The sequence below is a fragment of the Escherichia sp. AM3 genome (genome assembly GCF_032029835.1).
Lineage (GTDB): Bacteria > Pseudomonadota > Gammaproteobacteria > Enterobacterales > Enterobacteriaceae > Escherichia > Escherichia coli.
In genome coordinates this window covers 113,179-169,440 of record NZ_JAVUPQ010000001.1, presented here as the reverse complement: position 1 = coordinate 169,440, position 56,262 = coordinate 113,179, and the positions used below count along the sequence as shown (strand labels likewise).

The window sequence follows — 56,262 nt, the reverse complement described above, 5'->3', positions numbered from 1 at the left end:
GCCAGTGCGTGTATTGCAGTACGCACTACCTTGTGGCTAGGTTCGCCTTCTATGTGGGCGATCAGGCCGAAACCACAGTTATCCCTCTCAAGGGATTTATCGTACAACATATCGTGAACCTCCCCCAGGCTCTGCGGGAACCCCACTTCCGAACCGCTGCGCACGGGCACAGAAAGAGCGTGGCGACGGGGTTTGCGTGTCATACGCGCGCCTCGCATTCGCCCCCTTGTTGTCCTTTTCGCATCGGTTAATACGGTGAAGAGGGGATCTCAATTACTGCATAAATATGATGAGCAGGCTGCTCATCCAGAAAGCTTCCAGCGGATTTCCAACTTATCGGGAAAGCTGATACAGGTCAAATGGCAAGCTTATTGGTACAGAAATGTGCTTTAGCGCAAAATTCTTTATTAAATGACTGAAATTAAAATGGATTTTATCTTTAAGGCTAAAAGGGAAGTCGTTAGAGAAACAGTCAATTCCTGACTGTCATAAAGGTGTGTTAACCCTTATCCTGCCTTGAACTGACGACAAAACCAGCATTTTATACTGCCTTAATTGGTAATGACGTTTCATGCTACTGTTTTTGCCTAAAATCCATCAGGAGATAAAAAAATCTGACACAAGATAAGCAAAAGTGATTTATGTGATTATGCATGAAATTTCGGTAATTTTGATTGATTATGCAGTTGATAAAAGCAGGCCGGGACGATTGATCCAGGTCATCGCCGAATTGAGCTAAAAATGGCAGGCTTTGGCCTCTTTTCAAGGCGCGGTCTATCAGATTATGCAGTTACAGAAATTAGTCAATATGTTTGGTGGTGATCTCACCCGTCGTTATGGGCAAAAGGTGCATAAGCTGACGCTGCACGGCGGTTTTAGCTGCCCTAACCGTGACGGCACCATCGGGCGTGGTGGCTGCACATTCTGTAATGTTGCCTCGTTTGCCGATGAAGCGCAGCAGCATCGTTCCATTGCCGAGCAACTGGCGCACCAGGCGAATTTAGTTAACCGCGCTAAACGCTATCTGGCCTACTTTCAGGCGTATACCAGCACCTTTGCGGAAGTTCAGGTGCTGCGTTCTATGTATCAGCAGGCGGTGAGCCAGGCCAATATTGTCGGTTTGTGTGTGGGTACCCGCCCGGACTGCGTGCCGGATGCGGTGCTGGATCTGCTTTGCGAATATAAGGACCAGGGTTACGAAGTGTGGCTGGAGCTGGGGCTACAAACCGCCCACGACAAAACACTGCATCGCATCAACCGCGGCCATGATTTTGCCTGTTATCAGCGTACAACCCAGCTGGCACGTCAGCGCGGGCTGAAGGTGTGTTCCCACTTAATTGTCGGCCTGCCTGGCGAAGGGCAGGCTGAATGTTTGCAAACGCTGGAGCGAGTGGTTGAAACCGGCGTGGACGGCATAAAGCTGCATCCGCTGCATATTGTGAAAGGCAGCATTATGGCGAAAGCCTGGGAAGCGGGGCGTTTGAACGGTATTGAACTGGAGGATTACACGCTCACTGCCGGAGAAATGATTCGCCATACGCCACCGGAAGTGATCTACCACCGCATTTCCGCCAGCGCCCGTCGCCCGACGCTGCTTGCTCCGCTGTGGTGCGAAAATCGATGGACGGGAATGGTCGAGCTGGATCGCTATCTGAATGAACATGGCGTACAGGGATCGGCGCTGGGACGTCCGTGGCTACCTCCAACGGAGTAGGTCGTTGAGGGGAATTCCGCATTTCTCACACAATTTATAACGTAACTGTCAGAATTGGGTATTATTGGGGCAGGTTGTCGTGAAGGAATTCCCTAATGAAGCAAATTCGTCTGCTGGCGCAGTATTATGTTGACCTGATGATGAAGTTAGGTCTGGTGCGCTTCTCAATGTTGCTGGCGCTGGCCCTCGTCGTTCTTGCCATTGTGGTACAAATGGCGGTAACCATGGTGCTGCATGGTCAGGTCGAAAGCATTGATGTTATTCGTTCTATCTTCTTTGGTTTGCTGATTACGCCGTGGGCGGTCTACTTTCTATCGGTGGTCGTCGAGCAACTGGAGGAGTCACGACAACGTCTGTCACGGCTGGTGCAAAAACTGGAGGAGATGCGCGAGCGCGATTTGAGCCTCAACGTTCAGTTAAAAGATAATATTGCCCAGCTAAATCAGGAAATTGCCGTTCGTGAAAAAGCGGAAGCAGAACTGCAGGAAACCTTCGGCCAACTGAAAATTGAAATCAAAGAGCGCGAAGAGACACAAATTCAGCTCGAGCAGCAATCCTCATTCTTACGTTCCTTCCTTGATGCTTCACCCGACCTGGTTTTTTATCGTAACGAAGATAAAGAGTTTTCCGGCTGTAACCGCGCGATGGAGCTGCTGACCGGAAAAAGCGAAAAACAACTGGTTCACCTGAAACCTGCTGATGTTTACTCACCGGAAGCCGCCGCAAAAGTCATTGAAACCGATGAAAAAGTGTTCCGTCATAATGTGTCACTGACCTATGAACAGTGGCTGGATTACCCGGACGGGCGCAAAGCCTGCTTTGAAATCCGTAAAGTGCCGTACTACGACCGCGTGGGTAAACGTCACGGTTTGATGGGCTTTGGTCGCGACATTACCGAGCGTAAGCGGTATCAGGATGCGCTTGAACGGGCCAGCCGCGACAAAACGACGTTTATCTCCACCATCAGTCACGAATTGCGTACACCGCTGAACGGTATCGTCGGTCTGAGCCGCATTCTGCTGGATACCGAACTCACCGCCGAGCAGGAAAAATATCTCAAGACCATCCATGTTTCGGCCGTCACGCTGGGGAATATCTTTAACGATATTATCGACATGGATAAGATGGAACGGCGCAAGGTCCAGCTTGATAATCAACCGGTTGATTTCACCAGCTTCCTTGCCGATCTGGAAAATCTCTCCGCATTGCAGGCGCAACAAAAAGGATTGCGCTTTAACCTGGAGCCGACGCTGCCATTACCGCATCAGGTCATTACCGACGGGACGCGTTTACGGCAGATCCTGTGGAACCTCATCAGTAACGCCGTCAAATTCACCCAGCAAGGCCAGGTTACCGTGCGCGTGCGCTACGATGAAGGCGATATGCTGCATTTTGAAGTGGAAGACTCTGGTATCGGCATTCCGCAGGATGAGCTGGATAAAATTTTCGCCATGTATTACCAGGTGAAAGACAGTCATGGCGGTAAACCTGCCACCGGCACCGGTATTGGTCTGGCCGTTTCTCGTCGTCTGGCGAAAAATATGGGCGGCGATATTACGGTTACCAGCGAACAGGGCAAAGGTTCAACCTTTACGTTGACGATCCACGCACCGTCGGTAGCAGAAGAGGTCGATGATGCGTTTGATGAAGACGATATGCCTTTACCGGCGCTGAATGTGCTGCTGGTGGAAGACATTGAACTGAACGTGATTGTTGCGCGTTCTGTGCTGGAAAAATTAGGTAACAGCGTTGATGTCGCCATGACCGGCAAGGCGGCGCTGGAGATGTTTAAACCGGGCGAATACGACCTGGTGTTGCTGGATATTCAGTTGCCAGATATGACCGGGCTGGATATCTCTCGTGAACTGACGAAACGTTATCCGCGCGAGGATTTACCGCCGCTGGTGGCCTTAACCGCTAACGTGCTGAAAGACAAACAAGAGTACCTCAATGCTGGAATGGATGATGTGCTGAGTAAGCCGCTTTCTGTTCCGGCGCTAACCGCGATGATCAAGAAATTCTGGGATACCCAGGATGATGAGGAGAGTACGGTGACGACAGAAGAGAACAGTAAATCAGAAGCATTGCTCGATATTCCCATGCTGGAACAGTATCTCGAACTTGTAGGACCGAAGCTGATCACCGACGGGTTAGCGGTGTTTGAGAAGATGATGCCGGGCTATGTCAGCGTGCTGGAGTCGAATCTGACGGCGCAGGATAAAAAAGGCATTGTTGAGGAAGGACATAAAATTAAAGGTGCGGCGGGGTCAGTGGGGTTACGCCATCTGCAACAGCTGGGTCAGCAAATTCAGTCTCCTGACCTTCCGGCCTGGGAAGATAACGTCGGTGAATGGATTGAAGAGATGAAAGAAGAGTGGCGTCACGACGTAGAAGTGCTGAAAGCGTGGGTGGCAAAAGCCACTAAAAAATGACCCCGGCTAGACCGGGGTGCGCGAATACTGCGCCAACACCAGGGAAATCTTGGCTGCGCCGTAAATTATTATGATGAGTTACAAGGGCACAGCACTGTTTTTCAGGCCGCACGCAGTTAAGATAGCAAAACTTAAATGATTTGTTACATGAATCAGTTAAATGTGTGATGCGTACCATTTTTATTAAAAAAATTAATGTGTTTCAGTCAATTGCGAAAGGATGATCACAATGAAGAAAATTGGCGTAATTCTGAGCGGATGCGGCGTCTATGACGGTTCTGAAATTCATGAAGCGGTGTTGACGTTGTTAGCTATTTCACGCAGCGGTGCGCAGGCGGTCTGCTTTGCACCGGATAAGCAGCAGGTTGATGTTATCAACCATTTAACTGGCGAAGCGATGACGGAAACGCGCAATGTGCTGATTGAAGCGGCACGAATAACGCGCGGTGAAATCCGTCCTCTGGCCCAGGCCGATGCCGCTGAACTGGATGCGTTGATTGTGCCGGGGGGGTTTGGCGCGGCGAAGAATTTAAGCAATTTTGCCAGTCTTGGTAGCGAATGCACCGTTGACCGTGAATTAAAGGCGCTGGCACAAGCGATGCATCAGGCCGGAAAACCGCTTGGTTTTATGTGTATTGCCCCGGCGATGCTGCCGAAAATTTTCGATTTCCCGCTGCGTTTGACCATCGGTACTGATATCGATACCGCAGAAGTGCTGGAAGAGATGGGCGCGGAGCATGTGCCGTGTCCTGTCGATGATATCGTGGTTGATGAAGACAATAAGATTGTCACCACCCCAGCATATATGCTGGCGCAGAATATTGCAGAAGCGGCGAGCGGCATTGATAAGCTGGTTTCCCGCGTGCTGGTTCTGGCTGAATGAGTAAAAGCCGCTTAACGGTGTTGAGTTTCGTTCGCCGTTTTCTTTTGCGGTTAATGGTTGTCCTCGCCGTTTTCTGGGGCGGGGGCATCGCGTTGTTTAGCGTTGCGCCTGTTCCCTTCTCAGCGGTAATGGTCGAGCGACAGGTCAGCGCCTGGCTGCATGGCAATTTTCGTTACGTGGCACATTCTGACTGGGTCAGTATGGATCAAATCTCGCCGTGGATGGGACTGGCGGTGATTGCCGCAGAAGATCAGAAATTTCCTGAGCACTGGGGCTTTGATGTCGCTTCCATTGAGAAAGCCCTGGCGCACAACGAGCGCAATGAAAACCGTATTCGCGGTGCTTCAACGATTTCTCAACAGACAGCCAAAAATCTCTTTTTATGGGATGGGCGTAGCTGGGTTCGAAAAGGGCTGGAAGCCGGATTAACGCTGGGGATAGAAACGGTCTGGAGCAAAAAGCGTATCCTGACGGTTTACCTGAATATCGCCGAATTTGGCGACGGTGTGTTTGGCGTCGAAGCTGCGGCACAACGTTATTTCCACAAACCCGCGAGCAAACTTACCCGGTCGGAAGCTGCATTACTGGCAGCTGTATTACCTAATCCACTTCGTTTCAAAGTCTCCTCGCCATCGGGCTACGTGCGTAGCCGTCAGGCGTGGATTTTACGGCAGATGTATCAGTTAGGCGGTGAGCCGTTTATGCAACAACACCAGCTGGATTAAGCTTCGCGCGAAGTGAGGGCCAGCGTTTTGCTCTCACGAGGTTGCAGATCTTTCTGCAGGGCAATAGCCAGCGCCGGTTGGGCGATAAATCGTTTCCATAACCGCTCTTGCTTACGCAGACAACACCACTTCGACCAGGTCGCCAGTGGAATCAATGTGCTTTCACCAATGTTGTCGCAGACGACCGGGATAACCTCTGACTCACTGATGCGGTGACAGAGGATATTCTGCGGCTTCAGCGACATCGTCACGATACGGTTATCCTGCAAATAACGCTTCAGCTGTTTCAGTAGCTGGCGCAGTTGTGCAATGTCTTCTTCGTAACGGCATTGTTCAGCAAATTCGGTCAGCGTAATGGAAGGCTTGCCGTCAAAATCTGCAATCACATCGTAGACATAACCGGTTCCGCAATCCGTCTCAACGGTACCGTGATAGCGCGGTATTCCACTCCAGTCTTTTAACCGGCGACCAAGATGCGCGTAGTACTTTAACTCACGGCGGATCTCTTTATCGCCACCATCGCCACGATGGTAGACAATCTTGATACAGCGTTGGGCATCTTCCGGATGCGCATAACATTTCCGATGTCTTCCGGTGCCCAGGGGACTTTGTTCAGATAAGCGAATCATGCCATCTCCTGGAAATATTTTCTGACGATCTCCAGTATGGTCGATTAACTTAAACAAAACCTAAACAATGCCTCTTAAGGTTTTCTTAAGGTTCTTCTGAAAGTGAAAAGCGCACAAAATGTACAAATGACGTTGATTGAGAACGATTTCAGTACGTGATTTTCTTATTGTCGGGGGGAGTTTGAAGGGAGTTGTATGTCAAAGTGATGAAGATTAATCTTCATCAAAACCAGAATTAAAGAGGGCGATAACGGCGGCCAGTGCTTCCTCTTCCTGTGGACCGGTCGCTTCAACTTCAATCTGCCGTCCTTTGGCAGAATCCAACATCAGCAGCGCAATAACGCTGTTGGCTTCAGCCTCGGTGCCTTCGTCATTACGTAAGAGCACTTCAGCGTCAAAACCCTGCATTAATTCAAACAGCTTCATTGCAGGCCGGGCATGCATGCCCAGCTTGTTTGTGATTTCAACAGTTTGCTTGACGGTCATGGTTTACGTTTTTCCAGCGTACGATGGCGTGACTGGACGTTTTTACCGCGCGAGCGGAAGTAGTCTGCCAGTTGCTCTGCAATATACACCGAACGGTGCTTCCCGCCGGTACAACCAATGGCGACCGTCAGGTAGCTACGGTTGTTGGTTTCCAGCATAGGTAACCATAGCTCAAGATAGCTTCGCGTCTGGTAGATAAAATTGTGTACTTCTGTGTGGCGGTCGAGGAACGCGGCGACAGGCTTATCAAGACCTGTCATTGGACGCAGTTTCGGATCCCAGTGCGGGTTCGGCAAGAAGCGCACGTCAAAGACGTAATCTGCATCGATAGGGATACCGTGTTTGAAGCCGAAAGACTCAAAGACCATGGTCAGTTCGCGTTCACGTTTACCCAGCAGACGGGTACGCAGCATTTCAGCCAGCTCGTGAACGGACATTTCTGAGGTATCGACAATCAGATCCGCTCGCGAACGCAGAGGCTCCAGCAAATCGCTTTCTTTGTCGATAGCACTTTCCAGCGACAGGTTTTTGCTGGAAAGCGGATGCAGTCGGCGCGTGTCACTGTAACGACGAATTAAGGTATTACGGTCGGCATCCAGGAACAGTAGTTGCGGTGAGAAAGCGTCAGGCAGGTTACTCATCGCCTGTTCGAATATTTCTGGTGACTCCGGCATATTACGAACATCAATGCTGACGGCGGCAGAAATCTCGCGATCGGCCAGGGTTCGAGCCAGATCGGGTAACAACACTACGGGAAGGTTATCCACGCAGTAAAAACCCATATCTTCCAGCGCACGCAGGGCGACAGATTTACCTGAACCTGAACGTCCGCTGACGATCATCAGTACCATGTACTGTTTCTCCTCACAACGTCTAAAAGAGACATTACCGAATAACTACGCTTCATCCGGAGTACCTTCGGTATCCGTAATGATTTGATACAGCTCTTCATCGCTCTGGGCTGCGCGTAAACGGCGGCAGATGGTTTTGTCCGCCAGACGTTTCGCCACCAGCGACAGAGTATGCAGGTGCGTTTTAGTTTGGTCTGCCGGCACCAGCAGGGCAAAAAGTAAGTCCACCGGTTGGTTGTCGATGGCATCGAAAGCTATAGGCGTTTCGAGCTGAACGAAAACGCCAACGGCACGCAGAGTATCTTCTTCCAGTTTGCCATGCGGAATTGCAATACCATTGCCGATACCGGTACTGCCCATTTTTTCCCGCGTCAGGATAGCTTCAAAAACCACCTGAGGCGGCAGGCTAAGTTGTTTCGCCGCCAGCTCGCTGATGATTTCCAGGGCGCGTTTTTTGCTCTGACAGTGGACGCGGCTTCGCGTACATTCCCTGTTAAGAACACTGCTAAGCTGTAGAGTTGTATCATTATTTGTCATAATTTCACCTAAGAACCTGCCCACTCAAACAGTGGAACAGGCTCGGAGCATTAACCGTACAAATGGCCCGTTGTGCCGCACAACAGGCCGCCATGCACATGCTAATTGCCCGGACAATTAGTGTTGTTTCAGTTTATCTTTATGTTTGGTCAACTGGCGTGCCAGCTTATCAATTAAGCCATCAATGGCAGCGTACATGTCCTGACCTTCCGCGCTGGCATGAATTTCACCACCGTTTACATGCAGTGTTGCATCTGAGGTGTGGGTGACTTTCTCCACTTTCAGAACAACATAGACCTGGTTGATTCGGTCAAAATATTGCTCAAGTTTGGCAAATTTGGCTGTAACAAATTCGCGCAGTGCCTCGGTGATCTCGACGTTATTTCCGGTAATGTTGAGCTGCATAGTGTCTTCCTTATCGGTTGGGTCAAACGAGTTGTTTACGCTGGTTTGACGGCGGAATGGATAAAGACTCTCGGTACTTCGCAACAGTGCGGCGTGCCACCATGATACCTTGTTCCGACAGCAAAGAGGTTAACTTGCTGTCGCTCAACGGTTTCGCTGGGTTTTCCGCCGCGATTAATTTCTTCACCAGCGCACGAATCGCCGTGGAGGAAGCTTCGCCGCCGCCCTCGGTATTGACGTGACTGGAAAAGAAATACTTCAGTTCAAAAATGCCTCGTGGACTATGCAGGTATTTTTGCGTGGTCACGCGAGATATCGTCGATTCATGCATTTCGACAGCCTGGGCGATATCGGCCAGTACCATCGGTTTCATATATTCTTCGCCTTGCTCAAAGAAGGCTTGCTGCTGTTCAACGATACAGCGACTCACGCGCAGTAGCGTATCGTTACGGCTTTCCAGACTCTTGATCAACCATTTGGCATCCTGCAGATTGCTGCGGATAAACTGGCTGTCACCATCATTGCGAGCGTTATTGCACATCGAGGCGTAGTGCTGGTTGATTTGCAGACGCGGAATGCTGTCACTGTTGAGTTCTACTGTCCAGTGACCGTTATGCTTACGCACCAGCACATCTGGAATGACATACTCAGGTTCGCCAGTCTGGATCGACTGCCCGGGGCGCGGATCGAGCGACTGGATCAGATTGACGGCTTCTTTCAGCACATCTTCTTTCAGACGCGTGACGCGCATTAAAGTGCGGAAGTCGTGATTGGCTAACAGATCGAGATGATCGCTAATGATCAATCTGGCCTCTTCCAGCCACGGCGTGGTTTTATCGAATTGGGAGAGTTGGATTAGCAGGCAGTCACGCAGATCTTTTGCCGCTACACCGACCGGATCAAACCGTTGGATCCGCTTAAGGACGGCTTCAACCTCGTCGATGTCGATCTCTTCATCGCCCATACTTTCGAGAATATCTTCCAGCGGGACAGTCAGATAACCGGTGTCATCAACGGCATCGACGATAGAGGTAGCAATAGCGCGGTCAGTGTCGGAAAACGGTGTCAGCTCGACCTGCCACATCAGGTAATCCTGCAAGGTCTGCGTCGTTTCGCCCTGATAGACCGGCAGCTCATCGTCAATGTAGTCACCGCTGGTGCCGGATGGTGTACCAGCGGTGTAAATGGTGTCCCAACTGGCATCGAGCGGCAGCTCTTCCGGCATCTCTTTTTGTTCGAGCGCGTCGGCGGTGTCCAGCGTTTCACTGTCTTGCGTTTCGCGGGTGTCGATTTCTTCATGAGTGTCGATTTGCTCAAGCAGCGGATTACTCTCCAGCGCCTGCTGTAGCTCCTGCTGAAGTTCCAGCGTCGACAACTGCAACAGACGAATTGCCTGTTGGAGCTGTGGCGTCATCGCCAGTTGTTGGCTAAGCCTGAGTTGCAAACCTTGCTTCATGTTCAGAATCGTACTCTCCTGCTAAAACGTCGCAAACTTCTACCCTATCAGAGTCTGAAGTCTTCCCCAAGGTATACACGCTTAACGTGTTCGTCTTGTAAGATTTCTGTAGGCGTGCCGTGGGCGATCAAATGCCCCTGACTGACGATATAAGCGCGTTCACAAACCGCCAGTGTTTCACGCACGTTGTGGTCAGTGATCAGCACGCCCAGGCCGCTGTCGCGCAGGTGCTCAATGATGCGTTTAATGTCGATAACCGAGATCGGGTCAACCCCGGCAAACGGTTCGTCGAGCAGAATAAATTTCGGATTCGCAGCCAGTGCGCGGGCAATTTCTACACGGCGACGTTCACCCCCGGAGAGTGACTGCCCCATGCTGTCACGCAGGTGCTCAATGTGAAACTCTTCCATCAGCTCGTTCGCGCGGTCTTCACGTTGTTCAGCAGACAAGTCGTCACGAATTTGCAGTACCGCCATCAGGTTATCGTAAACGCTGAGGCGACGGAAAATGGAGGCTTCCTGTGGCAGATAGCCGATACCGCGGCGCGCGCGTGCATGCAGTGGCAGCAGACTGATATCGTCATCATCAATAATGATGTTGCCCGCATCGCGCGGCACAATGCCTACAACCATGTAGAAAGTGGTGGTCTTACCGGCACCGTTTGGCCCTAGCAGACCGACGATTTCCCCGGAGTTGACGGTCAGGCTGACGTCTTCTACCACGCGACGGCCTTTATAGGCTTTTGCAAGGTTCTTTGCAGTTAATGTTGCCATAACGAATTAATTACCCTTCTTCTGTGCCGGGGTCTGGCCTTTGTTGTTTTTATCCTGCAGCTGCGACGGCACCAGAACGGTGGTTACGCGCTTGCCTTTGTCGCTGAAAGCCTGCATTTTCTGCTCTTTCACCAGGTAAGTGATCTTATCGCCCTTAATGTTGCTATCGACCTGCTGCAGATAAGCATTACCCGTCAGAACGACAAAATCTTTTGCCAGTTCGTAGTGCATCTGGGAAGCGTGACCTTCAACGGGTTTACCGTTGTCCTGCATCTGGTAGAACGTTGCCGGTTTACCGTAGCCGTCAATCACTTCTTTACCTTGTTCGCCGCCCGGACGGGTAACGACCACTTTGTCGGCATTAATTTTGATGGTGCCCTGGGTGACGATGACATTACCGGTAAAGGTAACCACGTTGCCTTGCATATCAAGAGATTGCTGGTCCGATTCAATGTGGATCGGCTGATCAGTGTCTCCGGTTACGGCAAATGCCGGAATGCTGGCGGCCAGAAGTGAGCTGGCAAGCACAAGATTAAGGCTGAGTTTGTTTGTTTTGAATTTCATAGGATGTTCTAACCTTTTCAATCAGCTCGGCGTTCTTGCTGCGTAAGTTGCCGCGCATTTTCAGACCGCTGGAGTTAAATGTTGTTCCGTATAACGTGACGAGGTCTTCAGAGGTAACATCCTGCGTCACCAGATTGATCTGCGCGTTATCCGTCGTGATTCTGCGAAGTTGAGAGTCCGGCACAAGTGCGTTGACTTCAACGTGTCCATATAAATAGAGCATCCGGTCATTGGTCAGCTTGGCTTTATCTGCTTTTACGGACCATGTCGGGATTTTATCCTTATCAAACGTGGTAAGTACCGGCTGCGTAAACCACGAAACGGCCTGATCGGAATAATATTCAACGTGTTGAGCAATCAATCGATAGCTTAGTGCCCCTTCTGGGTTATAGACGAGCGTGTCCGTATGCTCGCTTTTATAGGTGGGATCATTGTTGTTGACGACCACCTGGGCGGTATCGTCTTTTTCGGCCATATTAATGCCGATCATCACCAGAACCGCCAGTGATAGCACAATGATAACCCAACGTCTGGCTTTACTCATATCGATTGCCCTTTGGCTTCATCCAGTTTGCCCTGCGCCAGGAGTAATAAGTCGCAAACTTCGCGCACTGCGCCACGACCGCCAGCAATGCGCGTCACGTAATCGGCGCGCGGGATCAACAGTGGATGCGCATCGGCCACGGCGACGCTTAAACCCACTTTTTCCATTACCGGCCAGTCGATGAGATCATCGCCGACATAAGCCACATTTTCCGGGGCAATCGCCAGTTTTTCCAGCAGATCGCTAAAGGCGATCAGTTTGTTTGACTGCCCCTGATACAAGTGAGTGATCCCCAATGTGGCACAACGATCTTCTACCAGTTTAGCCTTTCGCCCGGTAATGATAGCGACTTCAATATCAGAGGTGAGCGCACAACGAATGCCATAACCGTCACGAACATTGAACGCTTTCAGCTCTTCGCCGTTATTGCCCATATAAATCAGGCCATCTGACAGTACGCCATCAACGTCGAGGATCAGCAGACGAATGTTCTCTGCTTTTGCCATAACGTCGGCGCTGACAGGGCCGTAACAGGTCGCAAGCGACGCACCTGCTTTGCTCATTGTTGTTTATCCTTGAATCTTTACACTACGCCTGCACGCAGTAAATCATGCATATGTAACACACCGAGTAAATGGTCGCCATCGGCAACCATCACGGAGGTGATATGGCGGGACTGCATTAAGTTCAGTGCCTCAACGGCCAGAATGCCAGGGCGCACACGTATTCCCCCCGGCGTCATCACATCGGCAATACTTAACTGACGAACATCCACGCCCATATCGAAGACACGGCGTAAATCACCGTCGGTAAAGATGCCTTCAATCATCATATTGTCATCGCAAATGACAGTCATACCAAGATTTTTACGGGTAACTTCCAGCAATGCGTCACGCAGACTGGCCGTTTTCTTAACATGCGGGATCTCATCGCCCGTATGCATAATATCGTTTACGCGCAGCAGAAGTTTACGACCCAGTGCGCCGCCTGGGTGTGAGAGCGCAAAATCTTCAGCAGTAAAGCCGCGTGCTTTTAACAGCGCGACAGCGAGGGCATCGCCCATAACCAGCGTGGCGGTGGTGCTGCTGGTCGGTGCCAGCCCTAACGGACAGGCTTCTTTCGCTACTTTAACACACAGATGCACATCTGCGGCGCGCGCCATGCTGCTCTCCGGGCGACCGGTGATGCAGATTAACGGTACGTGAAGACGCTTAAGCACTGGAATTAAGGCCGTGATTTCGCTGGATTCACCAGAGTTAGAGATAGCAATCACCACATCCTGTGGGGTAACCATGCCTAAATCACCATGCGCGGCTTCACCAGGATGGACGAAAAATGAAGGTGTACCGGTGCTGGCAAACGTTGCCGCCATTTTTCGCCCAATATGCCCCGATTTTCCCATCCCCATGACGACAACTTTCCCTTTACACCAGAACATCTTTTCACAGGCAAGCGTGAAATTCTGATTGATGTATTGATCAAGCTCCGCCAGGCATTCACGTTCAATCGCCAGGACTTCTTTACCTGCTTGCTGAAAGTCAAAACCCGGTTGTAACTCTACGTGCGACATAATGCGTTTCCAGTTATTCAACGAGTATTGGCGATAACCAGTACAACATCGCCAGCCATACGATAAATCCGCCAGTTAATAATACCCCTACACCACGGCCCGGTTGCGGGGAGCGCCGCCAGCACAGCAACGCAAAAATAATGCTCACCAGCAACATCACGCTGTAGTCACGACTGTACGCCAGTGGATCAATCTCTCCTGGCGTTATCAGCGCGGGTAAACCCAACACGATGACAATATTAAAAATGTTTGCGCCAATGATATTTCCGACAGCAATGTCGTTTTCACCTTTGCGAACCCCCGCTATTGCGGTTGCCAGTTCCGGCAGGCTGGTTCCGATAGCAATTGCCGTCAGACCCATCGTCAACTCGCTGATGGCAAAGTAATTCGCCAGCACCGTGGCGTTATCAACCACCATCCGCGTGGCCACTGGCATGATGATAAGCGCAATGCCGAGCCATAAAAACGCGACGGGCAATCCGCCGTCACGCGGCAGCTCTGCAAGCTGCTCTCTGGTCAGGCTGTCAGTCCCCTGACGTTCAGCCTGACGTGCAAGTTTAACAATGAACAGCAGCCATAGCACAGCCAGAAAGAGGAGAAAGATACCATCGCTGCGACTAAGTTGTCCGTCATAGAGTACGGAACCGGCCACCACGCTGACCAACAACATTAAGGGTAATTCACGGCGTAGAACATCAGAATGGACGGTAAAAGGACGAACCAGCGCAGCCAGACCGAGGATCAGCAATATATTGATAATGTTTGAGCCGAGGGCTGTACCAACGGCTAAATCGCGTTGTTCGTGCAGAGACGCGGCAAGCGAGACGATGACTTCTGGTAACGATGTACCAATACTGACCACCGTCATGCCGATGATCAGCGGCGGGATGCCAAAGGTTCGGCAAAGAATAGACGCGGCAAAAACCAGGCGGTCGGCACTGTAAACGACCAAAAGTAAACCAACAATTAACAGTGCCGTAGCTAAAAGCATCTAACGTCCTTTCTTCAGGTATACTCGCCGGTCCGCTGAAGATTTTCAGAAAGCCGTAACGGATTCTTAATTTTGACTTTATGCGGCTAAAAAGTAAAACAAATGCCAGCTTTCGCTAACCACGGCGGGTAATATTCTGTAAATATGTTGGGTTCAAGGTTAAATTGAGCGCCATGCTTAGAAAATCAACGCAAGACGAAGGGTGAATTATGGAGCAGTCTGTGGCGAATTTAGTCGATATGCGCGATGTCAGTTTTACGCGTGGCAATCGCTGCATCTTCGATAATATTTCCCTGACCGTGCCGCGAGGGAAGATCACGGCGATCATGGGGCCATCGGGCATCGGTAAAACGACGCTACTCCGTCTGATTGGCGGGCAAATCGCACCAGATCATGGTGAGATCCTTTTCGATGGTGAGAATATTCCGGCGATGTCTCGTTCGCGCCTGTATACAGTGCGCAAACGGATGAGCATGTTATTTCAGTCCGGGGCGTTGTTCACTGATATGAACGTATTTGACAACGTCGCCTATCCACTGCGCGAACATACCCAACTTCCCGCGCCATTGTTGCATAGTACGGTGATGATGAAGCTGGAGGCCGTGGGGCTGCGTGGAGCGGCTAAACTAATGCCTTCTGAACTTTCCGGTGGGATGGCGCGGCGTGCAGCGCTGGCGCGTGCGATTGCGCTGGAGCCGGATCTCATCATGTTTGATGAACCTTTTGTTGGGCAAGATCCCATCACCATGGGCGTACTGGTGAAGCTGATTTCTGAGCTGAACAGCGCGCTGGGCGTGACTTGTGTGGTGGTTTCTCACGATGTGCCGGAAGTGTTAAGTATTGCGGATCACGCCTGGATCCTGGCGGACAAAAAAATTGTCGCTCATGGCAGTGCCCAGGCGTTGCAGGCGAATCCTGATCCGCGCGTACGTCAGTTTCTGGACGGGATAGCTGACGGGCCTGTTCCGTTCCGCTATCCTGCCGGCGATTATCACGCTGATCTTTTACCAGGGAGTTAAGCCACTCATGCTGTTAAATGCGCTGGCGTCGCTCGGACATAAAGGGATTAAAACCCTGAGAACGTTCGGGCGGGCCGGGTTAATGTTATTCAATGCGCTGGTCGGCAAACCGGAATTTCGCAAACATGCGCCGCTGCTGGTGCGCCAGCTCTATAATGTCGGCGTCCTGTCGATGCTGATTATTGTGGTTTCTGGCGTGTTCATCGGAATGGTGTTGGGGCTGCAAGGTTATCTGGTTCTGACCACTTATAGTGCGGAAACCAGTCTGGGTATGCTGGTGGCGTTATCGCTACTGCGTGAACTGGGGCCGGTGGTTGCCGCGTTGTTGTTTGCCGGGCGTGCTGGTTCGGCGCTAACCGCAGAAATCGGCCTGATGCGCGCTACAGAGCAACTCTCCAGTATGGAGATGATGGCGGTGGATCCGCTGCGTCGGGTTATTTCTCCCCGTTTCTGGGCTGGGGTTATTTCATTACCACTGTTGACGGTTATTTTCGTCGCCGTGGGGATCTGGGGCGGATCTCTGGTCGGCGTCAGTTGGAAAGGCATTGATAGCGGGTTCTTCTGGTCGGCAATGCAAAATGCCGTCGACTGGCGTATGGATCTGGTCAACTGTCTGATTAAGAGCGTGGTGTTCGCCATCACGGTGACGTGGATTTCGTTGTTTAACGGCTACGACGCCATCCCGACGTCTGCCGGGATTAGCCGGGCAACCACTCGCACCGTTGTCCACTCGTCTCTGGCTGTTCTGGGGCTGGATTTTGTGCTGACCGCATTGATGTTTGGGAATTGAGTTCATGCAAACGAAAAAAAATGAAATTTGGGTGGGTATCTTTTTATTAGCAGCACTGCTGGCGGCGCTGTTTGTTTGCCTGAAGGCGGCGAACGTGACGTCCATACGTACTGAACCGACCTACACGCTTTATGCGACGTTCGATAACATTGGCGGCCTGAAAGCGCGCTCTCCGGTCAGTATTGGTGGCGTTGTTGTGGGTCGGGTGGCGGATATTACGCTGGACCCGAAAACCTATCTGCCGCGCGTAACGCTGGAAATTGAACAACGTTATAACCACATTCCAGATACCAGTTCGCTGAGCATTCGTACTTCCGGCCTGCTGGGGGAACAATATCTGGCATTAAACGTCGGTTTTGAAGACCCGGAACTGGGGACTGCTATCCTGAAGGATGGCGATACAATTCAGGACACTAAGTCTGCGATGGTGCTGGAAGATCTCATTGGTCAGTTCCTTTACGGTAGTAAAGGCGATGACAATAAGAATAGTGGCGATGCGCCAGCTGCTGCGCCAGGTAATAATGAAACCACTGAACCTGTGGGTACAACGAAATAATTTCAGGAGAACCGACGCATGTTTAAACGTTTAATGATGGTCGCTTTGCTGGTGATTGCACCTCTGAGTGCGGCAACCGCGGCAGACCAGACCAATCCGTATAAGCTGATGGACGAGGCGGCGCAGAAAACGTTCGATCGCCTGAAGAATGAGCAACCGCAAATTCGGGCCAACCCGGATTATCTGCGTACCATTGTTGATCAGGAACTGCTGCCATACGTACAGGTGAAATACGCCGGTGCGCTGGTGCTGGGCCAGTATTACAAGAGTGCGACCCCTGCTCAACGTGAAGCCTACTTTGCCGCTTTCCGTGAGTACCTGAAGCAGGCTTACGGTCAGGCGCTGGCGATGTATCACGGTCAAACCTATCAGATTGCGCCAGAACAGCCGCTGGGCGATAAAACCATTGTGCCTATTCGCGTTACCATTATTGACCCGAATGGCCGTCCGCCGGTGCGTCTGGACTTCCAGTGGCGTAAAAACTCCCAGACGGGCAATTGGCAGGCTTACGACATGATTGCTGAAGGCGTCAGTATGATCACCACCAAACAAAACGAGTGGGGAACGCTGCTGCGTACCAAAGGTATCGACGGCCTGACTGCGCAACTGAAATCGATTTCTCAACAGAAAATCACTCTGGAAGAGAAAAAATAATGAGCGAGTCACTGAGCTGGATGCAGACGGGTGACACGCTGGCGTTATCCGGAGAGCTGGATCAGGACGTTTTGCTACCGCTTTGGGAAATGCGTGAGGAAGCGGTGAAGGGGATTACCTGCATCGATCTTAGCCGTGTCTCCCGCGTGGATACGGGGGGACTGGCACTGCTGCTCCATCTTATCGATCTGGCGAAAAAGCAGGGCAACAATGTGACGCTTCAGGGGGTAAACGACAAAGTGTATACCCTGGCGAAATTGTATAATTTGCCTGCTGATGTTCTGCCTCGTTAAATTTTTTCAGGCCGGATATGGCGTTAACCGCCTGTCCGGCAAACCTGCCTGCAAGTCGAGCCTTGTCTGATTTATCAGCGAGGCTTTTTGCTTATTTATGCCAGCGCAACTTTGCTCTAAGATGTTTCGCTGGTTTATTAACTGATGATTGAAGATCCCATGGAAAATAATGAAATTCAGAGCGTGTTGATGAACGCTCTCTCCCTCCAGGAAGTCCACGTTTCCGGCGATGGCAGCCACTTTCAGGTTATTGCCGTGGGTGAGTTGTTTGACGGCATGAGTCGGGTTAAAAAACAGCAGACGGTCTATGGTCCGCTGATGGAATATATTGCGGATAACCGCATTCATGCTGTGTCGATCAAAGCGTATACCCCTGCGGAGTGGGCGCGCGATCGCAAACTGAACGGCTTTTGAGCTATGGGCGATTCGCCGGTAGCGGATATGAATTGTTAACTGAGAACAAACTAAATGGATAAATTTCGTGTTCAGGGGCCAACGAAGCTCCAGGGCGAAGTCACAATTTCCGGCGCTAAAAATGCTGCTCTGCCTATCCTTTTTGCCGCTCTACTGGCGGAAGAACCGGTAGAGATCCAGAACGTCCCGAAACTGAAAGACGTCGATACATCAATGAAGCTGCTAAGCCAGCTGGGTGCGAAAGTAGAACGTAATGGTTCTGTGCATATTGATGCCCGCGACGTTAATGTATTCTGCGCACCTTACGATCTGGTTAAAACCATGCGTGCTTCTATCTGGGCACTGGGGCCGCTGGTAGCGCGCTTTGGTCAGGGGCAAGTTTCACTACCTGGCGGTTGTACGATCGGTGCGCGTCCGGTTGATCTACACATTTCTGGCCTCGAACAATTAGGCGCGACCATCAAACTGGAAGAAGGTTACGTTAAAGCTTCCGTCGATGGTCGTCTGAAAGGCGCACATATCGTGATGGATAAAGTCAGCGTTGGCGCAACGGTGACCATCATGTGTGCTGCAACCCTGGCGGAAGGCACCACGATTATTGAAAACGCAGCGCGTGAACCGGAAATCGTCGATACCGCGAACTTCCTGATTACGCTGGGTGCGAAAATTAGCGGTCAGGGCACCGATCGTATCGTCATCGAAGGTGTGGAACGTTTAGGCGGCGGTGTCTATCGCGTGCTGCCGGATCGTATCGAAACCGGTACATTCCTGGTGGCGGCGGCGATTTCTCGCGGCAAAATTATCTGCCGTAACGCGCAGCCAGATACTCTCGACGCCGTGCTGGCGAAACTGCGTGACGCTGGAGCGGACATCGAAGTCGGCGAAGACTGGATTAGCCTGGATATGCATGGCAAACGTCCGAAGGCTGTTAACGTACGTACCGCGCCGCATCCGGCATTCCCGACCGATATGCAGGCCCAGTTCACGCTGTTGAACCTGGTGGCAGAAGGGACTGGATTCATCACCGAAACGGTCTTTGAAAACCGCTTTATGCATGTGCCAGAGCTGAGCCGTATGGGCGCGCACGCCGAAATCGAAAGCAATACCGTTATTTGTCACGGTGTTGAAAAACTTTCTGGCGCACAGGTTATGGCAACCGATCTGCGTGCATCAGCAAGCCTGGTGCTGGCTGGCTGTATTGCGGAAGGGACGACGGTGGTTGATCGTATTTATCACATCGATCGTGGCTACGAACGCATTGAAGACAAACTGCGCGCTTTAGGTGCAAATATTGAGCGTGTGAAAGGCGAGTAATCGTCTGAAAGCTGGCAGCCCCGTACGCGGGGCTACCGCCAGACCACTCATTTTTTCGGTTTAGTGTAGCTACGCATCAACTGCGTTCTGTCGATAAACTCATGGGTCTGCGGATCATGGTAGCGTGATGGCCAGATAACCCAGGGGTCAGTTCCCAGGGCCTTCGCAATAATCATCTCTCCTTTCGGCCATGGGCGCGATAATGCATTCGCCAGCGTTGAGGAACTCAAACCATTTCTGCGAGATTCCGCCGCCATTGACGTTCCCTTCTTGCGCAAACCCGCAATGATGTCAGCGGGATGCCAGTCAATGAAATTACTTTCCATCTTTCCTCACTCCTTAAGTTAGTCGCTTTCATTCAGAACACTTCTTCTGTCGAGCATCACTATACTCCTGATGGCCGATTGCTCTAAAAAGTTCCTGTAAAGAGTGTGAATATTCAGAATATATAAAGATGTATACACTGGTTTTTCAGTGCATTATTACGCTGAATAAGTATTCTTATGGAGTTTACTGGAATCATCCCGCGCACTGCGCGGGATGAGGGGAGGGGATTAACGATCGCGTTGAACAGCGATGTGCGCGAGGCCGATGAGTGCTTCTCGCCAAGGGGTGTCCGGGAGCACCTGTAACGCTGCGATGGCTTTGTCTGCTTCTTCCTCGGCGCGCTGACGCGTCCATTCAAGAGATCCACAAGCGTTCATTGCTTCCAGAACCGGTTCCAGAAGATGGCGACCGTTACCCTGTTCGATGGCGGTACGGATCATCTGTGCCTGTTCTGGTGTGCCATGATGCATCGCATGCAGCAGCGGCAGCGTCGGTTTACCTTCGTTCAGATCGTCGCCGACGTTTTTACCTAACTGTTCGCCATCGGCATTGTAATCGAGTAAATCGTCGATCAACTGGAAAGCAGTGCCGAGATAGCGCCCATAATCCTGCAGGCCTTTCTCCTCCTCCGGCGTACAGCCAGCCAGAATTCCGGAACACTGCGCGGCAGCCTCAAACAGACGCGCGGTTTTGCTATAGATAACGCGCATGTAGTTTTCTTCAGTGATGTCCGGATCGTTAACATTCATCAGTTGCAGAACTTCACCTTCTGCGATGACGTTTACGGCTTCTGACATGACTTCCAGCACTTTGAGTGAACCGAGGCTGGTCATCATCTGGAAAGCGCGGGTATAAATAAAATCGCCTACCAGCACGCTGGCGGCATTGCCAAATGCGGCGTTGGCGGTAGCTTTACCCCTGCGCATATCTGATTCATCCACAACGTCGTCGTGTAGCAGAGTCGCCGTGTGGATAAACTCGATCAAGGCAGCAATGGTGACATGCGCATTTCCCTCATAGCCAACAGCTCGTGCAGCCAGTACAGCAATCATCGGACGAATACGTTTACCGCCGCCGCTGACGATGTAATAGCCTAACTGATTGATCAGTTGGACGTCGGAATTAAGCTGCTCAAGGATTGCCGCATTAACACCCGCCATATCTTGCGCGGTTAACTCATTGATTTTTTCTAAATTCATCGCAAAAGCCGGGCTTTTCGCCCCGATTACCTTACTGTGAACAAAGGCAACTTAGGGTTTATGGTTAGGAATATAGGGTGATTGTACTGAAAAAATGGCACAGATAAACGTTACCGTACAAGTTGTGTTTTTTTTCTTCGTGTATTGACTGTAGCACTTGTCAAAGGCGTGCGTTTTGCGTAATATTCGCGCCCTATTGTGAATATTTATAGCGCACTCTGAATCATTGAAAAGGTGTGCGCGGAAGCGGAGTTTTATATGTACGCGGTTTTCCAAAGTGGTGGTAAACAACACCGAGTAAGCGAAGGTCAGACCGTTCGCCTGGAAAAGCTGGACATCGCAACTGGCGAAACTGTTGAGTTCGCTGAAGTGCTGATGATCGCAAACGGTGAAGAAGTCAAAATCGGCGTTCCTTTCGTTGATGGCGGCGTAATCAAAGCTGAAGTTGTTGCTCACGGTCGTGGCGAGAAAGTTAAAATCGTTAAGTTTCGTCGTCGTAAACACTATCGTAAGCAGCAGGGCCATCGTCAGTGGTTCACTGATGTGAAAATTACTGGCATCAGCGCCTAAGACCTGAGGAGAGATTTCAAATGGCACATAAAAAGGCTGGCGGCTCCACACGTAACGGTCGCGATTCAGAAGCTAAACGCCTGGGCGTTAAGCGTTTCGGTGGCGAATCCGTTCTGGCGGGTAGCATCATCGTTCGTCAACGTGGTACCAAATTCCACGCTGGCGCTAACGTAGGTTGCGGTCGTGACCACACTCTGTTTGCTAAAGCAGACGGTAAAGTGAAATTCGAAGTTAAAGGCCCGAAAAACCGTAAATTTATCAGCATCGAAGCTGAATAAGTTTTTCGCGTCCCGGTAACGGATGAAAGCCCCGCAACACGTTGCGGGGCTTTTTACATTCGATAACCGGTAAAAATGAGCATAGTGCGACGTTAATCCGCAAATGCGCTTTGCAGGGAATACGGTATGAAGCAGCAGGCAGGCATTGGCATTCTTTTGGCGCTCACCACAGCAATTTGCTGGGGGGCGTTGCCAATCGCAATGAAGCAGGTGCTGGAGGTGATGGAACCTCCGACAATCGTGTTTTACCGTTTCTTGATGGCGAGTATTGGCCTAGGTGCCATTCTTGCGGTGAAGAAGAGGTTGCCGCCATTACGCGTGTTTCGTAAGCCACGCTGGTTGATTTTGTTGGCAGTGGCGACCGCCGGGCTGTTTGGGAACTTCATCCTGTTCAGCTCATCCTTGCAATACCTGAGTCCGACCGCTTCGCAGGTGATTGGGCAACTCTCGCCAGTTGGCATGATGGTTGCCAGCGTATTTATCCTGAAAGAGAAAATGCGCAGCACTCAGGTTGTAGGGGCATTGATGCTCCTGAGCGGCCTGGTGATGTTTTTTAACACCAGTCTGGTCGAGATATTTACAAAGCTCACTGATTACACCTGGGGAGTCATCTTTGGGGTCGGTGCGGCGACGGTTTGGGTGAGTTATGGCGTGGCGCAAAAGGTTTTATTGCGTCGGCTGGCCTCACCGCAGATCCTGTTTTTGCTGTACACTTTATGTACAATCGCGCTCTTCCCTCTGGCAAAGCCTAGAGTGATAGCGCAGCTTAGCCACTGGCAGCTCGCATGTTTAATTTTTTGCGGACTGAATACATTGGTAGGATATGGCGCCCTGGCGGAAGCGATGGCTCGCTGGCAGGCAGCGCAGGTGAGCGCGATCATCACGCTCACCCCACTGTTTACGCTGTTTTTTTCAGATCTTTTATCACTGGCCTGGCCCGATTTCTTCGCCAGACCGATGTTAAACCTTTTAGGTTATCTCGGTGCGTTTGTCGTGGTTGCGGGCGCGATGTATTCCGCCATTGGTCATCGTATTTGGGGCGGATTACGTAAGCATACAACGGTGGTATCGCAACCCCGCGCAGGCGAATGATTTACGGAGAATAAAATGAAGTTTGTTGATGAAGCATCGATTCTGGTCGTTGCAGGTGATGGCGGTAATGGTTGCGTGAGCTTCCGCCGCGAAAAGTATATTCCGAAAGGCGGCCCGGATGGCGGCGACGGTGGTGATGGTGGTGACGTATGGATGGAAGCCGACGAAAACCTGAACACGCTTATCGATTATCGTTTTGAAAAATCTTTCCGTGCAGAGCGCGGTCAGAACGGCGCAAGCCGCGATTGTACCGGTAAGCGCGGTAAAGACGTGACGATTAAAGTGCCGGTAGGTACGCGTGTAATCGACCAGGGTACTGGTGAAACCATGGGCGATATGACTAAACACGGTCAGCGTCTGCTGGTTGCTAAGGGCGGCTGGCACGGTCTGGGCAATACCCGTTTCAAATCGTCCGTTAACCGTACACCACGGCAGAAAACCAACGGTACGCCGGGTGATAAGCGTGAGCTGCTGCTGGAGCTGATGCTGCTGGCTGACGTCGGTATGTTGGGGATGCCAAACGCGGGGAAATCGACCTTTATTCGCGCGGTATCGGCGGCTAAACCGAAAGTGGCGGATTATCCGTTTACCACTCTGGTGCCAAGTCTGGGTGTGGTACGAATGGACAACGAAAAGAGCTTCGTTGTTGCCGATATTCCAGGACTGATTGAAGGCGCTGCGGAAGGCGCAGGTCTGGGTATCCGCTTCCTGAAGCACCTGGAACGTTGCCGCGTCCTGTTGCACCTCATCGATATCGATCCGATTGACGGCACCGATCCGGTTGAAAACGCGCGTATTATTATCAGCGAGCTGGAAAAATACAGCCAGGATCTGGCGGCGAAACCGCGTTGGTTAGTGTTCAACAAGATCGATCTGCTGGATAAGGCAGAAGCCGAAGAGAAAGCGAAAGCGATCGCTGAGGCGCTGGGCTGGGAAGATAAATATTATCTGATCTCTGCGGCGAGCGGACTGGGCGTGAAAGATCTCTGCTGGGATGTGATGACCTTTATCATTGAAAACCCGGTCGTGCAGGCTGAAGAAGCGAAACAGCCAGAGAAAGTCGAATTCATGTGGGATGATTATCATCGTCAGCAGCTTGAAGAGATTGCTGAAGAGGATGATGAGGACTGGGATGACGACTGGGACGAAGACGACGAAGAAGGCGTTGAGTTCATTTACAAGCGTTAATCACTAATGACCAATGCCAAATAAGCCTGATGCGCTACACTTATCAGGCCTACAAGATGATTGCAATATATTGAATTTGCACGATTTTGTAGGCCGGATAAGGCGTTCACGCCGCATCCGGCATAAACAAAGCGCACTTTGTCAATAATCTGAAACCCCGGCCATATGCCGGGGTTTCTTTTTGACTAATTGTTCTGGTAAATATCTTTATACAAACGGCTTTCGAAACGCACTAACGGAATACGGCGATTACGCTGATCCGCCGGTTCTACTGCATAGCCAGAAAGATATTGCACAAACGCCATTCGTTGCCCGCTCGCTGTGGTAATGAATCCCGCCAGGTTATATACCCCCTGCAACGAACCGGTTTTCGCTGAGACTTTGCCATCCACGCCCGCCTGATGCAGACCTGCACGGTACTGCAAAGAGCCGTCATAGCCCGCCAGCGGCAGCATGGAGATAAAGTTAAGTTCATTGTCGTGTTGGGCAATGTATTGCAGCACCTGCATCATGGTGGCGGGGGCAATCAGGTTATGCCGCGAAAGCCCTGAACCATCGGCAATAATGGTGTTTCCAATATCGACACCGGCTTGCTGGCGCAGGATCTGACGCACGGCGTCCGACCCGGCCCGCCATGTTCCAGGCACATTGAAGCGCGCATGGCCTATCATGCGGAAAACCGTATCGGCGATCATGTTGTCTGACTTTTTCAGCATAATCTTAAGCAGATCGTGCAGCGGGGCCGACTGTTTACTGGCAACTACCGTTCCAGGTTCGTTAACCTGAGTCTGGCGCAGCAGTGTTCCACTCCAGGTGATACCCGCCTGTTTTAACTCATCTTTCAGAATTGCCCCGGCATAGCTGGCTCCATCCTGTACGGCAAAAGCCAACGGGAGCGGCTCAGAACGTTGTGGCAGGCATCCCGTCAGCGTAAAGCGGTTCAGGTCGCCTGGCACCACATCCAGTTCGCAGTATTGCGCTTCGGCAGAACCACGGGGGAGGGTGCGTACCTGGCTGAACATCGTAACGGGGTAATAAGATGCCACGCGTATAAAGGCCATATCACCGGGTTTTTGGGCACTGTAGAGCGAGACGGAGAAACAGTTGCGGTCAACTATGGCGGCGGCAGGCGGAGCGCTAAAGCATTGTGTCATGTCATTCCATGGCCAGCCGGGGGCTTTATCGTGGCTGGCGAAAATGGAGGTATCTATCAACACATTGCCATCGATTTGGTTGACGCCAGATTTTTTCAAAGTCGCGACCATATTGCGAATATCCTGACGTTTTAACGTCGGATCGGCACCAAATCGCGCCACTAAGTCACCCTTAAGTACGCCGTTTTCCACATTGCCTTTGGTTTCAAGCGTCGTGGTAAAACGAAAATCGGGGCCGAGTTGAATCAACGCCGCCAGCGCAGTAATCACTTTCTGCGTACTGGCGGGCAGCGCCATCTGCTGACTGTGGTAATCAATAGCGGGGGCCGACGCGCCGACTTTTTGCACCATCAGGGCAAGGTTGGCACCAGCGGGGAGTTGAGTAATATACTCATCAACATTTGCGGCCTGAACACTGAACGCTATACAGCTGGTCAATCCGATGATAAATCTGGAAAATCGCATAATCTCGCGCTAACAACCTGGAATCGAGCCGTCATACTACGGCGCAACGCCCTATAAAGTAAACGATGACCCTTCGGGAACTTCAGGGTAAAATGACTATCAAAATGTGAATTGTAGCTGACCTGGGACTTGTACCCGGGTCGGTATTTTTTTGCTTCTGGTCCCGGTGAGGAGTTATGCCGGGCAGGCCGAACAGCCGGGGTGGGTGAAGACTTGCCCCATCAGGAATATTCAAGAGGTATAACAAATGCAAGCTATTCCGATGACCTTACGCGGCGCTGAAAAATTACGCGAAGAGCTGGATTTTCTGAAATCTGTGCGCCGTCCTGAAATCATTGCTGCTATCGCGGAAGCGCGTGAGCATGGCGACCTGAAAGAAAACGCCGAATACCACGCAGCTCGTGAACAGCAGGGCTTCTGCGAAGGCCGTATCAAAGACATCGAAGCCAAGCTGTCAAACGCGCAGGTGATTGATGTCACCAAAATGCCCAACAATGGGCGCGTTATTTTTGGTGCTACCGTAACGGTGCTGAATCTCGATTCTGACGAAGAACAGACTTATCGCATCGTTGGCGATGACGAAGCTGACTTTAAACAAAACCTGATTTCTGTAAACTCGCCTATTGCTCGTGGCCTGATCGGCAAAGAAGAAGATGATGTTGTGGTCATCAAAACGCCGGGCGGCGAAGTAGAATTTGAAGTAATTAAGGTGGAATACCTGTAAGAATTACCCAATACTCAAGATGTTGATGTATTGTAAAGAAAGGAAAAAGGCCGCTATGCGGCCTTTTATCAACGAACAGAGCGTGGCATTTTGCTCTCCTGCCTGCGGAAAACCCCTCGTTTTACACAGCAAATGTGTGTAACTTTAGGATAATCTTAGCGTGGCAGCGAGATTTTACGTTCTTTAGTTGGGCGATAAAGCACCAGCGTTTTACCGATGACCTGTACATTACAGGCGCCGGTTTCGCGCACGATAGCTTCCACGATCAAGGTTTTAGTTTCGCGATCTTCGGTGGCGATTTTCACCTTGATGAGTTCATGGTGCTCTAACGCTTGTTCAATCTCGGCCAGCACCCCTTCGGTCAAACCATTACTGCCAAGCAGAACAACTGGCTTGAGCGGATGTGCCAGACCTTTCAGGTGCTGTTTTTGTTTAGTACTCAGATTCATCGTATTTTTTGCTTACGTTGGGATTGAAAACGGGTCATTCTACCGCCATCTCCCATATATCACCAAATAGGCGCGTAAAAATTTACGCAATTGGTTACGATGAGTTATCCCCATGGGAAAGTTAAATGACAGGTAAGAAGCGTTCTGCCAGCTCCAGCCGCTGGCTTCAGGAACACTTTAGCGATAAATATGTTCAACAGGCACAGAAAAAGGGGTTACGTTCCCGTGCCTGGTTTAAACTTGATGAAATACAGCAAAGTGACAAACTCTTTAAACCGGGAATGACGGTTGTCGACCTTGGTGCTGCTCCGGGTGGTTGGTCACAATATGTGGTCACCCAAATTGGCGGCAAAGGCCGCATCATCGCTTGCGATCTTTTACCTATGGATCCTATCGTTGGTGTGGACTTTCTTCAGGGCGATTTTCGTGATGAACTGGTGATGAAAGCACTGCTGGAGCGCGTTGGCGACAGCAAAGTCCAGGTTGTCATGTCCGATATGGCACCAAACATGAGCGGAACACCGGCGGTGGATATCCCCCGTGCCATGTATCTGGTGGAACTGGCGCTAGAAATGTGTCGTGATGTATTAGCGCCAGGTGGCAGTTTTGTAGTGAAGGTGTTCCAGGGCGAAGGTTTCGATGAGTATCTAAGGGAAATTCGCTCCCTGTTTACGAAGGTCAAAGTTCGTAAGCCGGACTCTTCTCGTGCACGTTCGCGGGAAGTGTATATTGTAGCGACCGGGCGTAAACCCTAACCGGGAGATTTCAGACGAAAGTTTGAAAGATGCTGGATATAGAGTATCCTGACGCTGTTTTTAACACAGTTGTAATAAGAGGTTAATCCCTTGAGTGACATGGCGAAAAACCTAATACTCTGGCTGGTCATTGCCGTTGTGCTGATGTCAGTATTCCAGAGCTTTGGGCCCAGCGAGTCTAATGGCCGTAAGGTGGATTACTCTACCTTCCTACAAGAGGTCAATAACGACCAGGTTCGTGAAGCGCGTATCAACGGACGTGAAATCAACGTTACCAAGAAAGATAGTAACCGTTATACCACTTACATTCCGGTTCAGGATCCGAAATTACTGGATAACCTGTTGACCAAGAACGTCAAGGTTGTCGGTGAACCGCCTGAAGAACCAAGCCTGCTGGCTTCTATCTTCATCTCCTGGTTCCCGATGCTGTTGCTGATTGGTGTCTGGATCTTCTTCATGCGTCAAATGCAGGGCGGCGGTGGCAAAGGTGCCATGTCGTTTGGTAAGAGCAAAGCGCGCATGCTGACGGAAGATCAGATCAAAACGACCTTTGCTGACGTTGCGGGCTGCGACGAAGCAAAAGAAGAAGTTGCTGAACTGGTTGAGTATCTGCGCGAGCCGAGCCGCTTCCAGAAACTCGGCGGTAAGATCCCGAAAGGCGTCTTGATGGTCGGTCCTCCGGGTACCGGTAAAACGCTGCTGGCGAAAGCGATTGCAGGCGAAGCGAAAGTTCCGTTCTTTACTATCTCCGGTTCTGACTTCGTAGAAATGTTCGTCGGTGTGGGTGCATCCCGTGTTCGTGACATGTTCGAACAGGCGAAGAAAGCGGCACCGTGCATCATCTTTATCGATGAAATCGACGCCGTAGGCCGCCAGCGTGGCGCTGGTCTGGGCGGTGGTCACGATGAACGTGAACAGACTCTGAACCAGATGCTGGTTGAGATGGATGGCTTCGAAGGTAACGAAGGTATCATCGTTATCGCCGCGACTAACCGTCCGGACGTTCTCGACCCGGCCCTGCTGCGTCCTGGCCGTTTCGACCGTCAGGTTGTGGTCGGCTTGCCAGATGTTCGCGGTCGTGAGCAGATCCTGAAAGTTCACATGCGTCGCGTACCATTGGCACCCGATATCGACGCGGCAATCATTGCCCGTGGTACTCCTGGTTTCTCCGGTGCTGACCTGGCGAACCTGGTGAACGAAGCGGCACTGTTCGCTGCTCGTGGCAACAAACGCGTTGTGTCGATGGTTGAGTTCGAGAAAGCGAAAGACAAAATCATGATGGGTGCGGAACGTCGCTCCATGGTGATGACGGAAGCGCAGAAAGAATCGACGGCTTACCACGAAGCGGGTCATGCGATTATCGGTCGCCTGGTGCCGGAACACGATCCGGTGCACAAAGTGACGATTATCCCACGCGGTCGTGCGCTGGGTGTGACTTTCTTCTTGCCTGAGGGCGACGCAATCAGCGCCAGCCGTCAGAAACTGGAAAGCCAGATTTCTACGCTGTACGGTGGTCGTCTGGCAGAAGAGATCATCTACGGGCCGGAACATGTATCTACCGGTGCGTCCAACGATATTAAAGTTGCGACCAACCTGGCACGTAACATGGTGACTCAGTGGGGCTTCTCTGAGAAATTGGGTCCACTGCTGTACGCGGAAGAAGAAGGTGAAGTGTTCCTCGGCCGTAGCGTAGCGAAAGCGAAACATATGTCCGATGAAACTGCACGTATCATCGACCAGGAAGTGAAAGCACTGATTGAGCGTAACTATAATCGTGCGCGTCAGCTTCTGACCGACAATATGGATATTCTGCATGCGATGAAAGATGCTCTCATGAAATATGAGACTATCGACGCACCGCAGATTGATGACCTGATGGCACGTCGCGATGTACGTCCGCCAGCGGGCTGGGAAGAACCAGGCGCTTCTAACAATTCTGGCGACAATGGTAGTCCAAAGGCTCCTCGTCCGGTTGATGAACCGCGTACGCCGAACCCGGGTAACACCATGTCAGAGCAGTTAGGCGACAAGTAAGTTCCCGCATCAGATGACTGTATTTGTACCGAAAACCCCGGGGCGTGCTCCGGGGTTTTTTCTTATCAATTCATACCAGGGATAACATCATGAAACTCTTTGCCCAGGGTACTTCACTGGACCTTAGCCATCCTCACGTAATGGGGATCCTCAACGTCACGCCTGATTCCTTTTCGGATGGTGGCACGCATAACTCGCTGATAGATGCGGTGAAACATGCGAATCTGATGATCAACGCTGGCGCGACGATCATTGACGTTGGTGGCGAGTCCACGCGCCCAGGGGCGGCGGAAGTTAGCGTTGAAGAAGAGTTGCAACGTGTTATTCCTGTGGTTGAGGCAATTGCTCAACGCTTCGAAGTCTGGATCTCGGTAGATACATCCAAACCAGAAGTCATCCGTGAGTCAGCGAAAGTTGGCGCTCACATTATTAATGATATCCGCTCCCTTTCCGAACCTGGCGCTCTGGAGGCGGCTGCAGAAACCGGTTTACCGGTTTGTCTGATGCATATGCAGGGAAATCCAAAAACCATGCAGGAAGCTCCGAAGTATGACGATGTCTTTGCAGAAGTGAATCGCTACTTTATTGAGCAAATAGCACGTTGCGAGCAGGCGGGTATCGCAAAAGAGAAATTGTTGCTCGACCCCGGATTCGGTTTCGGTAAAAATCTCTCCCATAACTATTCATTACTGGCGCGCCTGGCTGAATTTCACCATTTCAACCTGCCGCTGTTGGTAGGTATGTCACGAAAATCGATGATTGGGCAGCTGCTGAACGTGGGGCCGTCCGAGCGCCTGAGCGGTAGTCTGGCCTGTGCGGTCATTGCCGCAATGCAAGGCGCGCACATTATTCGTGTTCATGACGTCAAAGAAACCGTAGAAGCGATGCGGGTGGTGGAAGCCACTCTGTCTGCAAAGGAAAACAAACGCTATGAGTAATCGTAAATATTTCGGTACCGATGGGATTCGTGGTCGTGTAGGGGATGCGCCGATCACACCTGATTTTGTGCTTAAGCTGGGTTGGGCCGCGGGTAAAGTGCTGGCGCGCCACGGCTCCCGTAAGATCATTATTGGTAAAGACACGCGTATTTCTGGCTATATGCTGGAGTCAGCACTGGAAGCGGGTCTGGCGGCAGCGGGCCTTTCCGCACTCTTCACTGGCCCGATGCCAACACCGGCCGTGGCTTATCTGACGCGTACCTTCCGCGCAGAGGCCGGAATTGTGATATCTGCATCGCATAACCCGTTCTACGATAATGGCATTAAATTCTTCTCTATCGACGGCACCAAACTGCCGGATGCGGTAGAAGAGGCCATCGAAGCGGAAATGGAAAAGGAGATCAGCTGCGTTGATTCGGCAGAACTGGGTAAAGCCAGCCGTATCGTTGATGCCGCGGGTCGCTATATCGAGTTTTGCAAAGCCACGTTCCCGAACGAACTTAGCCTCAGTGAACTGAAGATTGTGGTGGATTGTGCAAACGGTGCGACTTATCACATCGCGCCGAACGTGCTGCGCGAACTGGGGGCGAACGTTATCGCTATCGGTTGTGAGCCAAACGGTGTAAACATCAATGCCGAAGTGGGGGCTACCGACGTTCGCGCGCTCCAGGCTCGTGTGCTGGCTGAAAAAGCGGATCTCGGTATTGCCTTCGACGGCGATGGCGATCGCGTGATTATGGTTGACCATGAAGGCAATAAAGTCGATGGCGATCAGATCATGTATATCATCGCGCGTGAAGGTCTTCGTCAGGGCCAGCTGCGTGGTGGCGCTGTGGGTACATTGATGAGCAACATGGGGCTTGAACTGGCGCTGAAACAGTTAGGAATTCCATTTGCGCGCGCGAAAGTGGGTGACCGCTACGTACTGGAAAAAATGCAGGAGAAAGGCTGGCGTATCGGTGCAGAGAATTCCGGTCATGTGATCCTGCTGGATAAAACTACTACCGGTGACGGCATCGTTGCTGGCTTGCAGGTGCTGGCGGCTATGGCACGTAACCATATGAGCCTGCACGACCTTTGCAGCGGCATGAAAATGTTCCCGCAGATTCTGGTTAACGTACGTTACACCGCAGGTAGCGGCGATCCACTTGAGCATGAGTCAGTTAAAGCCGTGACCGCAGAGGTTGAAGCTGCGCTGGGCAACCGTGGACGCGTGTTGCTGCGTAAATCCGGCACCGAACCGTTAATTCGCGTGATGGTGGAAGGCGAAGACGAAGCGCAGGTGACTGAATTTGCACACCGCATCGCCGATGCAGTAAAAGCCGTTTAAAGCGTTAGATAACTGGCTAAAAAGGCGGCGATTGTCGCCTTTTTTCTCAGCGAACACATCGGTTTTGCTGTTTTTTTCCGCAGTTGATACAATGCGATAAAATTGCCCTTGCGAAGGTCATTCGCTTTGGTTAGTATTCACACCCGCTTCAGTGGGAAAGATTAAAAACTCCCGCTTTATTGGTTGAAGCATTGGTACGCGGCAACTCCGCAAGGAACAGGTTGATTATGTACGAAGCTCTTTTAGTAGTTTTCCTTATTGTGGCAATTGGCCTTGTTGGTCTGATCATGCTGCAGCAAGGTAAAGGCGCTGATATGGGAGCCTCCTTCGGAGCAGGCGCTTCCGCTACGCTGTTTGGTTCAAGTGGTTCTGGTAACTTCATGACCCGCATGACGGCGCTGCTGGCAACGTTATTCTTCATCATCAGTCTGGTGCTGGGTAACATCAATAGCAACAAAACCAATAAAGGTAGCGAATGGGAAAATCTGAGTGCACCGGTGAAAACCGAACAAACTCAACCAGCTGCTCCGGCTAAGCCGACCAGCGATATCCCGAACTAAAAAGTAGTATCCGTGCCGAGGTGGTGGAATTGGTAGACACGCTACCTTGAGGTGGTAGTGCCCAATAGGGCTTACGGGTTCAAGTCCCGTCCTCGGTACCAAATTCCAGAAAAGAGACGCTGAAAAGCGTCTTTTTTCGTTTTGGTCCTGGTCTGAGGAATGGTTGTCAGGTATCTGTATCTCGTCCAGTTGCTTTACTCGTAGCTGGTACCTTGAAACGATGGTGCCGGTACGCCTTAGTTATAAACTTTTCCCTTCTGCTGACATAATTGGCACTTTATTGTGTCAACTCCAGTTCCGGTACGAATACGGATATGTTTACTTCTCGATAAACCATCCTGCTCCTGTCAGTATAACTACTGATGGCTACGTTCTGCGTAATGTTTAGAGACGCATTGATAATGTTATTTAATTACTGAGAACGCAATGGCCGCATCATTTAAAAAGAAAAAACTAACAGTGTTTCGGTCTGATATGGATCAGAGTTGAAAAACATGTCTGATATAAAATTGAACATTGTTGATAATTGTTTATATTGGTTGTGAACTTGGATTTCTGGATGACAGTATTCAACAAATTTGCTAGAAGTTTTAAATCTCATTGGTTGTTGTATCTTTGTGTTATTGTTTTTGGTATTACGAACTTAGTCGCCTCTTCCGGCGCGCATATGGTTCAGCGCTTGCTGTTCTTCGTTCTGACCATCCTGGTTGTAAAACGTATATCATCCCTTCCGCTTCGCCTGCTTGTTGCCGCACCATTTGTGTTACTGACTGCGGCAGACATGAGTATTAGCCTCTATTCATGGTGTACCTTTGGTACAACTTTCAATGATGGATTTGCGATTAGTGTGCTCCAGAGTGATCCGGATGAAGTTGTCAAAATGCTGGGGATGTATATCCCTTATCTATGTGCCTTTGCTTTTTTATCCCTTCTTTTTTTGGCAGTAATAATAAAATATGATGTTTCCTTGCCGACAAAAAAAGTGACAGGAATATTATTGCTGATTGTCATTTCGGGCAGTTTATTTTCCGCTTGTCAATTTGCTTATAAAGATGCAAAAAATAAAAAAGCGTTCAGTCCATATATACTAGCGTCGCGATTTGCTACCTATACGCCGTTTTTCAATCTCAACTATTTTGCTTTAGCAGCGAAAGAGCATCAAAGATTACTCTCAATTGCAAACACGGTGCCGTATTTTCAATTATCAGTCAGGGATACAGGTATTGATACCTACGTGTTGATTGTGGGGGAGTCTGTACGTGTCGACAATATGTCTTTGTATGGATATACACGCTCTACGACACCGCAAGTTGAAGCACAAAGAAAACAGATCAAACTGTTTAATCAAGCAATAAGCGGCGCACCTTACACTGCGCTGTCGGTTCCCCTTTCTTTAACTGCTGATTCTGTTTTGAGTCATGACATTCATAATTACCCCGACAACATTATTAATATGGCTAATCAAGCAGGATTTCAGACTTTCTGGCTAAGCTCGCAATCCGCTTTTCGGCAGAATGGTACAGCAGTTACCAGTATCGCCATGCGCGCCATGGAAACAGTTTATGTCAGAGGATTTGATGAATTGTTGTTGCCGCATTTATCGCAAGCATTACAGCAAAATACGCAGCAAAAGAAACTGATTGTTCTTCATTTAAATGGAAGCCATGAACCGGCTTGTAGCGCCTATCCGCAATCCAGCGCCGTGTTTCAACCGCAGGACGATCAGGATGCCTGCTATGACAACTCCATTCATTACACAGATAGTTTGCTAGGTCAGGTTTTTGAATTATTAAAAGATCGCCGCGCCTCGGTCATGTATTTTGCCGACCACGGCCTGGAACGTGACCCTACGAAGAAGAACGTCTATTTTCATGGAGGCAGGGAGGCTAGCCAGCAGGCATATCATGTCCCGATGTTTATCTGGTATAGCCCCGTTCTTGGGGATGGCGTGGATCGCACAACGGAAAACAACATCTTTTCGACAGCTTACAATAATTACCTTATTAATGCGTGGATGGGGGTAACAAAGCCGGAACAGCCGCAAACGCTTGAGGAAGTGATTGCACACTATAAAGGAGACTCACGGGTTGTGGATGCAAACCATGATGTTTTCGATTATGTGATGCTCAGAAAGGAGTTTACAGAGGATAAGCAAGGTAACCCCACCCCTGAAGGGCAGGGTTGATGTCGAATTACTGGCCTTTGTTTTCCAGATTCTCCACCTGCGGCACGCCTGAAGCGGCAGAGGAGGAAAGCAGGCCAGTTTTGGCATAACCGAAAAGTTTCTCGCGGGTATCAGTGATATCCAGGTTACGCATGGTCAATTGACCAATACGATCATCTGGCGAGAACACCGAGTCGCCTTTTTCCATCGTCAGACGCTCTGGCTTGTAGGTCAGGTTCTCTGAGACGGTATTCAGGATTGAATAATCGTTCCCACGGCGCAGCTCCAGGGTAACTTCACCAGTGATCTGGCTGGCAACCCAGCGTTGCAGAGAGTCACGCAGCATCAGCGCCTGGGAGTCAAACCAACGCCCCTGGTACAGCAGACGGCCCAACTGACGACCATGCGCGTGATACTGCTCAATGGTGTCTTCGTTGTGAATACCGGTCAACAGGCGTTCATACGCAATGTGCAGCAGTGCCATCCCCGGAGCTTCGTAAATACCACGGCTTTTCGCTTCTATGATACGGTTTTCAATCTGGTCGCTCATGCCCAGGCCGTGACGACCGCCGATGCGGTTAGCTTCCAGCATCATTTCTACGTCGTCGCTAAAGGTTTTACCGTTCAGCGCCACCGGATGACCTTGCTCAAAGCGTACTGTGACTTCTTCTGCCGGGATCTTCACGCTCTCATCCCAGAATTTCACGCCCATAATCGGGTTGACGATTTTGACGCTGGAGTGGAGGTATTCCAGATCCTTCGCTTCATGCGTTGCACCAAGCATGTTGGAGTCTGTGGAGTAGGCTTTTTCGACAGACATTTTGTAGTCGAAACCGCAGGCAATCATAAATTCAGACATCTCATGACGGCCGCCCAGTTCATCAATAAAGTCAGTATCAAGCCACGGTTTGTAAATCTGCAGTTCAGCATTGGTCAGCAGACCATAACGATAGAAACGTTCGATATCGTTTCCTTTATAGGTGCTACCGTCACCCCAGATATTCACGCCATCTTCTTTCATCGCAGCAACCAGCATGGTACCAGTCACGGCGCGGCCCAGCGGCGTCGTGTTGAAATAGGTCAGGCCGCCGGTGGTGTTATGAAATGCGCCACACTGAATAGCGGCAATACCTTCGGCCACCAGTTGTTTGCGGCAGTCGATCAGACGTGCGTTCTCCGCGCCGTATTCCATGGCACGACGAGGGATCGCATCATAATCCTCTTCGTCTGGCTGGCCCAGGTTTGCAGTATATGCATAAGGAACCGCTCCCTTTTGTCGCATCCACAGCAGTGCGGCACTGGTGTCCAGACCGCCAGAAAAAGCGATACCAATACGTTGACCTACCGGGAGATGCTTGAGAATCGTCGTCATAAAATAACACCCTGCTTAATTAACTGATGATGAGCCTGGATTTCCGCTCTCACTGAATTTTTATGCAAAATAAATGAGTTTTCATTTAATCATCTTTTATCGGAGACAGGAAGAGTTTAGTGTGTTTTTTGTAAAATAATGCGCTTAAGGGAGAGCAGGAGAAGGCAAAAGTATTCAACAAATGAAAGTGAACTGGATATTCATTCACATGATTAGCAATAAACGTTGACAAAATGTGGCGTGGATCACTATAATGCCTGCAGATTTTACGTCCCGTCTCGGTACACCAAATCCCAGCAGTATTTGCATTTTTTACCCAAAACGAGTAGAATTTGCCACGTTTCAGGCGCGGGGTGGAGCAGCCTGGTAGCTCGTCGGGCTCATAACCCGAAGGTCGTCGGTTCAAATCCGGCCCCCGCAACCACTTTCCCTTAGAGTTCTTTTTCAAATATACTGTGAAGACTTCGGCCTTCGTAGTGGGATTTGAAAAAATCCTTCTGGAAAGTGCTCCAGACCGCAGTTGCGGTTATAGGGTTCAGTTATATAAAGCCCCGATTTATCGGGGTTTTTTGTTATCTGACTACAGAATAACTGGGCTTTAGGCCCTTTTTTTATGTCTTGGGGGTGGGCTTGTCCACATTAGAGCAAAAATTAACAGAGATGATTACTGCGCCAGTTGAGGCCCTGGGTTTTGAACTGGTTGGCATCGAATTTATTCGCGGTCGCACATCCACACTGCGCATCTATATTGATAGTGAAGATGGCATCAATGTTGATGATTGTGCTGATGTGAGCCACCAGGTAAGTGCTGTGCTGGATGTTGAAGATCCCATCACCGTTGCTTATAACCTGGAAGTCTCCTCACCGGGTCTCGATCGCCCACTGTTCACGGCTGAACACTACGCCCGTTTTGTCGGAGAAGAGGTGACTCTGGTTCTCCGTATGGCGGTACAAAACCGTCGTAAATGGCAGGGCGTTATCAAAGCGGTAGACGGTGAAATGATCACAGTTACCGTCGAAGGTAAAGATGAAGTGTTCGCGCTGAGTAATATCCAGAAGGCGAACCTGGTTCCCCACTTTTAATAGTCTGGATGAGGTGAAAAGCCCGCGATGAACAAAGAAATTTTGGCTGTAGTTGAAGCCGTATCCAATGAAAAGGCGCTACCTCGCGAGAAGATTTTCGAAGCATTGGAAAGCGCGCTGGCGACAGCAACAAAGAAAAAATATGAACAAGAGATCGACGTCCGCGTACAGATCGATCGCAAAAGCGGTGATTTTGACACCTTCCGTCGCTGGTTAGTTGTTGATGAAGTCACCCAGCCGACCAAGGAAATCACCCTTGAAGCCGCACGTTATGAAGATGAAAGCCTGAACCTGGGCGATTACGTTGAAGATCAGATTGAGTCTGTTACCTTTGACCGTATCACTACCCAGACGGCAAAACAGGTTATCGTGCAGAAAGTGCGTGAAGCCGAACGTGCGATGGTGGTTGATCAGTTCCGTGAACACGAAGGTGAAATCATCACCGGCGTGGTGAAAAAAGTAAACCGCGACAACATCTCTCTGGATCTGGGCAACAACGCTGAAGCCGTGATCCTGCGTGAAGATATGCTGCCGCGTGAAAACTTCCGCCCTGGCGACCGCGTTCGTGGCGTGCTTTATTCCGTTCGCCCGGAAGCGCGTGGCGCGCAACTGTTCGTCACTCGTTCCAAGCCGGAAATGCTGATCGAACTGTTCCGTATTGAAGTGCCAGAAATCGGCGAAGAAGTGATTGAAATTAAAGCAGCGGCTCGCGATCCGGGTTCTCGTGCGAAAATCGCGGTGAAAACCAACGATAAACGTATCGATCCGGTAGGTGCTTGCGTAGGTATGCGTGGCGCGCGTGTTCAGGCGGTGTCTACTGAACTGGGTGGCGAGCGTATCGATATCGTCCTGTGGGATGATAACCCGGCGCAGTTCGTGATTAACGCAATGGCACCGGCAGACGTTGCTTCTATCGTGGTGGATGAAGATAAACACACCATGGATATCGCCGTTGAAGCCGGTAACCTGGCGCAGGCGATTGGCCGTAACGGTCAGAACGTGCGTCTGGCTTCGCAGCTGAGCGGTTGGGAACTCAACGTGATGACCGTTGACGACCTGCAGGCTAAGCATCAGGCGGAAGCGCACGCAGCGATCGACACCTTCACCAAATATCTCGACATCGACGAAGACTTCGCGACTGTTCTGGTAGAAGAAGGCTTCTCGACGCTGGAAGAACTGGCCTATGTGCCGATGAAAGAGCTGTTGGAAATCGAAGGCCTTGATGAGCCGACCGTTGAAGCACTGCGCGAGCGTGCTAAAAATGCACTGGCCACCATTGCACAGGCCCAGGAAGAAAGCCTCGGTGATAACAAACCGGCTGACGATCTGCTGAACCTTGAAGGGGTAGATCGTGATTTGGCATTCAAACTGGCCGCCCGTGGCGTTTGTACGCTGGAAGATCTCGCCGAACAGGGCATTGATGATCTGGCTGATATCGAAGGGTTGACCGACGAAAAAGCCGGAGCACTGATTATGGCTGCCCGTAATATTTGCTGGTTCGGTGACGAAGCGTAATAAACTGTAGCAGGAAGGAACAGCATGACAGATGTAACGATTAAAACGCTGGCCGCAGAGCGACAGACCTCCGTGGAACGCCTGGTACAGCAATTTGCTGATGCAGGTATCCGGAAGTCTGCTGACGACTCTGTGTCTGCACAAGAGAAACAGACTTTGATTGACCACCTGAATCAGAAAAATTCAGGCCCGGACAAATTGACGCTGCAACGTAAAACACGCAGCACCCTTAACATTCCTGGTACCGGTGGAAAAAGCAAATCGGTACAAATCGAAGTCCGCAAGAAACGCACCTTTGTGAAACGCGATCCGCAAGAGGCTGAACGCCTTGCAGCGGAAGAGCAAGCGCAGCGTGAAGCGGAAGAGCAAGCCCGTCGTGAGGCAGAAGAATCGGCTAAACGCGAGGCGCAACAAAAAGCTGAACGTGAGGCCGCAGAACAAGCTAAGCGTGAAGCTGCTGAACAAGCGAAACGTGAAGCTGCGGAAAAAGACAAAGTGAGCAATCAACAAGACGATATGACTAAAAACGCCCAGGCTGAAAAAGCCCGCCGTGAGCAGGAAGCTGCAGAGCTCAAGCGTAAAGCTGAAGAAGAAGCGCGTCGTAAACTCGAAGAAGAAGCACGTCGCGTTGCTGAAGAAGCACGTCGTATGGCGGAAGAAAACAAATGGACTGATAACGCGGAACCGACTGAAGATTCCAGCGATTATCACGTCACTACTTCTCAACATGCTCGCCAGGCAGAAGACGAAAGCGATCGTGAAGTCGAAGGCGGCCGTGGCCGTGGTCGTAACGCGAAAGCAGCGCGTCCGAAGAAAGGCAACAAACACGCTGAATCAAAAGCTGATCGTGAAGAAGCACGCGCAGCAGTACGTGGCGGTAAAGGCGGAAAACGTAAAGGTTCTTCGCTGCAGCAAGGCTTCCAGAAGCCTGCTCAGGCCGTTAACCGTGACGTTGTGATCGGCGAAACTATCACCGTTGGCGAACTGGCGAACAAGATGGCGGTTAAAGGCTCTCAGGTCATCAAAGCGATGATGAAACTGGGCGCAATGGCAACCATCAACCAGGTTATCGATCAGGAAACCGCACAGCTGGTTGCTGAAGAGATGGGCCATAAAGTTATCCTGCGTCGTGAAAACGAGCTGGAAGAGGCGGTAATGAGCGACCGTGACACGGGTGCTGCGGCTGAACCGCGCGCGCCGGTTGTGACCATCATGGGTCACGTTGACCACGGTAAAACCTCTCTGCTGGACTACATTCGTTCAACGAAAGTGGCCTCTGGCGAAGCGGGCGGCATTACCCAGCACATTGGTGCATACCACGTTGAAACTGAAAACGGCATGATCACCTTCCTGGACACCCCGGGGCACGCCGCGTTTACTTCAATGCGTGCTCGTGGTGCGCAGGCAACGGACATCGTAGTCCTGGTTGTTGCTGCCGACGACGGTGTGATGCCGCAGACCATCGAAGCAATCCAGCACGCGAAAGCGGCGCAGGTACCGGTGGTGGTTGCAGTGAACAAGATCGATAAACCAGAAGCTGATCCGGATCGCGTTAAGAACGAACTCTCCCAGTACGGCATCCTGCCGGAAGAGTGGGGCGGTGAAAGCCAGTTCGTACACGTATCTGCGAAAGCGGGTACCGGTATCGATGAACTGCTGGACGCTATCCTGCTGCAGGCGGAAGTTCTGGAGCTGAAAGCGGTACGTAAAGGTATGGCGAGCGGTGCGGTTATCGAATCCTTCCTCGATAAAGGTCGTGGTCCGGTTGCTACCGTTCTGGTACGTGAAGGTACTCTGCACAAGGGCGATATCGTTCTGTGTGGCTTCGAATACGGTCGTGTTCGTGCGATGCGTAACGAACTGGGTCAGGAAGTGCTGGAAGCGGGTCCGTCCATTCCGGTGGAAATCCTCGGCCTGTCCGGCGTACCGGCTGCGGGTGATGAAGTTACCGTTGTACGTGACGAGAAGAAAGCGCGTGAAGTTGCACTCTATCGTCAGGGTAAATTCCGCGAAGTTAAACTGGCGCGTCAGCAGAAATCTAAACTCGAGAACATGTTCGCCAACATGACCGAAGGCGAAGTTCACGAAGTGAATATCGTCCTGAAGGCAGACGTACAGGGTTCTGTCGAAGCGATCTCCGACTCCTTGCTGAAACTGTCTACTGACGAAGTTAAAGTGAAGATCATCGGTTCTGGCGTAGGTGGTATCACCGAAACCGACGCCACCCTGGCTGCGGCGTCCAACGCCATCCTGGTTGGCTTTAACGTACGTGCTGATGCCTCTGCACGTAAAGTGATTGAAGCGGAAAGCCTGGATCTGCGTTACTACTCCGTCATCTATAACCTGATTGACGAAGTGAAAGCGGCGATGAGCGGTATGCTGTCTCCGGAACTGAAACAGCAGATTATCGGTCTGGCGGAAGTTCGTGACGTGTTCAAATCGCCGAAATTTGGTGCCATCGCAGGCTGTATGGTTACCGAAGGTGTGGTTAAACGTCACAACCCGATCCGCGTTCTGCGTGACAACGTGGTTATCTACGAAGGCGAGCTGGAGTCCCTGCGCCGCTTCAAAGATGACGTTAACGAAGTCCGTAACGGTATGGAATGTGGTATCGGCGTTAAGAACTACAACGACGTCCGCACTGGCGATGTGATCGAAGTATTCGAAATCATCGAGATCCAACGTACCATTGCTTAAGGTTTTTAGGGTTCCATGCGGGATAAGGCGTTTACGCTGCATCCGGCATGGATTGCCTGATGTGACGCTGGCGCGTCTTATCAGGTCAACGTGAACAGCCCTTCCACCTGAAATTAATTTTAAAAAGGGGCTAACAGCCCCTTTTTTGTCAGGAGAATTTATTATGGCGAAAGAATTTGGTCGCCCGCAGCGCGTAGCGCAGGAAATGCAAAAAGAGATCGCTCTCATCCTGCAGCGTGAAATTAAAGATCCTCGCCTGGGCATGATGACCACCGTTTCCGGTGTCGAAATGTCTCGCGACCTGGCGTATGCCAAAGTATATGTGACGTTCCTCAACGACAAAGATGAAGACGCGGTTAAAGCGGGCATCAAAGCGTTGCAAGAAGCTTCTGGTTTCATCCGCAGCCTGCTGGGGAAAGCGATGCGCCTGCGTATCGTGCCGGAACTGACCTTCTTCTACGACAACTCTCTGGTTGAAGGGATGCGCATGTCAAACCTGGTGACCAGCGTGGTCAAACATGACGAAGAACGTCGTGTTAACCCGGACGACAGCAAGGAGGACTAATGAGTCGTCCTCGTCGTCGCGGTCGCGACATTAACGGCGTTTTGTTGCTGGATAAACCTCAGGGTATGTCCAGCAACGATGCGCTGCAAAAAGTGAAACGTATATATAACGCCAACCGTGCCGGGCATACCGGTGCGCTGGACCCGCTGGCGACCGGCATGTTGCCGATTTGCCTCGGGGAAGCGACGAAGTTTTCCCAGTATCTGCTGGACTCCGACAAACGCTATCGGGTCATTGCGCGTCTTGGACAGCGTACCGATACTTCTGATGCCGACGGACAGATCGTTGAAGAACGTCCGGTAACCTTTAGCGCAGAGCAGCTGGCAGCGGCACTGGATACTTTCCGTGGCGATATCGAACAGATCCCTTCGATGTATTCAGCACTGAAATATCAGGGCAAAAAACTGTACGAATATGCGCGTCAGGGCATTGAAGTTCCGCGTGAAGCGCGTCCGATTACCGTTTATGAATTGCTGTTTATTCGCCATGAAGGCAATGAGCTGGAGCTGGAAATTCACTGCTCAAAAGGCACTTATATCCGCACCATCATTGATGACCTGGGTGAAAAACTCGGCTGTGGCGCGCATGTTATTTACCTGCGCCGTCTGGCGGTAAGTAAATATCCGGTTGAACGGATGGTGACCCTGGAGCACCTGCGTGAACTTGTTGAGCAAGCTGAACAGCAGGATATTCCAGCCGCGGAGTTACTTGATCCATTACTGATGCCAATGGACAGTCCAGCTTCGGACTATCCGGTGGTGAATCTTCCGTTAACGTCTTCTGTTTACTTCAAAAATGGTAACCCGGTTCGTACATCTGGTGCGCCACTGGAAGGACTGGTTCGCGTCACGGAAGGTGAGAACGGCAAATTTATCGGTATGGGCGAAATTGACGATGAAGGCCGCGTTGCGCCTCGTCGCCTGGTGGTTGAATACCCGGCGTAATGTTAACCGTCTTGCGATAACAGGTCGCTACGAGTAGAATACTGCCGCTTAACGTCGCGTAAATTGTTTAACACTTTGCGTAACGTACACTGGGATCGCTGAATTAGAGATCGGCGTCCTTTCATTCTATATACTTTGGAGTTTTAAAATGTCTCTAAGTACTGAAGCAACAGCTAAAATCGTTTCTGAGTTTGGTCGTGACGCAAACGACACCGGTTCTACCGAAGTTCAGGTAGCACTGCTGACTGCACAGATCAACCACCTGCAGGGCCACTTTGCAGAGCACAAAAAAGATCACCACAGCCGTCGTGGTCTGCTGCGCATGGTTTCTCAGCGTCGTAAACTGCTCGACTACCTGAAACGTAAAGACGTAGCACGTTACACCCAGCTCATCGAGCGCCTGGGTCTGCGTCGCTAATTCTTGCGAGTTTCAGAAAAGGGGGCCTGAGTGGCCCCTTTTTTCAAGCTGACGGCAGCAATTCACTGGAAACTAATGTATTGTTGCTATGAATGATCTTCCGTTGCAGAGGTTCGCGCGGCTAATGAGAGGCTTTACCCACATAGAGCTGGGTTAGGGTTGTCATTAGTCGCGAGGATGCGCAGAAGATCGGGTATTAACACCAGTGCCGTAAGGTACTGTCTAAGAAAGAGAAAGGATATTACATTGCTTAATCCGATCGTTCGTAAATTCCAGTACGGCCAACACACCGTGACTCTGGAAACCGGCATGATGGCTCGTCAGGCTACTGCCGCTGTTATGGTTAGCATGGATGACACCGCGGTATTCGTTACCGTTGTTGGCCAGAAAAAAGCCAAACCAGGTCAGGACTTCTTCCCACTGACCGTTAACTATCAGGAGCGTACCTACGCTGCTGGTCGTATCCCGGGTAGCTTCTTCCGTCGTGAAGGCCGCCCAAGCGAAGGCGAAACCCTGATCGCGCGTCTGATTGACCGCCCGATTCGCCCGCTGTTCCCGGAAGGCTTCGTCAACGAAGTTCAGGTTATCGCCACCGTGGTTTCTGTTAACCCGCAAGTTAACCCGGATATCGTCGCGATGATTGGTGCTTCCGCAGCGCTGTCTCTGTCTGGTATTCCGTTCAATGGCCCGATTGGTGCTGCCCGCGTAGGTTACATCAATGACCAGTACGTACTGAACCCGACTCAGGACGAGCTGAAAGAGAGCAAACTGGATCTGGTTGTTGCCGGTACTGAAGCCGCTGTACTGATGGTTGAATCTGAAGCTCAACTGCTGAGCGAAGACCAGATGCTGGGCGCAGTAGTGTTCGGTCATGAACAACAGCAGGTTGTTATTCAGAACATCAATGAACTGGTGAAAGAAGCCGGTAAACCGCGTTGGGACTGGCAGCCGGAGCCGGTAAACGAAGCGCTAAACGCGCGCGTTGCTGCACTGGCTGAAGCTCGCCTGAGCGATGCTTACCGCATCACCGACAAACAAGAGCGTTATGCGCAGGTTGATGTCATCAAATCTGAAACCATCGCGACGCTGCTTGCTGAAGACGAAACCCTGGACGAAAACGAACTGGGTGAAATTCTGCACGCGATCGAGAAAAACGTTGTTCGTAGCCGCGTACTGGCAGGCGAACCGCGTATCGACGGTCGTGAAAAAGATATGATCCGTGGTCTGGATGTGCGTACTGGCGTGCTGCCGCGTACTCACGGTTCTGCGCTGTTCACCCGTGGTGAAACGCAGGCGCTGGTTACCGCAACGCTGGGTACTGCTCGTGACGCGCAGGTTCTTGATGAACTGATGGGCGAACGTACCGATACCTTCCTGTTCCACTACAACTTCCCTCCGTACTCCGTAGGCGAAACCGGCATGGTCGGTTCTCCGAAGCGTCGTGAAATTGGTCACGGTCGTCTGGCGAAGCGCGGCGTGCTGGCAGTCATGCCGGATATGGACAAATTCCCGTACACCGTACGTGTTGTGTCTGAAATCACTGAATCCAACGGTTCCTCTTCTATGGCTTCCGTGTGCGGCGCGTCTCTGGCGCTGATGGACGCAGGTGTGCCGATCAAAGCTGCCGTTGCGGGTATCGCAATGGGTCTGGTGAAAGAAGGCGACAACTACGTTGTACTGTCTGACATTTTGGGCGACGAAGATCACCTGGGCGATATGGACTTCAAAGTTGCAGGTTCCCGCGACGGTATCTCTGCACTGCAGATGGATATCAAAATTGAAGGTATCACCAAAGAGATCATGCAGGTTGCGCTGAACCAGGCTAAAGGTGCGCGTCTGCATATCCTGGGCGTAATGGAACAGGCGATCAACGCGCCGCGTGGCGATATCTCTGAGTTCGCACCGCGTATCCATACCATCAAGATCAACCCGGACAAGATCAAAGATGTTATCGGTAAAGGCGGTTCTGTAATCCGTGCTCTGACCGAAGAAACTGGCACCACCATCGAAATCGAAGATGACGGTACTGTGAAGATTGCAGCGACCGACGGCGAGAAAGCGAAACATGCTATTCGTCGTATCGAAGAGATCACTGCAGAAATCGAAGTGGGCCGCGTCTACACTGGTAAAGTGACCCGTATCGTTGACTTTGGCGCATTTGTTGCCATCGGCGGCGGTAAAGAAGGTCTGGTACACATCTCTCAAATCGCTGACAAACGCGTTGAGAAAGTGACCGATTACCTGCAGATGGGTCAGGAAGTACCGGTGAAAGTTCTGGAAGTTGATCGCCAGGGCCGTATCCGTCTGAGCATTAAAGAAGCGACTGAGCAGTCTCAACCTGCTGCAGCACCGGAAGCTCCGGCTGCTGAACAGGGCGAGTAAGGTTGCCATTTGCCCTCCGCTGCGGCGGGGGGCTTTTAACCGGGCAGGACGCCTTGTTAGCAACCGGGAACAGGACGTTCATTCAACCGTGGTCTTCGGGAGTGGGAAATGAAGCCTTTTTTGCGCTGGTGTTTCGTTGCGACAGCACTTACGCTTGCAGGATGCAGTAATACTTCCTGGCGTAAAAGTGAAGTCCTCGCGGTACCATTGCAACCGACTTTACAGCAGGAAGTGATTCTGGCACGTATGGAACAAATCCTTGCCAGTCGGGCTTTAACCGATGACGAACGCGCACAGCTTTTATATGAGCGCGGAGTGTTGTATGATAGTCTCGGTCTGAGGGCATTAGCGCGTAACGATTTTTCGCAAGCGCTGGCAATTCGACCGGATATGCCTGAAGTATTCAATTACTTAGGCATATATTTAACGCAGGCAGGCAATTTTGATGCTGCCTATGAAGCGTTTGATTCTGTACTTGAGCTTGATCCAACTTACAACTACGCGCACTTGAATCGCGGGATCGCATTATATTACGGCGGTCGTGACAAGTTAGCGCAAGATGATCTGCTGGCGTTTTATCAAGACGATCCCAATGATCCTTTCCGTAGTCTGTGGCTTTATCTCGCCGAGCAGAAGCTCGATGAGAAGCAGGCTAAAGAAGTGTTGAAACAGCACTTCGAAAAATCGGATAAGGAACAGTGGGGATGGAACATTGTCGAGTTCTACCTGGGCAACATTAGCGAACAAACGTTAATGGAAAGGCTCAAGGCGGACGCAACGGATAACACCTCGCTCGCTGAGCATCTCAGTGAAACCAACTTCTATTTAGGTAAGTACTACCTAAGTCTGGGGGATTTGGACAGCGCCACGGCACTGTTCAAACTGGCGGTTGCCAACAACGTTCATAACTTTGTTGAGCACCGATACGCATTGTTGGAATTATCGCTCCTGGGCCAGGACCAAGATGACCTGGCAGAATCGGACCAGCAATAGCTGACGTACACATCAGCCCGTAATCTTTTTTGATTGCCATCACCTTAACGGGTGAGGGCGTTGTTGTTCGTTAATACACCTACTTTGAGCCGGTTCACACTTTTCAATGAAAATTGCTGATCAATTTCATGATGAGTTATGTAGACTGGCCGCCATTAATTTTGAGGCACACGTACTACATGGCTGAATTCGAAACCACTTTTGCAGATCTGGGCCTGAAGGCTCCTATCCTTGAAGCCCTTAACGATCTGGGTTACGAAAAACCATCTCCAATTCAGGCAGAGTGTATTCCACATCTGCTGAATGGCCGCGACGTTCTGGGTATGGCCCAGACGGGGAGCGGAAAAACTGCAGCATTCTCTTTACCTCTGCTGCAGAATCTTGATCCTGAGCTGAAAGCACCACAGATTCTGGTGCTGGCACCGACCCGCGAACTGGCGGTACAGGTTGCTGAAGCAATGACGGATTTCTCTAAACACATGCGCGGCGTAAATGTGGTTGCCCTGTACGGCGGCCAGCGTTATGACGTGCAATTACGCGCCCTGCGTCAGGGGCCGCAGATCGTTGTCGGTACTCCGGGCCGTCTGCTGGACCACCTGAAACGTGGCACTCTGGACCTCTCTAAACTGAGCGGTCTGGTTCTGGATGAAGCTGACGAAATGCTGCGCATGGGCTTCATCGAAGACGTTGAAACCATTATGGCGCAGATCCCGGAAGGTCATCAGACCGCTCTGTTCTCTGCAACCATGCCGGAAGCGATTCGTCGCATTACCCGCCGCTTTATGAAAGAGCCGCAGGAAGTGCGTATTCAGTCCAGCGTGACTACCCGTCCTGACATCAGCCAGAGCTACTGGACTGTGTGGGGTATGCGTAAAAACGAAGCACTGGTACGTTTCCTGGAAGCGGAAGATTTTGATGCGGCGATTATCTTCGTTCGTACCAAAAACGCGACTCTGGAAGTGGCTGAAGCTCTTGAGCGTAACGGCTACAATAGCGCCGCGCTGAACGGTGACATGAACCAGGCGCTGCGTGAGCAGACACTGGAACGCCTTAAAGACGGTCGTCTGGACATCCTGATTGCGACCGACGTTGCGGCCCGTGGCCTGGACGTTGAGCGTATCAGCCTGGTGGTTAACTACGATATCCCTATGGATTCTGAGTCTTACGTTCACCGTATCGGTCGTACCGGTCGTGCGGGTCGTGCTGGCCGCGCGCTGTTGTTCGTTGAGAACCGCGAGCGTCGTCTGCTGCGCAACATTGAACGTACTATGAAGCTGACTATTCCGGAAGTAGAACTGCCGAACGCAGAACTGCTGGGCAAACGCCGTCTGGAAAAATTCGCCGCTAAAGTACAGCAGCAGCTGGAAAGCAGCGATCTGGATCAATACCGCGCACTGCTGAGCAAAATTCAGCCGACTGCAGAAGGTGAAGAGCTGGACCTCGAAACTCTGGCCGCCGCACTGCTGAAAATGGCACAGGGTGAACGTACTCTGATCGTACCGCCAGATGCGCCGATGCGTCCGAAACGTGAATTCCGTGACCGTGATGACCGTGGTCCGCGCGATCGTAACGACCGTGGCCCGCGTGGTGACCGTGAAGATCGTCCGCGTCGTGAACGTCGTGATGTTGGCGATATGCAGCTGTACCGCATTGAAGTGGGCCGCGATGATGGTGTTGAAGTTCGTCATATCGTTGGTGCGATTGCTAACGAAGGCGACATCAGCAGCCGTTACATTGGTAACATCAAGCTGTTTGCTTCTCACTCCACCATCGAACTGCCGAAAGGTATGCCGGGTGAAGTGCTGCAACACTTTACGCGCACTCGCATTCTCAACAAGCCGATGAACATGCAGTTACTGGGCGATGCACAGCCGCATACTGGCGGTGAGCGTCGTGGCGGTGGTCGTGGTTTCGGTGGCGAACGTCGTGAAGGCGGTCGTAACTTCAGCGGTGAACGCCGTGAAGGTGGTCGTGGTGATGGTCGTCGTTTTAGCGGCGAACGTCGTGAAGGCCGCGCACCGCGTCGTGATGACTCTACCGGTCGTCGTCGTTTCGGTGGCGATGCGTAATCATCGCTGAACAGCGAAAACAATCTGTAAAATAATATATACAGCCCCGATTTTAACCATCGGGGCTTTTTTTCTGTCTTTTGTACTCGTGTACTGGTACAGTGCAATACATAACAACGTAGTCGCACTATTTTTCACTGGAGAGAAGCCCTCATGGCAACACTAACCACCACCCAAACGTCACCGTCGCTGCTTGGCGGCGTGGTGATTATCGGCGGCACCATTATTGGCGCAGGGATGTTTTCTCTGCCAGTGGTCATGTCCGGGGCGTGGTTTTTCTGGTCAATGGCGGCGCTGATCTTTACCTGGTTCTGTATGCTGCATTCCGGCTTGATGATTCTGGAAGCTAACCTGAATTACCGAATCGGTTCGAGTTTTGACACCATCACCAAAGATTTGCTGGGCAAAGGCTGGAACGTGGTCAACGGTATTTCCATTGCCTTTGTGCTCTATATCCTGACCTATGCCTATATTTCTGCCAGTGGTTCAATTCTGCATCACACCTTCGCAGAGATGTCGCTAAACGTCCCGGCACGGGCGGCGGGTTTTGGTTTTGCACTGCTGGTAGCGTTTGTGGTGTGGTTGAGTACTAAGGCCGTCAGCCGCATGACGGCGATTGTGCTGGGGGCGAAAGTCATTACCTTCTTCCTCACCTTTGGCAGCCTGTTGGGGCATGTGCAGCCTGCGACATTGTTCAACGTTGCAGAAAGCAATGCATCTTATGCGCCGTATCTGCTGATGACATTGCCGTTCTGCCTGGCGTCGTTTGGTTATCACGGTAACGTGCCAAGCCTGATGAAGTATTACGGCAAAGATCCGAAAACCATCGTGAAATGCCTGGTGTACGGTACGCTGATGGCACTGGCGCTGTATACCATCTGGTTGCTGGCGACGATGGGCAACATTCCTCGTCCGGAGTTTATTGGCATCGCCGAGAAGGGCGGTAACATTGATGTGCTGGTACAGGCATTAAGTGGCGTGCTGAACAGCCGTAGCCTGGACCTTCTGCTGGTCGTGTTCTCAAACTTTGCGGTAGCGAGTTCGTTCCTTGGCGTAACGCTGGGTTTGTTTGACTATCTGGCAGATCTGTTTGGTTTCGATGACTCAGCTGTGGGCCGCTTGAAAACGGCATTGCTGACCTTTGCCCCGCCAGTTGTGGGGGGGCTGCTGTTCCCGAACGGATTCCTGTACGCCATTGGTTATGCTGGTTTAGCGGCTACCATCTGGGCGGCAATTGTTCCGGCGCTGTTAGCCCGTGCATCGCGTAAACGCTTTGGCAGCCCGAAATTCCGTGTCTGGGGCGGCAAGCCGATGATTACGCTGATTCTGGTGTTTGGCGTTGGCAACGCACTGGTCCATATCTTATCGAGCTTTAATTTGCTGCCGGTGTATCAGTAATCAGCGGTGCCTTATCCGACATTTCTGCTGCCTACACAATGCCTGATGCGCTTCGCTTATCAGGTCTACGTAGGACAGCGTTGCCAGCTCGGATAAGGCTTCCCGCGTTAAGACACACTATCCCAACAACTCTTCCTTCACGTCCATCGCCAGTTCAAACGAATGCAGGCGCGCCTGGTGATCGAAAATCTGCCCGTTAACCATAATCTCATCGGCGTCGGTTTCGCGCAGGATCGACTGCAAGCCATGACGCACTTTCGCTTTATCGCCCACCAGCGACATACTCAGCGCCTGTTGCACGCCATACTGCTCAGACGGTGACCAGAACTGATCCATATTCTGAATCGGTGGCGGTAGTTGCCCGGTTTCGCCGCGGCGCAGCTTCACAAAAGCTTGCTGCATCGAGGTAAACAGAAATTCAGCGTCGCGGTTGCTGTCGGCGGCGATAATATTGATGCACACCATCGCGTATGGTTTTTCCAGTCGTGCCGACGGTTTGAAGTTGCTGCGATAAAGATGCAGCGCCTGGAACAACATATCCGGCGCGAAGTGTGAGGCAAACGCAAACGGCAGACCAAGCTGCGCCGCCAGTTGCGCGCTGTAAAGGCTGGAGCCTAGCAACCACACGGGGATTTTCTCGCCATAGCCTGGTACCGGGCGCACATGCGGATTGGGATCGCGGGCGTCAAACCAGTCCACCAGCTCCGCGACATCGCGGGGGAAATTATCAATATCGCCACTCATATGACGACGCAGTGCCATCATGGTTCGCTGATCGCTACCCGGCGCGCGGCCCAGCCCCAAATCGATTCTCCCCGGATAGAGTGTATTAAGCGTGCCGAACTGTTCGGCAATGACCAATGGTGAGTGGTTAGGCAACATCACGCCACCGGACCCCAGATGCAGCGTGGTGGTATTCGCTGCCAGATAACCAATTAATACCGATGTTGCAGCACTGGCAATGCCGGTCATATTGTGGTGTTCCGCCAGCCAGTAGCGATGATAGCCGCGCTTTTCAGCCAGACGGGCGAGATCGAGAGAGTGGGAGAACGCTTCTCGCGCTGAAGAACCTTCGGGGATAGGGGCCAGATCGAGTAGCGAAAACGCAATGGTTTTATCAGTCATAACAGCTCACTTTGTTACCGATTAATCTTTAATACTGCATTAAAGAGTAGTTAAAGTTGTTAACAAAGTGAGCTATTTGTTCAGGCTTGCAGTTCCAGCCCAGCCAGCCGCCGCCAGTAGCCGTTACAGTCGCTGTTTGCCGTCAACGGCAGTGGCGCAGCGCCATTTTCATTAGCGCGGAAGGCGTCGAGCATCGCGAAAGTGTCAGTACCCTGCGGTGACAGGCGGACCACATCAACCAGGCCCTGCATGGATGCCAGCTCGTTACCGAGGTTGTAAACGTAGCCGCTCATGGTCTGAATGCCATTGAGTACAAACACTTGTTGGTTTTCCTGCGACAGCACGTTGCGCCCGTTCGGATACTTAATGCAGCAGGTTTCGCACTCATCTTTCGGACGGTCTTCCGAACGCGCGGTAAAGCAGCGGGCGGAGTAGGCCAGCGGCAGATGACCGTAGCTCAGGACTTCCACTTCAAACTGGTTGCGAATCCCCAACTCATCGCACTGATTAAGCAGATTCACCAGCCAGTCGCGGGAAAGCTCCACCGGCATACACCAGCGCATCATGCCCTGTTTGAGCAATATTTTCAGCGTCACCGCGTTGTAGCAGTTCAGCGCGTGCCCGGCGACGAACGGCAGTTTGCGCTCAGCGCACATATTCACCACGCCGAGATCGCTGGCTTCAATCAGAAACTCACCGTTCTCAACATAGCGTTTCAGTTCGCCCAGTTCCGAGGATGCCTGCACCAGCGCCAGCGTGGAGAGGACAATCTGCTTGCCACTTCCGGCGAGCGATTTTGCCATCTCCAGCCAGTCGCCAACTTTGGTTGCCCGGCGTTTGCTACAGACCGCTTCACCGAGATAAATCACGTCGGCGCTGCTGGCGGCGGCCTGCTGATAAAAATCTTCCAGCGTCTCTTTTGGCCAATACCACAGCACCGGCCCTAAGGAATATTTCATTGCTTTTCTCACTGCCATTTACGGTGATATGCGCCAAGAGTGGTTTGCGTGCCTTCGGACATCGACCCGAGCGTCTCCATCCACGCGCTTTGCGGTATGAAGTTTTGCGGATCGGCCTTACAACGGTCGATAGCCTGACGCCAGACTTTCGCCACCTGGCTGACATACGCCGGGCTACGCTGGCGGCCTTCAATTTTCACCGAAGCAATATTCGCCGCCATTAACTCCGGCAGCAGTTCCAGGGTATTGAGACTGGTTGGTTCTTCCAGCGCGTGATAGCGCTCGCCGTCCACCAGATAACGCCCTTTACACAGCGTCGGATAACCTGCGTTTTCGCCGTCCTGATAACGGTCGATCAGCACTTCGTTCAGGCGGGATTCCAGCCCCTGCGGCGTTTGCTGCCAGCGCACGAAACGGGCCGGAGAACACGCGCCCACGGTGTTGGGCGACTCACCCGTCAGATACGACGACAGATAGCAACGACCTTCCGACATAATGCACAGGCTGCCGAAAGCAAAGACTTCCAGTGGTACAGGTGTGACCCGTGCCAGCTGTTTCACCTGATGAATCGACAACACGCGCGGCAGCACCACGCGGGCAACGTCAAAATGGCGATGATAAAAGTTAATCGCCTCTTCATTGGTCGCCGAAGCCTGCACTGACACATGACGCTCAATATGCGGGTAACGCTCGGCGGCGTACTCCAGCATGGCGAGGTCGGCGAGGATCAGCGCGTCGGCACCCAGCTGCGCCGCCATATCCACGGCGCGCTGCCAACGGGCGTAACCGTCCGGATGCGCAAAAGTGTTAATCGCGATGTGAAGTTTGCGGCGATGTTGATGGACAAAACTCACCGCTTCCTGCAATTTTTTCTCGGTAAAGTTAAGGCCGGCGAAGTGACGGGCATTGGTATCATCTTTTAGCCCGATATAAACAGCATCTGCGCCGTTTTCGATGGCCGCCTTAAGCGCCGGGAGATTTCCGGCAGGGCAGAGCAGCTCCATAATTTTTCCTGAAGGTTGCGCTATCAAAACGCAAAAATGTTAACGAACTGGGATTTTAGTTAACCTTGCTGCGACAATTTTTGATTTAAGGCAGTTAAAGTTGTATTGGTGGTAGCAGCAATTTCATATGGAATTGTTGATTTATACCGCTATGTTATTTTTCTGATATGGCAAAATAGGATGATTGTTGAAACAGGGAGTAAAACTCGTGTTGGATAAACTGCGTTCCCGTATTGTGCATTTGGGGCCATCTCTGTTGAGTGTACCGGTAAAACTGACGCCATTTGCGCTAAAACGCCAGGTTCTTGAGCAGGTCTTAAGCTGGCAATTCCGTCAGGCGCTGGATGATGGCGAGCTGGAGTTTCTTGAAGGCCGCTGGTTAAGTATTCATGTGCGTGATATTGACCTGCAATGGTTTACCTCGGTGGTGAATGGCAAACTGGTGGTCAGCCAGAACGCGCAAGCTGATGTGAGTTTTAGTGCCGACGCCAGCGATCTGCTGATGATTGCGGCGCGTAAACAGGATCCGGATACGCTCTTCTTCCAGCGTCGGCTGGTGATTGAAGGCGATACGGAGCTGGGGCTGTATGTGAAAAACCTGATGGACGCCATTGAACTGGAGCAAATGCCGAAAGCCTTACGCATGATGCTGCTGCAACTGGCGGATTTTGTTGAGGCGGGAATGAAAACCGCGCCTGAAACCAAACAGACATCGGTAGGTGAACCATGCTAATTCGAGTAGAAATTCCCATTGATGCGCCGGGTATTGATGCCCTGCTGCGTCGCTCATTCGAAAGTGATGCGGAAGCGAAGCTGGTTCACGATCTGCGTGAAGATGGCTTTCTGACGCTGGGGCTGGTGGCGACAGATGACGAAGGTCAGGTCATTGGCTATGTGGCATTTAGTCCGGTTGATGTGCAGGGCGAAGACCTGCAATGGGTCGGCATGGCACCGTTGGCGGTTGATGAAAAATACCGTGGACAGGGGCTGGCACGCCAACTGGTCTATGAAGGACTCGATTCGCTTAATGAGTTCGGCTATGCCGCAGTGGTGACGCTGGGCGATCCGGCGCTGTACAGTCGTTTCGGCTTTGAACTGGCGGCGCATCACGATCTGCGTTGCCGCTGGCCGGGCACTGAAAGCGCCTTCCAGGTACATCGTTTAGCGGATGACGCGCTGAATGGCGTTACCGGCCTGGTTGAGTATCACGAGCATTTCAATCGCTTTTAATCTCCGGGGTTTGCAGACTGCTTAACAGCTCTGCAAACCCTGCGCCTTCCGCTACCAGACGCTCTTTTTGCCGTTTGGTCAGTTGCTTAACGCGATATTCCGCCCGTAACGCCAGCGAACGATCGCCCACTGGAGCAGAAAACGCCAGCGTCAGTTCTCCTTTCCCGCGCAGTGCTTTCGCCCCTTTGCCGCTTTGGTGCTGCTGATAGCGGCGTTCGACATCCGTGGTGATCCCGGTATAAAGCTTATTGTCGGCGGTACGGATCAAGTAAAGAAACCAGGGTGTCATCGTCTGCATCGCATGTTAAGGTCAGGCCCACAGTATAAAAGAGAACAGCAATGGAAACACTCATCGCCATCAGCCGTTGGCTGGCAAAACAACATGTTGTCACCTGGTGTGTGCAGCAGGAAGGGGAACTCTGGTGCGCTAATGCCTTTTATCTTTTTGATGCGCAGAAAGTCGCCTTCTACATTTTGACGGAAGAAAAAACGCGCCACGCGCAGATGAGCGGGCCGCAGGCGGCAGTTGCCGGAACGGTAAACGGTCAGCCGAAAACGGTAGCGTTAATTCGCGGTGTGCAGTTTAAAGGTGAGATCCGCAGGCTGGAAGGTGAGGAAAGCGACCTCGCGCGCAAGGCGTACAATCGTCGCTTTCCGGTTGCCAGAATGCTGTCGGCCCCGGTGTGGGAAATCCGGCTCGATGAAATCAAATTCACCGACAACACGCTGGGCTTTGGTAAAAAAATGATTTGGCTACGCGACTCAGGCACCGAGCAGGCGTAACGCCTCGCGGTTAAACGCTGGCAGATCGTCCGGTGTCCGGCTGGTAACCAGCTGATCTTTATCAACCACGACTTCCTGATCGTAAAATTCCGCGCCCGCATTTTTAACATCAATAATGATCGGTTTAACTGCGGTCAGTTTGCGCCCCCGAATCACATCGGCGCTGATCAGCAACTGCGGGCCGTGACAGATGGCAAACACCGGTTTGCCACTATTCACAAAATCACGGGTAAAGGTGACAAAACGGTTGTCCCCACGCAGATAATCCGGTGAATGGCCGCCCGGTAGCAGCAGGGCATCAAACTCCGCAGGCGTCACTTCATCGATGGATTTATCGATGGTCACGCTGGCTTCTCCTTTTTTGCCTTTCACCGTTTTACCCGCTTGTTTTTCAATGGTAATCACTTCGTGTCCGGCTTTACGGAACTCGTCTGCGGGTGAAGTAAATTCTGAATCCTCAAATTCATCAGTGATTAAAACGGCAATTTTCTTACTCATGCTTCCTCCGCGTTGTTGCATTGGATGAGGCGAATTTCCCACATTCGGGGATAATTACCTCATGGTCTATTAAGCCTGGTGCATGAGCCGTGGAGCGCAAGGCAGACAATTCTGTAAAGGAGCGAAGATGAGTCAGGTACTGATTACAGGCGCAACGGGGCTGGTGGGCGGTCACCTGCTGAGGATGTTGATTAACGAACCGAAAGTTAACGCCATTGCTGCGCCGACGCGACGTCCGTTGGGCGATATGCCCGGGGTGTTTAATCCCCATGATCCGCAACTGAGTGACGCGTTGGCGCAGGTCACCGATCCCATCGACATTGTGTTTTGTTGTCTCGGCACCACGCGGCGAGAAGCGGGGAGCAAAGAGGCGTTTATTCATGCCGATTACACGCTGGTA

Annotated in this window: 60 protein-coding genes and 2 tRNA genes (2 of these 62 cut by a window edge); 39 read left to right on the top strand and 23 right to left on the bottom strand. The window is 51.5% G+C overall.

From position 1 onward, the window contains the following. Positions 1-110, bottom strand: partial view of a glutamate synthase large subunit gene (gene gltB / locus RTW80_RS00845; RefSeq protein WP_001300352.1) — the start only. Its footprint begins 4,351 nt before the window's first position; the window shows 110 of its 4,461 coding nt (coding positions 1-110); its start codon is at positions 108-110; the stop codon falls past the left edge of the window. A 674-nt stretch (positions 111-784) separates the two neighbouring features. Here gltB and RTW80_RS00840 point away from each other — a divergent pair. From RTW80_RS00840 to mtgA, 4 genes are all read left to right on the top strand, one after another. After that, positions 785-1,714, top strand: a complete 930-nt coding sequence (locus RTW80_RS00840) for a TIGR01212 family radical SAM protein (RefSeq protein ID WP_001299745.1) — start codon at positions 785-787, stop codon at positions 1,712-1,714. Between the two features lie 95 nt (positions 1,715-1,809). Then, the gene (gene arcB / locus RTW80_RS00835; protein ID WP_000809774.1) at positions 1,810-4,146 is read left to right on the top strand and encodes an aerobic respiration two-component sensor histidine kinase ArcB; all 2,337 of its coding nucleotides are present in this window, start codon (positions 1,810-1,812) and stop codon (positions 4,144-4,146) included. 229 nt (positions 4,147-4,375) lie between these two features. Further along, complete coding sequence (elbB, locus tag RTW80_RS00830; protein WP_001300411.1) at positions 4,376-5,029, top strand: isoprenoid biosynthesis glyoxalase ElbB; 654 nt, start codon at positions 4,376-4,378, stop codon at positions 5,027-5,029. Further along, positions 5,026-5,754 carry a monofunctional biosynthetic peptidoglycan transglycosylase gene (gene mtgA / locus RTW80_RS00825; protein WP_032247319.1) on the top strand — a complete coding sequence of 243 codons (729 nt, stop codon included), beginning with the start codon at positions 5,026-5,028 and terminating at the stop codon, positions 5,752-5,754. Before elbB ends, mtgA begins: the two co-directional genes overlap by 4 nt. Here the strand turns inward: mtgA and yrbL are convergent. The 12 genes from yrbL to RTW80_RS00765 all read right to left on the bottom strand — a co-directional run bounded on the left by yrbL (position 5,751) and on the right by RTW80_RS00765 (position 14,560). Then, positions 5,751-6,383, bottom strand: coding sequence for a PhoP regulatory network protein YrbL (gene yrbL, locus RTW80_RS00820; RefSeq protein WP_000620405.1), 633 nt, complete (start codon positions 6,381-6,383; stop codon positions 5,751-5,753). The genes mtgA and yrbL overlap by 4 nt on opposite strands. Before the next feature lie 213 nt (positions 6,384-6,596). Further along, on the bottom strand, positions 6,597-6,869 hold the full coding sequence (gene npr / locus RTW80_RS00815; protein WP_000216791.1) for a PTS phosphocarrier protein NPr: 273 nt from the start codon (positions 6,867-6,869) through the stop codon (positions 6,597-6,599). Continuing rightward, positions 6,866-7,720, bottom strand: coding sequence for an RNase adapter RapZ (gene rapZ / locus RTW80_RS00810; protein WP_000243741.1), 855 nt, complete (start codon positions 7,718-7,720; stop codon positions 6,866-6,868). Before rapZ ends, npr begins: the two co-directional genes overlap by 4 nt. Before the next feature lie 45 nt (positions 7,721-7,765). Beyond that, a complete protein-coding gene (gene ptsN / locus RTW80_RS00805) occupies positions 7,766-8,257 on the bottom strand; it encodes a PTS IIA-like nitrogen regulatory protein PtsN (protein WP_000183676.1) in 492 nt (163 codons plus the stop codon). A 117-nt stretch (positions 8,258-8,374) separates the two neighbouring features. Then, complete coding sequence (hpf, locus tag RTW80_RS00800; RefSeq protein ID WP_001176599.1) at positions 8,375-8,662, bottom strand: ribosome hibernation promoting factor; 288 nt, start codon at positions 8,660-8,662, stop codon at positions 8,375-8,377. A 22-nt stretch (positions 8,663-8,684) separates the two neighbouring features. Then, positions 8,685-10,118, bottom strand: coding sequence for an RNA polymerase factor sigma-54 (gene rpoN / locus RTW80_RS00795; protein WP_000809051.1), 1,434 nt, complete (start codon positions 10,116-10,118; stop codon positions 8,685-8,687). Between the two features lie 47 nt (positions 10,119-10,165). Continuing rightward, positions 10,166-10,891 carry an LPS export ABC transporter ATP-binding protein gene (lptB, locus tag RTW80_RS00790; RefSeq protein ID WP_000224099.1) on the bottom strand — a complete coding sequence of 242 codons (726 nt, stop codon included), beginning with the start codon at positions 10,889-10,891 and terminating at the stop codon, positions 10,166-10,168. A gap of 6 nt (positions 10,892-10,897) precedes the next feature. After that, the gene (gene lptA, locus RTW80_RS00785) at positions 10,898-11,455 is read right to left on the bottom strand and encodes a lipopolysaccharide ABC transporter substrate-binding protein LptA (RefSeq protein ID WP_000669785.1); all 558 of its coding nucleotides are present in this window, start codon (positions 11,453-11,455) and stop codon (positions 10,898-10,900) included. Then, complete coding sequence (lptC, locus tag RTW80_RS00780; RefSeq protein ID WP_000030537.1) at positions 11,424-11,999, bottom strand: LPS export ABC transporter periplasmic protein LptC; 576 nt, start codon at positions 11,997-11,999, stop codon at positions 11,424-11,426. The genes lptA and lptC overlap by 32 nt, the downstream gene beginning before the upstream one ends. Continuing rightward, on the bottom strand, positions 11,996-12,562 hold the full coding sequence (gene kdsC / locus RTW80_RS00775) for a 3-deoxy-manno-octulosonate-8-phosphatase KdsC (RefSeq protein WP_000030016.1): 567 nt from the start codon (positions 12,560-12,562) through the stop codon (positions 11,996-11,998). Before kdsC ends, lptC begins: the two co-directional genes overlap by 4 nt. Positions 12,563-12,582: 20 nt before the next feature. Continuing rightward, entirely contained in the window at positions 12,583-13,569 is a 987-nt protein-coding gene (gene kdsD / locus RTW80_RS00770) for an arabinose-5-phosphate isomerase KdsD (RefSeq protein ID WP_001295557.1), read from the bottom strand. A 13-nt stretch (positions 13,570-13,582) separates the two neighbouring features. Continuing rightward, positions 13,583-14,560 carry a calcium/sodium antiporter gene (locus RTW80_RS00765; protein ID WP_000922901.1) on the bottom strand — a complete coding sequence of 326 codons (978 nt, stop codon included), beginning with the start codon at positions 14,558-14,560 and terminating at the stop codon, positions 13,583-13,585. 209 nt (positions 14,561-14,769) lie between these two features. On the opposite strand from RTW80_RS00765, the gene mlaF reads away from it, so the two are divergent. The 7 genes from mlaF to murA all read left to right on the top strand — a co-directional run bounded on the left by mlaF (position 14,770) and on the right by murA (position 19,600). Then, complete coding sequence (mlaF, locus tag RTW80_RS00760) at positions 14,770-15,579, top strand: phospholipid ABC transporter ATP-binding protein MlaF (RefSeq protein WP_000438245.1); 810 nt, start codon at positions 14,770-14,772, stop codon at positions 15,577-15,579. A gap of 7 nt (positions 15,580-15,586) precedes the next feature. Beyond that, positions 15,587-16,369 carry a lipid asymmetry maintenance ABC transporter permease subunit MlaE gene (gene mlaE, locus RTW80_RS00755; protein WP_000925795.1) on the top strand — a complete coding sequence of 261 codons (783 nt, stop codon included), beginning with the start codon at positions 15,587-15,589 and terminating at the stop codon, positions 16,367-16,369. Positions 16,370-16,373: 4 nt separating this feature from the next. Further along, complete coding sequence (mlaD, locus tag RTW80_RS00750) at positions 16,374-16,925, top strand: outer membrane lipid asymmetry maintenance protein MlaD (RefSeq protein WP_001296448.1); 552 nt, start codon at positions 16,374-16,376, stop codon at positions 16,923-16,925. 18 nt (positions 16,926-16,943) lie between these two features. Then, positions 16,944-17,579, top strand: coding sequence for a phospholipid-binding protein MlaC (mlaC, locus tag RTW80_RS00745; protein WP_000476487.1), 636 nt, complete (start codon positions 16,944-16,946; stop codon positions 17,577-17,579). Next, positions 17,579-17,872 carry a lipid asymmetry maintenance protein MlaB gene (gene mlaB, locus RTW80_RS00740; RefSeq protein ID WP_000004488.1) on the top strand — a complete coding sequence of 98 codons (294 nt, stop codon included), beginning with the start codon at positions 17,579-17,581 and terminating at the stop codon, positions 17,870-17,872. Before mlaC ends, mlaB begins: the two co-directional genes overlap by 1 nt. A 159-nt stretch (positions 17,873-18,031) precedes the next feature. Then, complete coding sequence (ibaG, locus tag RTW80_RS00735; RefSeq protein WP_000429656.1) at positions 18,032-18,286, top strand: BolA family iron metabolism protein IbaG; 255 nt, start codon at positions 18,032-18,034, stop codon at positions 18,284-18,286. A 54-nt stretch (positions 18,287-18,340) separates the two neighbouring features. Beyond that, positions 18,341-19,600 (top strand): UDP-N-acetylglucosamine 1-carboxyvinyltransferase, encoded by a 1,260-nt coding sequence (gene murA, locus RTW80_RS00730; protein ID WP_000357259.1) that lies wholly within the window; start codon positions 18,341-18,343, stop codon positions 19,598-19,600. 47 nt (positions 19,601-19,647) lie between these two features. Here murA and sfsB read toward each other — a convergent pair whose 3' ends face one another. Together sfsB and ispB are read right to left on the bottom strand one after the other, a co-directional pair. Then, positions 19,648-19,926 carry a DNA-binding transcriptional regulator SfsB gene (sfsB, locus tag RTW80_RS00725; RefSeq protein WP_000445413.1) on the bottom strand — a complete coding sequence of 93 codons (279 nt, stop codon included), beginning with the start codon at positions 19,924-19,926 and terminating at the stop codon, positions 19,648-19,650. Between the two features lie 228 nt (positions 19,927-20,154). Beyond that, entirely contained in the window at positions 20,155-21,126 is a 972-nt protein-coding gene (gene ispB, locus RTW80_RS00720) for an octaprenyl diphosphate synthase (protein ID WP_001047336.1), read from the bottom strand. Positions 21,127-21,384: 258 nt separating this feature from the next. Here ispB and rplU point away from each other — a divergent pair, with 258 nt between their 5' ends. From rplU to cgtA, 4 genes are all read left to right on the top strand, one after another. Then, on the top strand, positions 21,385-21,696 hold the full coding sequence (gene rplU, locus RTW80_RS00715; protein ID WP_000271401.1) for a 50S ribosomal protein L21: 312 nt from the start codon (positions 21,385-21,387) through the stop codon (positions 21,694-21,696). Positions 21,697-21,716: 20 nt separating this feature from the next. Continuing rightward, complete coding sequence (gene rpmA / locus RTW80_RS00710) at positions 21,717-21,974, top strand: 50S ribosomal protein L27 (protein WP_000940595.1); 258 nt, start codon at positions 21,717-21,719, stop codon at positions 21,972-21,974. Positions 21,975-22,100: 126 nt separating this feature from the next. After that, positions 22,101-23,066: a DMT family transporter gene (locus tag RTW80_RS00705; protein ID WP_053286470.1), complete on the top strand. Its 966-nt coding sequence runs from the start codon at positions 22,101-22,103 to the stop codon at positions 23,064-23,066. Positions 23,067-23,081: 15 nt separating this feature from the next. After that, positions 23,082-24,254, top strand: a complete 1,173-nt coding sequence (gene cgtA / locus RTW80_RS00700) for an Obg family GTPase CgtA (RefSeq protein ID WP_000673561.1) — start codon at positions 23,082-23,084, stop codon at positions 24,252-24,254. A 185-nt stretch (positions 24,255-24,439) separates the two neighbouring features. Here cgtA and dacB read toward each other — a convergent pair whose 3' ends face one another. Further along, on the bottom strand, positions 24,440-25,873 hold the full coding sequence (dacB, locus tag RTW80_RS00695) for a serine-type D-Ala-D-Ala carboxypeptidase (protein ID WP_001212623.1): 1,434 nt from the start codon (positions 25,871-25,873) through the stop codon (positions 24,440-24,442). A gap of 247 nt (positions 25,874-26,120) precedes the next feature. Between dacB and greA the strand changes: the two genes are divergently transcribed. Beyond that, positions 26,121-26,597, top strand: a complete 477-nt coding sequence (greA, locus tag RTW80_RS00690; protein ID WP_001148001.1) for a transcription elongation factor GreA — start codon at positions 26,121-26,123, stop codon at positions 26,595-26,597. Positions 26,598-26,752: 155 nt separating this feature from the next. On the opposite strand, the gene yhbY is transcribed toward greA, so the two are convergent. After that, the gene (gene yhbY, locus RTW80_RS00685; RefSeq protein ID WP_001054420.1) at positions 26,753-27,046 is read right to left on the bottom strand and encodes a ribosome assembly RNA-binding protein YhbY; all 294 of its coding nucleotides are present in this window, start codon (positions 27,044-27,046) and stop codon (positions 26,753-26,755) included. 125 nt (positions 27,047-27,171) lie between these two features. Between yhbY and rlmE the strand changes: the two genes are divergently transcribed. From rlmE to RTW80_RS00650, 7 genes are all read left to right on the top strand, one after another. Further along, positions 27,172-27,801, top strand: coding sequence for a 23S rRNA (uridine(2552)-2'-O)-methyltransferase RlmE (rlmE, locus tag RTW80_RS00680; RefSeq protein ID WP_000145975.1), 630 nt, complete (start codon positions 27,172-27,174; stop codon positions 27,799-27,801). Positions 27,802-27,900: 99 nt separating this feature from the next. Continuing rightward, a complete protein-coding gene (ftsH, locus tag RTW80_RS00675; protein WP_001107467.1) occupies positions 27,901-29,835 on the top strand; it encodes an ATP-dependent zinc metalloprotease FtsH in 1,935 nt (644 codons plus the stop codon). A gap of 89 nt (positions 29,836-29,924) precedes the next feature. Continuing rightward, entirely contained in the window at positions 29,925-30,773 is an 849-nt protein-coding gene (gene folP / locus RTW80_RS00670) for a dihydropteroate synthase (protein ID WP_000764731.1), read from the top strand. Beyond that, the gene (gene glmM / locus RTW80_RS00665; RefSeq protein ID WP_000071134.1) at positions 30,766-32,103 is read left to right on the top strand and encodes a phosphoglucosamine mutase; all 1,338 of its coding nucleotides are present in this window, start codon (positions 30,766-30,768) and stop codon (positions 32,101-32,103) included. The genes folP and glmM overlap by 8 nt, the downstream gene beginning before the upstream one ends. Positions 32,104-32,330: 227 nt before the next feature. Continuing rightward, positions 32,331-32,663: a preprotein translocase subunit SecG gene (secG, locus tag RTW80_RS00660; RefSeq protein ID WP_001297427.1), complete on the top strand. Its 333-nt coding sequence runs from the start codon at positions 32,331-32,333 to the stop codon at positions 32,661-32,663. Between the two features lie 14 nt (positions 32,664-32,677). Then, positions 32,678-32,764: transfer RNA gene (locus RTW80_RS00655), tRNA-Leu, on the top strand. Between the two features lie 458 nt (positions 32,765-33,222). Beyond that, positions 33,223-34,848 carry a phosphoethanolamine transferase gene (locus tag RTW80_RS00650; RefSeq protein WP_001300540.1) on the top strand — a complete coding sequence of 542 codons (1,626 nt, stop codon included), beginning with the start codon at positions 33,223-33,225 and terminating at the stop codon, positions 34,846-34,848. Between the two features lie 7 nt (positions 34,849-34,855). Here the strand turns inward: RTW80_RS00650 and argG are convergent, their stop codons facing one another. Continuing rightward, entirely contained in the window at positions 34,856-36,199 is a 1,344-nt protein-coding gene (gene argG, locus RTW80_RS00645; RefSeq protein ID WP_000207665.1) for an argininosuccinate synthase, read from the bottom strand. Between the two features lie 347 nt (positions 36,200-36,546). Between argG and RTW80_RS00640 the strand changes: the two genes are divergently transcribed. The 12 genes from RTW80_RS00640 (at position 36,547) to mtr (ending at position 50,263) form a co-directional block, all read left to right on the top strand. Further along, positions 36,547-36,623, top strand: a tRNA-Met gene (locus tag RTW80_RS00640). A 206-nt stretch (positions 36,624-36,829) separates the two neighbouring features. Beyond that, entirely contained in the window at positions 36,830-37,282 is a 453-nt protein-coding gene (rimP, locus tag RTW80_RS00635; protein WP_001300397.1) for a ribosome maturation factor RimP, read from the top strand. Positions 37,283-37,309: 27 nt separating this feature from the next. Further along, a complete protein-coding gene (nusA, locus tag RTW80_RS00630; RefSeq protein WP_001031057.1) occupies positions 37,310-38,797 on the top strand; it encodes a transcription termination factor NusA in 1,488 nt (495 codons plus the stop codon). Positions 38,798-38,821: 24 nt separating this feature from the next. Next, positions 38,822-41,494, top strand: coding sequence for a translation initiation factor IF-2 (gene infB, locus RTW80_RS00625; protein WP_000133044.1), 2,673 nt, complete (start codon positions 38,822-38,824; stop codon positions 41,492-41,494). 163 nt (positions 41,495-41,657) lie between these two features. Continuing rightward, positions 41,658-42,059: a 30S ribosome-binding factor RbfA gene (gene rbfA / locus RTW80_RS00620; RefSeq protein ID WP_001040205.1), complete on the top strand. Its 402-nt coding sequence runs from the start codon at positions 41,658-41,660 to the stop codon at positions 42,057-42,059. Beyond that, the gene (gene truB / locus RTW80_RS00615; protein WP_000089698.1) at positions 42,059-43,003 is read left to right on the top strand and encodes a tRNA pseudouridine(55) synthase TruB; all 945 of its coding nucleotides are present in this window, start codon (positions 42,059-42,061) and stop codon (positions 43,001-43,003) included. Before rbfA ends, truB begins: the two co-directional genes overlap by 1 nt. A 148-nt stretch (positions 43,004-43,151) precedes the next feature. After that, positions 43,152-43,421 carry a 30S ribosomal protein S15 gene (gene rpsO / locus RTW80_RS00610; RefSeq protein WP_000059466.1) on the top strand — a complete coding sequence of 90 codons (270 nt, stop codon included), beginning with the start codon at positions 43,152-43,154 and terminating at the stop codon, positions 43,419-43,421. 246 nt (positions 43,422-43,667) lie between these two features. Next, positions 43,668-45,803: a polyribonucleotide nucleotidyltransferase gene (gene pnp / locus RTW80_RS00605; RefSeq protein ID WP_001295554.1), complete on the top strand. Its 2,136-nt coding sequence runs from the start codon at positions 43,668-43,670 to the stop codon at positions 45,801-45,803. Between the two features lie 108 nt (positions 45,804-45,911). Continuing rightward, the gene (gene nlpI / locus RTW80_RS00600) at positions 45,912-46,796 is read left to right on the top strand and encodes a lipoprotein NlpI (RefSeq protein WP_000802080.1); all 885 of its coding nucleotides are present in this window, start codon (positions 45,912-45,914) and stop codon (positions 46,794-46,796) included. 106 nt (positions 46,797-46,902) lie between these two features. Next, on the top strand, positions 46,903-46,983 hold the full coding sequence (gene yrbN, locus RTW80_RS00595) for a protein YrbN (RefSeq protein WP_010723222.1): 81 nt from the start codon (positions 46,903-46,905) through the stop codon (positions 46,981-46,983). Beyond that, positions 46,976-48,865, top strand: coding sequence for an ATP-dependent RNA helicase DeaD (deaD, locus tag RTW80_RS00590; protein WP_001295553.1), 1,890 nt, complete (start codon positions 46,976-46,978; stop codon positions 48,863-48,865). Before yrbN ends, deaD begins: the two co-directional genes overlap by 8 nt. Before the next feature lie 153 nt (positions 48,866-49,018). Next, the gene (gene mtr, locus RTW80_RS00585) at positions 49,019-50,263 is read left to right on the top strand and encodes a tryptophan permease (RefSeq protein ID WP_000224354.1); all 1,245 of its coding nucleotides are present in this window, start codon (positions 49,019-49,021) and stop codon (positions 50,261-50,263) included. A 117-nt stretch (positions 50,264-50,380) separates the two neighbouring features. Here mtr and RTW80_RS00580 read toward each other — a convergent pair whose 3' ends face one another. The 3 genes from RTW80_RS00580 to RTW80_RS00570 all read right to left on the bottom strand — a co-directional run bounded on the left by RTW80_RS00580 (position 50,381) and on the right by RTW80_RS00570 (position 53,351). Continuing rightward, the gene (locus RTW80_RS00580) at positions 50,381-51,388 is read right to left on the bottom strand and encodes a luciferase-like monooxygenase (RefSeq protein WP_000130380.1); all 1,008 of its coding nucleotides are present in this window, start codon (positions 51,386-51,388) and stop codon (positions 50,381-50,383) included. A gap of 80 nt (positions 51,389-51,468) precedes the next feature. Beyond that, the gene (locus RTW80_RS00575; RefSeq protein ID WP_001296442.1) at positions 51,469-52,347 is read right to left on the bottom strand and encodes a U32 family peptidase; all 879 of its coding nucleotides are present in this window, start codon (positions 52,345-52,347) and stop codon (positions 51,469-51,471) included. Positions 52,348-52,355: 8 nt separating this feature from the next. Continuing rightward, complete coding sequence (locus tag RTW80_RS00570) at positions 52,356-53,351, bottom strand: peptidase U32 family protein (RefSeq protein WP_001298771.1); 996 nt, start codon at positions 53,349-53,351, stop codon at positions 52,356-52,358. Positions 53,352-53,559: 208 nt separating this feature from the next. Here RTW80_RS00570 and RTW80_RS00565 point away from each other — a divergent pair, with 208 nt between their 5' ends. Together RTW80_RS00565 and RTW80_RS00560 are read left to right on the top strand one after the other, a co-directional pair. Then, positions 53,560-54,084, top strand: a complete 525-nt coding sequence (locus tag RTW80_RS00565; RefSeq protein ID WP_001295552.1) for an SCP2 domain-containing protein — start codon at positions 53,560-53,562, stop codon at positions 54,082-54,084. Next, entirely contained in the window at positions 54,078-54,581 is a 504-nt protein-coding gene (locus RTW80_RS00560; protein WP_000908554.1) for a GNAT family N-acetyltransferase, read from the top strand. Before RTW80_RS00565 ends, RTW80_RS00560 begins: the two co-directional genes overlap by 7 nt. On the opposite strand, the gene yhbQ is transcribed toward RTW80_RS00560, so the two are convergent. After that, entirely contained in the window at positions 54,568-54,870 is a 303-nt protein-coding gene (gene yhbQ / locus RTW80_RS00555) for a DNA damage response exodeoxyribonuclease YhbQ (RefSeq protein WP_000189314.1), read from the bottom strand. The genes RTW80_RS00560 and yhbQ overlap by 14 nt on opposite strands. A gap of 50 nt (positions 54,871-54,920) precedes the next feature. On the opposite strand from yhbQ, the gene RTW80_RS00550 reads away from it, so the two are divergent. Continuing rightward, positions 54,921-55,364 carry a YhbP family protein gene (locus RTW80_RS00550; protein WP_000449030.1) on the top strand — a complete coding sequence of 148 codons (444 nt, stop codon included), beginning with the start codon at positions 54,921-54,923 and terminating at the stop codon, positions 55,362-55,364. On the opposite strand, the gene yhbO is transcribed toward RTW80_RS00550, so the two are convergent. Beyond that, positions 55,344-55,862 (bottom strand): protein/nucleic acid deglycase, encoded by a 519-nt coding sequence (gene yhbO, locus RTW80_RS00545; RefSeq protein WP_000037608.1) that lies wholly within the window; start codon positions 55,860-55,862, stop codon positions 55,344-55,346. The genes RTW80_RS00550 and yhbO overlap by 21 nt on opposite strands. A gap of 127 nt (positions 55,863-55,989) precedes the next feature. Here yhbO and RTW80_RS00540 point away from each other — a divergent pair, with 127 nt between their 5' ends. Continuing rightward, positions 55,990-56,262 carry the beginning of an NAD(P)H-binding protein gene (locus RTW80_RS00540; protein WP_001300423.1) on the top strand. 363 nt of this gene lie beyond the right edge of the window, so 273 of the gene's 636 nt are visible here — the first part of the coding sequence; its start codon is at positions 55,990-55,992; its stop codon lies off the right edge, out of view.

Bases quoted from the DNA above. Each gene is read 5' to 3' on its own strand.
- mlaF (WP_000438245.1), top strand. From the start codon at position 14,770: ATGGAGCAGTCTGTGGCGAATTTAGTCGATATGCGCGATGTCAGTTTT.
- mlaE (WP_000925795.1), top strand. From the start codon at position 15,587: ATGCTGTTAAATGCGCTGGCGTCGCTCGGACATAAAGGGATTAAAACC.
- lptB (WP_000224099.1), bottom strand. From the start codon at position 10,891: ATGGCAACATTAACTGCAAAGAACCTTGCAAAAGCCTATAAAGGCCGT.
- rpoN (WP_000809051.1), bottom strand. From the start codon at position 10,118: ATGAAGCAAGGTTTGCAACTCAGGCTTAGCCAACAACTGGCGATGACG.
- lptC (WP_000030537.1), bottom strand. From the start codon at position 11,999: ATGAGTAAAGCCAGACGTTGGGTTATCATTGTGCTATCACTGGCGGTT.
- truB (WP_000089698.1), top strand. From the start codon at position 42,059: ATGAGTCGTCCTCGTCGTCGCGGTCGCGACATTAACGGCGTTTTGTTG.
- mlaC (WP_000476487.1), top strand. From the start codon at position 16,944: ATGTTTAAACGTTTAATGATGGTCGCTTTGCTGGTGATTGCACCTCTG.
- yrbN (WP_010723222.1), top strand. From the start codon at position 46,903: ATGAAAATTGCTGATCAATTTCATGATGAGTTATGTAGACTGGCCGCC.
- infB (WP_000133044.1), top strand. From the start codon at position 38,822: ATGACAGATGTAACGATTAAAACGCTGGCCGCAGAGCGACAGACCTCC.
- mlaD (WP_001296448.1), top strand. From the start codon at position 16,374: ATGCAAACGAAAAAAAATGAAATTTGGGTGGGTATCTTTTTATTAGCA.
- sfsB (WP_000445413.1), bottom strand. From the start codon at position 19,926: ATGGAAAGTAATTTCATTGACTGGCATCCCGCTGACATCATTGCGGGT.
- arcB (WP_000809774.1), top strand. From the start codon at position 1,810: ATGAAGCAAATTCGTCTGCTGGCGCAGTATTATGTTGACCTGATGATG.
- kdsD (WP_001295557.1), bottom strand. From the start codon at position 13,569: ATGTCGCACGTAGAGTTACAACCGGGTTTTGACTTTCAGCAAGCAGGT.
- deaD (WP_001295553.1), top strand. From the start codon at position 46,976: ATGGCTGAATTCGAAACCACTTTTGCAGATCTGGGCCTGAAGGCTCCT.
- RTW80_RS00560 (WP_000908554.1), top strand. From the start codon at position 54,078: ATGCTAATTCGAGTAGAAATTCCCATTGATGCGCCGGGTATTGATGCC.
- rbfA (WP_001040205.1), top strand. From the start codon at position 41,658: ATGGCGAAAGAATTTGGTCGCCCGCAGCGCGTAGCGCAGGAAATGCAA.
- dacB (WP_001212623.1), bottom strand. From the start codon at position 25,873: ATGCGATTTTCCAGATTTATCATCGGATTGACCAGCTGTATAGCGTTC.
- ibaG (WP_000429656.1), top strand. From the start codon at position 18,032: ATGGAAAATAATGAAATTCAGAGCGTGTTGATGAACGCTCTCTCCCTC.
- yhbO (WP_000037608.1), bottom strand. From the start codon at position 55,862: ATGAGTAAGAAAATTGCCGTTTTAATCACTGATGAATTTGAGGATTCA.
- rpsO (WP_000059466.1), top strand. From the start codon at position 43,152: ATGTCTCTAAGTACTGAAGCAACAGCTAAAATCGTTTCTGAGTTTGGT.
- hpf (WP_001176599.1), bottom strand. From the start codon at position 8,662: ATGCAGCTCAACATTACCGGAAATAACGTCGAGATCACCGAGGCACTG.
- RTW80_RS00570 (WP_001298771.1), bottom strand. From the start codon at position 53,351: ATGGAGCTGCTCTGCCCTGCCGGAAATCTCCCGGCGCTTAAGGCGGCC.
- lptA (WP_000669785.1), bottom strand. From the start codon at position 11,455: ATGAAATTCAAAACAAACAAACTCAGCCTTAATCTTGTGCTTGCCAGC.
- mtr (WP_000224354.1), top strand. From the start codon at position 49,019: ATGGCAACACTAACCACCACCCAAACGTCACCGTCGCTGCTTGGCGGC.
- ftsH (WP_001107467.1), top strand. From the start codon at position 27,901: ATGGCGAAAAACCTAATACTCTGGCTGGTCATTGCCGTTGTGCTGATG.
- mlaB (WP_000004488.1), top strand. From the start codon at position 17,579: ATGAGCGAGTCACTGAGCTGGATGCAGACGGGTGACACGCTGGCGTTA.
- greA (WP_001148001.1), top strand. From the start codon at position 26,121: ATGCAAGCTATTCCGATGACCTTACGCGGCGCTGAAAAATTACGCGAA.
- RTW80_RS00550 (WP_000449030.1), top strand. From the start codon at position 54,921: ATGGAAACACTCATCGCCATCAGCCGTTGGCTGGCAAAACAACATGTT.
- RTW80_RS00575 (WP_001296442.1), bottom strand. From the start codon at position 52,347: ATGAAATATTCCTTAGGGCCGGTGCTGTGGTATTGGCCAAAAGAGACG.
- yhbQ (WP_000189314.1), bottom strand. From the start codon at position 54,870: ATGACACCCTGGTTTCTTTACTTGATCCGTACCGCCGACAATAAGCTT.
- secG (WP_001297427.1), top strand. From the start codon at position 32,331: ATGTACGAAGCTCTTTTAGTAGTTTTCCTTATTGTGGCAATTGGCCTT.
- nlpI (WP_000802080.1), top strand. From the start codon at position 45,912: ATGAAGCCTTTTTTGCGCTGGTGTTTCGTTGCGACAGCACTTACGCTT.
- RTW80_RS00650 (WP_001300540.1), top strand. From the start codon at position 33,223: ATGACAGTATTCAACAAATTTGCTAGAAGTTTTAAATCTCATTGGTTG.
- npr (WP_000216791.1), bottom strand. From the start codon at position 6,869: ATGACCGTCAAGCAAACTGTTGAAATCACAAACAAGCTGGGCATGCAT.
- ispB (WP_001047336.1), bottom strand. From the start codon at position 21,126: ATGAATTTAGAAAAAATCAATGAGTTAACCGCGCAAGATATGGCGGGT.
- kdsC (WP_000030016.1), bottom strand. From the start codon at position 12,562: ATGAGCAAAGCAGGTGCGTCGCTTGCGACCTGTTACGGCCCTGTCAGC.
- RTW80_RS00580 (WP_000130380.1), bottom strand. From the start codon at position 51,388: ATGACTGATAAAACCATTGCGTTTTCGCTACTCGATCTGGCCCCTATC.
- glmM (WP_000071134.1), top strand. From the start codon at position 30,766: ATGAGTAATCGTAAATATTTCGGTACCGATGGGATTCGTGGTCGTGTA.
- rlmE (WP_000145975.1), top strand. From the start codon at position 27,172: ATGACAGGTAAGAAGCGTTCTGCCAGCTCCAGCCGCTGGCTTCAGGAA.
- rplU (WP_000271401.1), top strand. From the start codon at position 21,385: ATGTACGCGGTTTTCCAAAGTGGTGGTAAACAACACCGAGTAAGCGAA.
- argG (WP_000207665.1), bottom strand. From the start codon at position 36,199: ATGACGACGATTCTCAAGCATCTCCCGGTAGGTCAACGTATTGGTATC.
- murA (WP_000357259.1), top strand. From the start codon at position 18,341: ATGGATAAATTTCGTGTTCAGGGGCCAACGAAGCTCCAGGGCGAAGTC.
- ptsN (WP_000183676.1), bottom strand. From the start codon at position 8,257: ATGACAAATAATGATACAACTCTACAGCTTAGCAGTGTTCTTAACAGG.
- yhbY (WP_001054420.1), bottom strand. From the start codon at position 27,046: ATGAATCTGAGTACTAAACAAAAACAGCACCTGAAAGGTCTGGCACAT.
- yrbL (WP_000620405.1), bottom strand. From the start codon at position 6,383: ATGATTCGCTTATCTGAACAAAGTCCCCTGGGCACCGGAAGACATCGG.
- cgtA (WP_000673561.1), top strand. From the start codon at position 23,082: ATGAAGTTTGTTGATGAAGCATCGATTCTGGTCGTTGCAGGTGATGGC.
- RTW80_RS00765 (WP_000922901.1), bottom strand. From the start codon at position 14,560: ATGCTTTTAGCTACGGCACTGTTAATTGTTGGTTTACTTTTGGTCGTT.
- RTW80_RS00840 (WP_001299745.1), top strand. From the start codon at position 785: ATGCAGTTACAGAAATTAGTCAATATGTTTGGTGGTGATCTCACCCGT.
- folP (WP_000764731.1), top strand. From the start codon at position 29,925: ATGAAACTCTTTGCCCAGGGTACTTCACTGGACCTTAGCCATCCTCAC.
- RTW80_RS00705 (WP_053286470.1), top strand. From the start codon at position 22,101: ATGAAGCAGCAGGCAGGCATTGGCATTCTTTTGGCGCTCACCACAGCA.
- elbB (WP_001300411.1), top strand. From the start codon at position 4,376: ATGAAGAAAATTGGCGTAATTCTGAGCGGATGCGGCGTCTATGACGGT.
- nusA (WP_001031057.1), top strand. From the start codon at position 37,310: ATGAACAAAGAAATTTTGGCTGTAGTTGAAGCCGTATCCAATGAAAAG.
- rpmA (WP_000940595.1), top strand. From the start codon at position 21,717: ATGGCACATAAAAAGGCTGGCGGCTCCACACGTAACGGTCGCGATTCA.
- mtgA (WP_032247319.1), top strand. From the start codon at position 5,026: ATGAGTAAAAGCCGCTTAACGGTGTTGAGTTTCGTTCGCCGTTTTCTT.
- rapZ (WP_000243741.1), bottom strand. From the start codon at position 7,720: ATGGTACTGATGATCGTCAGCGGACGTTCAGGTTCAGGTAAATCTGTC.